Raw genomic sequence first — 54,140 nt, forward strand, 5'->3', positions numbered from 1 at the left:
GTAATGTTTGAATTGACTGTGCTGAATCCGAAGATTCAATGGTCACTTCGTTTCATTGAAACCTAATTTGATACCGAGGTATCTAATTGGATTATCATCAACGAGTGCCCACACAGATTGATAGGTTCTTATTTTTAAAGAGCTTTTCTAACATTTTCAGCAACTTAGTTGCTCGTCGTTAGGGGTGCGTATCTTACTTCACACCGTGAGAGAGTCAAGCATTTTTTTCAAATTCTTTTTTCTCTCTTCCCGACTCGCTGTGTGACTTTCGTCTCACTCCGTGTCGGTGGATGCGCAGTATAGGGAGTTGAGAAATTAGTACAAGCGTTTTTTGCAAACAAAAAACCAATCGGTCATAAATTAGCCAAAAGTGCGATATTTGCATATTTCTTCGTCACATTTGAGACATATCACAGCAATTGGTTGGAAAAACACCAACCATATACGTAAGATTCATGTGTCTATTCTGTTAATGGACAATCGATCTCTTTATCACTATGTGTAGTAATTAAAATGACGTCTAAAAAAAATCTGATTTTATGTGTTGGGCTGGCCATCGTTGGGGGAATCATCTTCTCTCAATTCATCATCCCACCAGCCTTGAGCTTCCTCATTGGTGTTATCGCTACTGCTTTTCTTTTTTCATTTTCTAGCAAAACACCTGTTCTTCAATCTTCGGATCCTGATCCTTCAACTAAAACGCTGTATGTCGGCAACCTTCCTTATAAGGCCAATGAGAGTCATGTTCGCGATTTGTTTGCTGAATATGGACAGGTCTATGCAGTACGCTTAATGAAAGATAAGCGCACTGGAAAAAGAAGAGGGTTTGGTTTTGTAGTGATGGCTGCGGCAGATGCCAAGCCAGCTATCGCTAAACTTAATGAAAAGGAATATATGGAGAGAACGCTAAAAGTGAGAATTGCGAACGATCCTAAACATCCGGATGGCGGTAAACCTGAACAGGATTAAAACCTAGCTTCTTTAAACAAATGTTCAGTGCATCTTCCTGCCAAGGAGTTGCACTGGCATAAATCGACTTACTTCCCTCTTCTGTATCCTCAATTTCATCACTTAATAGCAATGCTTTTACTCGACGTGCAATCGCTGCGCCTGAATCAATTAAAGTAACGTCCCCACCCAAAGCTTGATGAATCTCCTCTTTGATTAAAGGGAAGTGAGTACAACCGAGCACCGCAACATCGACTTTATCGCGAAGGGGAAGCAGGATATTTGTCAGTTCGTCGAGAGAAACGCTGTTGCCTCGCAACTTCTCTTCGGCCATATCTACCAAGCGAGTTGATCCCACCAGCTCAACTGGTTTGCCTTGCGCAAAGTCCCGTATTAACTCGTGAGTATATTGGCGTGTTACTGTCGCCGGAGTGGCGATCAGCCCTACCCCTTTTGATGCTAAAAGCGATGCGGGTTTAATCGCAGGGACAACACCAACAACGGGAATCGATAAATTTTCGCGTAAGGAAGGAAGCACTATGGTGCTCGCCGTGTTGCAAGCAATGACGACAATGTCGACTTGGTGTTCTTCGACTAAAGAAGATACCAGTTGGTTAACTCGTGAAACGAGTACAGCCTGATCGAGTTCACCATAAGGGTAAGCCTGATTATCGAATAAGTATAAGTAGTCTATCTGGGGCAATAGGCGATGTATCTCTTGGAATACAGAAAGACCACCAACACCAGAGTCAAAAACTAGGACTTTTTTCTTACTTGCTACTCGCACGAGTCTTACCTAAAGAACAGAAACGTTGCGATCATACTGCGTAGATTTGTTTTGGCAATGCTTTAGCATGGTATCTTTGATGGCTGAATCTATCTCCAGATTCTACATTTCGCTTCGTCAACTCGATATGTCCTTGAAAAGATGGCGAAGACGTGACCAATGTGTGAAATTCACCATTTTCCCCACAGGGATCAATTTGACTTGGTAATGACTCTATTAGGGCTTTGTCATACCAGCGACCACACCATTCTGGAGGGAGAACTCTTCCGTCGATGGTGATTAACATCGTTTGAATACCACGCTCTATGATTTCCATCGCTAGTTTCTCGCTGCTCTCCCCTAATAGAGGAAAGACGCATTCCCAGCCAACAGGTTCAATATAGCTGCGTCGGTAATCGGCAATGCCATTACAAAACATATCACCAAATGCGACAGCTTCTATGTTCAGACCACTACTTTGTAATCCATTAACGATGGTCGATTGATAAATGTCGTTACTTGGAAAGATTTCATGTAGCTCGATAGTAATGAGCGGAAGCGCAAGTAAGTCTGCTTGCATTTGTACGACTTCAAGCGGAGTTGCTTGGAAAGGGACTTCTTTCCCTACGTAAGTCGTGTACAAACCGACAACTTGATAATTTGGATTCTCGTTAAGGCGCTCAAGCGTTAATGTCGAATCTTTACCACTGGACCAGCTGATCACAACTCGCTTGGGTTTCTTCATTCGATTTTCCACCACAAAATATTAAAAACCGCCCGAAGGCGGTTTGTGCTCATTCACGATTAGAATTCGTAGCCAACGTTGAGATAGTACGCTCGCTCTGCAGCAGGGTAACCTTTTGCCATCTCATACTCTTCATCAAGTAGATTATCGATACGAGCGCTAATAGAGGTCGACTCATTCGGATAGTAAGTCACCGCCGTATCAACCAACGAGTAAGAAGAAAGCGTAATATCTTGTGAAGGCCAAGTGCTGTAATCCACATCTGGACGCTTACCGACGTACTGATAGCTAACCGACCAATCCACTTTATCGAAGCTCACTAAAGCATTCCACTTATACATTTCTTTAGCGCGGCGCTGCAACTGATGCCCTTTATCGTCTTCAGCATCTTTGTAATCTGCACTCAACTGGTGCTGCACAATCCCTGTATCAAACTCAGCAACAAGCTCCACACCTTGGATATGTGTTTCACCATCGACATTCAAATATTTGTATGTGGTTGGATGGTAATCGATAAGATTCGTGATTATATAGTCATAACCCGTTACGGACCAAAAAACGCCTTGGACATCACCGCTGAATGCTAGCTCCCAAGCATCTGACTCTTCCGGTTTCAGATCTTTCTCACCGTATGTTGGGTCATACTGTTGATATAGGTTTGGAGCCTTAAACGCAGTACCAAAAGAGGCTTTAACCCCAAACTCTGGTACAAACTGGTAACCAGCCGCTAAACTGTAAGTGAACTCACTACCGTATTCTTCGTTATCATCAAGGCGAGCACTGCCCTCGAGCATTGCTTTATCAATACTAGTGGTTGCCATACCAAACAGAGCGCCATTGGTCCGATCAAACGTTTTATTCGCACTCTTGTCTTTATAAGACTCGTTGCGCCAATCAATACCACCAGCAAACGTCGTATTGTTGTTTAGCAAGTAACTGTTGGTCCACTGGACATTTTGCTGCTCAAGTTCATCTTCAGTACCTGAGTGTTTGCCTTTTGCTTGCTCATAGTTCCAAGACTTCTGTTTCTGTGCCGTTACTTGTAGTTCTGACATCACATTATCAGACTGATACTTACCGCCCAGAGTGACAGAAAGATCATCTTTTTCTGCTTCGTAGTAACCGCGACTGCCGTAGCTGCTGTCATATTGATAAACATTTTCGTAAGCACGTAGGTTACCAAATGCAGACCACTGGTCATTGAAGTTATGCACGTAACCTAGCAGACCATTCTTTGTATCAAAGCCATGGCGATCACCGTCATTAACTCCCGGTACAGGACGAACGTTATAACCATCATCACTTTCACTACCAAGCGCGATATTTAGCTGGCCGCTCTCTGTGACTTTAATACCAGATGCCACACTCAATTCTTGATAATCTAAACTACCTAAACCCGCACTTAACTTCGTTCCTTCTTCGTCAGCACGCGCAATGGTGATGATATTGATCACGCCACCAATAGCTTCTGAGCCATAAAGTGACGCACGCGCACCACGCACGTACTCAATACGTTGAACGTAAGTAAGTGGGATTTGGTTAAAGTCCACAGCGCCCTTCGCTGCTCGCGCAAAACGTACGCCATCAACCAGTACTAAAACTTGGTCGGAACTGGTTCCACGAACAAATAAAGACGCTAACTGACCACGACCACCATTTTGTGAAACTTGAATCCCCGTAAGGCGACGCAATACATCTGGTAGGGTTTTCGCTTGAATGCGATCGATGTCTTGTCGAGTAACTACTTCGACATCTGCCAACGTACGGCTTTCGGCTTGCTCAAAACGGTTTGCAGTAACAACGATGGTTTCGTCAGTGGAGGTTTCTTGGGCCTGTAGATAAGAGACAGGTGAAAGCAGCGATGCCAAAGTTATCGCCAGTGCGGATTTTCTCATTGTATTGTCCTAAATCGCGTAATTCCTTCCGAGCCCTGTCATCATGACAGTCCAGTGCTGTGGCTCAGTTGTTGGCAGGTATTCGGACTCAAGAGCACGGGTGTACCGCCTACTTGCTCGACTTCCCACATAAACTAATGCAGTGTCTGATGAGCGTTCGTTCTCTTTTACCGCTGCGCGTCAGTTCTGGATTCACACCAGATTCCCATTTCAGCCATCTAGATTGCTAGATAGCACCAACTTGAGGCAAATATTATTCAGCTATTGATTATTTGTCCAGCCAATATTGCCCTTAGAAGTTGTAACGTTTTGATTGATTTTGCTTTCTACTCTGCCTGTACGCACTATCTTTAAATCAATTCCAGTACAAAACTGGACATCCTATTGAGATTGAATAAAATCTGCGCTCTTAAATTGAATGCACCATAAAAGGTAAGATCATGGCTACTCTTGATGTAAACCCACAACGCTACCAAGAACAACTGGCTGAAAAAGTCGAACGTCTCACGGATATGTTCGCGCCATACAACATGCCAGAACTGGAAGTGTTTGAATCACCAGAGCAGCACTACCGCATGCGTGCTGAGTTCCGTGTTTGGCATGAAGGCGAAGATCTTTACTACATCATGTTCAACCAAGAAACTCGTGAGAAGTACCGTGTTGACCAATTCCCTGCAGCAAGCCGTCTGATCAACGACCTGATGCCGCTATTGGTTGAAGCGATGAAAGACAACGACTCACTACGTCGTAAACTGTTCCAAGTGGATTTCCTATCGACGCTAAGTGGTGAGATTCTGGTTTCACTCCTTTACCATCGCCAACTTGATGAAGAGTGGATTGAAAACGCGAAAGCCCTTAAACAGCGTTTGAATGATGAAGGCTTTAACCTAAACATCATTGGTCGCGCTCGTAAGATGAAGATTGTCCTAGACCGAGACTACGTTATCGAGAAGCTCGATGTAAATGGTCAAAGCTACATCTACCAACAAGTAGAGAACAGCTTCACTCAGCCGAACGGCAAAGTCGCAGAGAAGATGCTGGAATGGGCGGTCGACTGTACCCAAGAAAGCACTGGCGACCTACTAGAGCTTTACTGTGGTAACGGTAACTTCTCGCTGGCGTTGGCACAGAATTTCGACCGCGTACTGGCAACTGAGCTAGCGAAGCCATCTGTGGTATCTGCACAGTACAACATCGCCGCCAATAAGATTGATAACGTACAAATCTTACGCCTATCAGCCGAGGAATTTACTCAAGCGATCGAAGGTAAGCGTGAATTCCGTCGTCTACAAGATGCAGGTGTAGATCTGAAGAGCTACAACTGCAACACGATTTTTGTCGACCCACCACGTGCTGGGATGGATGTCGATACTTGTAAGATGGTGCAAGGTTACGAGCGCATCATGTACATCTCTTGTAACCCTGAGACTCTAAAAGAGAACTTGGACATTCTATGCGAAACACACAACGTGACGCGTTTTGCTCTGTTTGACCAATTCCCTTATACCCACCACATGGAAGCTGGCGTGCTATTGGAACGTAAAGCTTAGTCCACCAGCTTCAGACAAAAAAAGCGAGCTCAATGGCTCGCTTTTTTTAATTTGATTCGTTTTACTTATTCCGCAGAAGTCTTCTTGCTGACAAAACCTAGCTTCTTACCAATCCATGCGAGTAAGATCATTGAAACCATGATCGCAAAGAAGTTTGAGCCTGCTTCTGGGTATTGCGCTTTAATAAACGCAGAGTGACCAAACGCACCTACGAAGAAACACGCCAAGCCAACTAATGGGATATCTTCTGATACCGGATTATTTAGGTACTCTTGGTAAAGAGCTTGTACAGCCAGTACGAGTGCAATCAATGGGAAGATTGAAAAAGACACTTCACTCATGGTCAACCATGACAACAAAGCATCACCACACATACCTGCAACCAGTGCCAAAATCAGCGTTTTCTTTTCAGATTGATTTCCATTCGACATTATTCTATCCCGCCTTTTAATCGGTTACGTTCACGTTCTTTGCGATACCAATAGGCCCCTTTGGCTATCATTCGCAATTGCATGATCAATCGCTCGGCGAGTTCATCGCGCTCACGTCGATCTAAATCTAAAGCTTCAGCTCCCGAACTGAAAACCAAAGTCACAGACGCTTCTGCTTGAGTATACGCCTCTTCTCTGGTCACGCCGGTGCTCATTAAATACTCGGTTAATTCTGCCGCAAAATGCTGGATTTCTCGAGCAACAGCGGTACGAAATTCAGCAGAAGTGCCGGAGCGCTCACGCAACAACAAACGAAAAACGTTCGGACTACTTTCAATGAATTCCATAAAGGTTTCGACCGAGGTACGAATTACGCTACCTTCTTTCACAATACGTTGACGCGCCTGACGCATCAGTTGACGTAGTAGCAAACCGCCTTCATCGACCATAGTTAAGCCTAGCTCATCCATATCTTTGAAGTGACGGTAAAAAGAAGTCGGTGCAATCCCTGCCTCTCGGGCGACTTCTCGCAAGCTAAGGCTGGAAAAGCTGCGATCCGCACTTAACTGACTAAATGCCGCATCGATCAATGATCGACGTGTCTTCTCTTTTTGCTGTGCGCGGATTCCCATCGATTTCATTCTTAACTTGCTCTTTTTCTGTAGGGTACAAGAGCCTCAATATAACGCAATTTGCTCCTACGGAGAAAGATATGTTGCTTCGCTCGCTCTGAGCGCCGAGAACGTTACTATTGGCATGCATCTAATTGCAATGTTCTCGATGCAATTTATAGACATACAACATACCAAATCACCCTTTTGGTCGATTCTGCGTGATCACTTCCACTCTCTAACAGGCATTACGTGTACCAATAGAGTAAATGAGTTAAAATCGCGCTAAAGCAATGTTAAGCAAATATAACAAGGAAGGCATCATGGCGCATGTTAATCACTATGACGTGATCGTAATCGGTAGTGGCCCTGGCGGAGAAGGGGCTGCAATGGGATTAACCAAAGCGGGACTGAATGTTGCCATTGTCGAGAAAGAAAGCAGTGTCGGCGGCGGTTGTACTCACTGGGGAACTATTCCATCTAAAGCACTGCGTCATGCCGTTAGCCGCATCATCGAATTTAATAGCAACCCGCTATTTTGTCGAAACAACACCAGCGTTCATGCAACATTTTCTGACATTTTAGGTCATGCTAAGTCGGTCATTGATAAGCAAACTCGACTTCGTCAGGGCTTTTATGACCGTAACTCATGCACACTTTTGTTCGGAACCGCGCGATTTATCGATAACTACTCAATTGCAGTGATGCAAAGCGACGGTACAGAAGAAATCTATTCTGCGGATAAGTTTGTCATCGCGACGGGTTCTCGCCCGTATCAGCCTAACGACGTAGATTTCTTGCATGAGCGCATCTACGACAGTGATTCCATTCTGAGCCTGAAACACGACCCTCGCCATATCATCATTTACGGTGCGGGCGTTATCGGTTGTGAATACGCTTCTATCTTCCGCGGCCTTGGAGTGAAAACCGACCTTATCAATACCCGCGACCGCTTGTTGGAGTTTTTGGATAACGAAGTGTCAGATGCGCTGTCTTACCACTTCTGGAACAGCGGTGTGGTAATTCGTAATGATGAGACCTATGAAAAAATCGAAGGCACAGAAGATGGCGTGATTATTCACCTACAATCTGGCAAGAAGATGAAGGCAGACTGCTTGTTGTATGCGAATGGTCGAACAGGTAACACCGATAAGTTGAATTTGGGTGCAGTGGGTCTGGAAGCGGACTCTCGCGGACAACTAAAAGTAAACCGTAACTACCAAACCGATATCGAACACATTTACGCTGTAGGCGATGTCATCGGTTACCCTAGCCTTGCAAGCGCCGCTTATGACCAAGGGCGATTTGTCGCACAAGCCATTACGAAAGGTCAGGCAGAAAACTATCTGATTGATGATATTCCAACGGGTATCTACACCATCCCAGAGATTAGCTCTGTGGGTAAAACCGAGCAAGAGCTAACAGCTGCGAAAGTACCGTATGAAGTAGGACGCTCTTCGTTCAAGCATCTAGCTCGTGCACAGATCGCAGGAAAAGACATCGGTAGCTTGAAGATATTGTTCCATCGTGAAACCAAAGAAATTTTAGGGATTCACTGTTTTGGCGAACGTGCCGCGGAAATTATCCACATCGGTCAAGCCATTATGGAACAAAAAGGCTCAGCGAATAACATCGAGTATTTCGTCAATACCACCTTCAACTATCCAACAATGGCCGAAGCGTATCGTGTCGCTGCGTTGAATGGTTTGAACCGCTTGTTCTAATCTATGCTTCTTGATAGCAGAAAGAAAAACAGCAGGCTTGGACCTGCTGTTTTTATATCAACATTGTGCTAGGAAGGTATCCTTGTGCCATTGGTAGAGAAAGATAACCCCTAAACCAATACCCCGCATCAACATAAAGCTCGTCATTGCAAACCACAGCGCGTGATTTTCCCACTCGGCGAACAAGTAAAAGACAACGAAGAAACTGCTGGTCGCGACAAACATACTATTGCGCATGTCTTTGCCTTTGGTTGCACCGACAAAAATGCCATCCAATAGAAAGCACCACATCGACGCAAGTGGCATCACCACCAGCCAAGGTAGATACACCGCTGCTTGCTGTTGTACCGCCTCAATTGAAGTGATCATGGCGATCAACTGCGATCCCGCCAAACCAAAGAGCGCGGTCAGTCCTAAACAAATAACCAAACTCCAAAAGAAAGTGCCGACAAGCGATTCACTCAATTGTTGCCTATCTTTGGCACCAATCGCCTTCCCGACCATGGCCTCCATTGCGTAAGCAAAGCCATCCATGCCATACGAGATAATCATCAGGAAGCTCATCAGAACCGCATTTGCAGCGACAACCTCATCACCAAAGCTCGCACCTTGGAACGTCATAAAGCTAAAAGCCGCTTGCAGACACAAAGAGCGCAAGAAAATATCGCGATTCAATTTCACGAAGCGCCCTAAACCGTGTTGAGTGCTGGTTAGCAACTTTTGAGGTGATGGTAATTGCCTCTCTCGCCAGGTTTTCCAGACACACATGAGACCAAAACCCATGCCTGAGTAGTCAGCAATCACCGATGCCAGCGCAGCGCCTTCTACTTTCCACCCCAAACCAATCACAAACAACAAATCGAGGGCAATATTAGTCACGTTGGTGATGATCACCATCCACATTGGTGCTTTGGAATTTTGCGTCCCGAGCAGCCACCCCAACAACACAAAGTTCATTAGCGCAGCGGGGGCACTCCACACACGGATAGAGAAATATTGCATGCCGTAGTGTTTTACCTCTGCGCTGGCGTCACTCCAGCCAAAGATCAAATCAGCAATCGGGTTATGGGCAATAAGGAAGACTAACGCAAACAGCAGTGCCATGAGTGAGCCTTGCATAAACACCAAGGCAAGTTGCTTTCGGTCTTCACCGCCATAGGACTGCGCCGCCAACCCTGTAGTCGACATACGCAAAAAACCAAGCAGCCAAAACGTCACGCTGATCATGGTGCTGCCCAACGCAACACCGCCCAAATACCAAGCGTGGTCTAGATGACCAATCACCGCAGCATCGACCAAACCGAGCAATGGAACAGTAATATTCGACAGCACCATAGGTATCGCTAAAGCTAAGACTTGGCGATGAACTTTTGGGTTAGATAAAGGAGAGAAGATTGAATTTGTCACAGGCACCTCATCAGTAAGATCGACGAGTGTACCTGAGCGCTTAACGACTAGCCAATTACCACTTGATGTGAACGAGGACTGGCGTGAGGCGATGCTTCAACATTGGAATCTTATTAAGCCAACGCTGCCAAGCTTTCCAACGAGAACAGAATCTATCGAATGGCGAGAAAGCTTTCGCCCATTGTGCCCATGGTAACCATTGCAATATCTGTGCTGCAGGCGCTTCAAAGCCATGAGCATAACGATCAGAGCCAAGCTTTTTCCCCCACTTGGTTTCCGTTAAATCTCCTGCCAGCACCATACACAGTTCAGCAGAAACAAAATGTCGACCCAAGGTTTGAATAAATTTCGCGACTTGACGCTCTGTGCAATCGAGCAGTGCCATTTCACATAAAATGAGTACCGGTGCTTGCTCTGGAATGGCTAACGTCTCTAGCCACGACATTTCATCCACACTGCCACAGCGATGTTCATAACGTTCATTTTTGTGGAACAAACGCTGACGCCATACCAAATTTTCCGTCACATCCAGCTCTATCCAATGGCAGCGTCCATTATCCAAACGATAAAAGCGGGTATCCAACCCCGCTCCAACATTGATTATCCAAGCATCGGGATACTGCTGTAAGAAGTGACTAACCTGCTGGTCACAAAGCTGAGTCAGCGTCACGTGCAGCAATTGCTTCTGCGCAATATCACCACTCAAACAGTCCGGCGCCATCTTACAGCTCAAACACGCTTTAGCAGCTATCGGATCGTACACCAAGCCATTGTCGACCATGCTTTCACGGCTACGCAATAACAGTGGCTTTAATAAATGGTTAGGAACTTGATGTTTAGACTGAGACATGGGCATTTCCTGCGCCAGAGAGAAAACATAGACATTAATAAAGATGATAATGAATATCAATTACATTATCAAGCTTATAAATTGGTCAAAACAAACAAGGTCAAGATGATGAGCAAGCTTTTGGAGGAAGTAGAAAAAGAGAAAAGACAAAACAGCCCAGATGAACTGGGCTGCTTAAATGCACTTACATCCAATCGGTATTACGAATAATACCAACGGCTAAGCCTTCTATCGTAAGGTGCTGAGACGTTAAGTCCACTTGAATTGGGGCAAACTCTTCATTCTCAGCATGCAGTAATATGGTTGAACCTTTGCGCTCCAAACGCTTCACAGTCACATCATCATCAACACGCGCAACGACAACTTGACCGTCTCTCACGTCTTGGGTTTTATGCACCGCGAGCAGATCGCCATCCATAATCCCGATGTCTTTCATACTCTCGCCATTTACACGAAGTAAGAAATCCGCTTGCGGTTTGAACATCGCAGGATCGACTTGGTAGTGCGCCTCTACGTGCTCTTGAGCCAAGATTGGCTCACCCGCTGCGACTTGACCAATCAAAGGCAAACCCTGCTCATCATTGGCTGCGTCTTCAAGCAGGATACGAATCCCACGAGAAGCGCCTGGAATAATTTCAATTGCTTGCTTACGAGCAAGCGCTTTTAGGTGTTCCTCTGCGGCATTCGCAGAGCGGAAGCCAAGCTCACGCGCAATCTCTGCACGAGTTGGTGGCATTCCGGTGTCGTCGATTTTACTTTTAATCAAATCGAAGACTTGTTGTTGGCGTGGCGTTAACGGCTTCATGTCTCACCTGTCTTTTTATACAGTTAACTGTGAGTATATCCAGTAAATGCTCAAATGAAAACCCAATTGGTTGTTTTTTAATTTATTTGTGGGGAGCTTTCAGCTTACCGATTAAGTTCATTCTTTATTCGTTTAAAACACCGACTTTTCAGTTAATCAAGTCAAAGCAATAACTTAGGGGTTCGACTAATTTACAGCCAATAAAATTAAAAGGTTTGACCAGTTTCTGGTATCCTTGCAGCGCTTAAATTTTATCGCCTAGGCTTATTTCTATTGCCCTACTCATCTCTTTTTATAGAGAAGACATGCAAAGCGGAAACTGAAATAAGGTTAGGCCTGTTTGAATACCTATTGAGGCTGTGAACTTTATGTCTTCTGGACAATCATTTTCACGTTCATTACTAAAACTACCTTTATCGGTACTGGTAAAGGGCACCACAATCCCGTCGAACCCGATTGAAGATCTGAACATCGACCTAACTAAACCGATTGTATATGCCCTGCCGTTCCGCTCGAACGTGGATTTGCTGACACTGCAAAAACAAGCCATGAGCCTTGGTCTACCCGACCCGCTCAGCCCGCTGGAAATCAATGGCAAAACGCTGAACCGTTTCGTCTTTATCGCTGCGCGTCCAACTGTGATGAACAACGATAATGATGTCCCAACCGATTCTGTTTCTCTGTTCACTGACTTACTGGAACTGCACAAGCTGGATAGTGAGTTGGATGTTCAAATGATCCCTGCAACCGTGCTTTGGGGTCGTAAGCCAGGTAAAGAAGAGAACCAAAAACCTTACCTTCAACCGATGAATGGTCCGCAAAAAGCCAAAGCAGTAATAGCGGCGGGACGCGACTGCTTAGTTCGCTTTAGTCCCGTGGTATCTCTGCGTTATATGGCAGACTCTCACGGTACCGACAGCGCAATTGCGCACAAACTGGCTCGCGTGGCGCGTATCCACTTCTCACGCCAGAAACTGGCTGCTTCAGGCCCAAACTTGCCACAACGCCAAGTGTTGTTTGCTCGTTTACTAAAATCTCCAGCTATTGAACTGGCGATTGCTGACGAAGCCAAGAGCAAAAACATCTCGATTGATAAGGCACGTAAAGAAGCCCACGACATCATGGATGAAATCGCCGCCGACTTCTCCTACAGTCTGGTGAAAAACGGCGACCGCATCCTGAGTTGGTTATGGACAAAACTATACCAAGGTTTGCACATCAATAACGCCTCGACTGTGCGTCGTTTAGCGCAAGACGGCCACGAAATTGTGTACGTTCCGTGTCACCGTAGTCACATGGACTACCTGCTGTTGTCTTATGTTTTATACCATGAAGGCATGGTGCCTCCGCACATTGCGGCAGGCATTAACTTGAACTTCTTCCCGGCCGGTCCTCTTTTCCGTCGCGGTGGGGCGTTCTTTATTCGTCGTAGTTTTAAAGGCAACAAACTGTACTCAACCATTTTCCGTGAGTATCTAGCTGAGCTGTTTGCCAAAGGCTATTCAGTCGAGTACTTCAGTGAAGGTGGTCGTTCACGTACAGGTCGCTTACTGCAAGCGAAAACGGGTATGCTGGCTATGACCATCCAAGCAATGCTACGTGGTCTAAACCGCCCAGTAACACTAGTACCGGTCTACATCGGTTACGAGCACGTAATGGAAGTAGGCACTTACGCGAAAGAGCTGCGTGGCAAACGCAAAGAGAAAGAAAACGCAGGGCTTGTACTGCGTACTCTGCGTAAACTGCGTAACTTTGGTTTGGGCTATGTGAACTTCGGTGAGCCAATTCAGCTCAACCAATACTTGAACGAGCATGCTCCTGAGTGGACGAAAGACATCGACAGCATGGGTGGTAACAAACCACAATGGATGAATCCTGTGGTCAACGACCTTGCTAATAAGATGATGACGCACATCAATGATGCGGCGGCAGCAAACGCGTTGACCTTGTGTGCAACCGCACTGCTTGCTTCTCGTCAACGTGCACTTTCTCGTGACTCGCTGATCAATCAGATCGAGTGTTACTTAAAGCTACTCAAAAATAATCCGTACTCAAGCACCTCCACTATCCCTACCGAAAGTGCTGAGGAGTTGGTCGATCATGCAATTTCGCTTGATAAGTTCGTGATTGAAACCGATAGCATGGGTGACATCATTTCGCTGGACCGTAGCCAATCGATCCTGATGACTTACTATCGCAACAACATCATTCACTTGTTCGCTCTGCCGTCATTAATTGCCCAAATGCTCATTCGTCAGCGCAACCTTTCGGTAGCCAAGATTCAAGCGAATGTCGCGCAAATCTACCCATTCTTGAAGAAAGAGCTGTTCTTAAGTTACCAGGAAGACGAGTTAGATGAATTGGTCGTTAAAACGCTGCATGAATTTGCCGATCAGAAAATGATTAGTCTTGATGGTGATAAGCTAGAGATCAATCAATCGAACAACCAGCCTTTGGTTCTGCTAGGTCGTACGATAACTGAAACGCTGCAACGCTACTCTATCGCGATGAACTTGCTTGTTGCTTACCCTGAGCTGGGTAAATCGGACCTAGAGCAGAAGAGCCAAGATATTGCTCAGCGCCTAGGGCGTTTGCACGGTATTAATGCGCCAGAGTTCTTCGATAAAGGTGTGTTTACCGCGATGTTCAATACGCTCAAACAGCAAAAATACCTCGATAACGATGGTAACTGTGACACGAAGAAAACGCAGCAATTTGCACGGCTACTGTTCACTCTGCTTTATCCAGAAGTGAAACTGACGATCGAAGAGAGTATTCACCAACTTCGGTCGTAACCGTTTTACCTTCGTCCAATAAGAAAAAAGGCATCCAATCGGATGCCTTTTTCTATTTCTTCGCTTACCAAAATGCGACCAGTAACCCTATCGCTATCACCATGCCAACATAATTGTTGTTAAGGAAAGCCTTAAAGCACAACTCACGCTCACGGTGACGAATTAAGTGCTGCTGATAAACAAACAACGACGCTGCAATCAAAAGGGTCCAGTAGTAACTTTGTCCCAATTGGTAGAACTGCCCTAACCAAACCAACATCGCGAGTGTAATCAGTTGCAACACACCAATAATAAGCTTGTCATGACGACCAAACAGAATTGCCGTCGATTTAATGCCAATCTTTAGATCATCATCTCGGTCTACCATCGCATATTGAGTGTCGTACGCAATGGTCCACAAAGCATTAATGAGGAACAAAAACCAAACAATTAATGGTAATTCCCCAGTTTGTGCAGCCCACGCCATTGGAATCGCCCAGCTAAAAGCCAAGCCTAAAAATAGCTGTGGAATATGAGTGTAACGCTTCATAAATGGATAGATGAACGCCAACACAATGCCAGCGAAGGATAGCTGAATCGTCAGCGGGTTCATGGTCAGCACTAACAAAAACGAGCTGATACCCAAAACCAAAAATAATCCAATCGCTTCTTTTGCTGTCACTTTCCCTGATGGCAGTGGACGTTGCTTAGTACGCTTTACATGGCCGTCGACTTTGCGATCTGCAAAATCATTAATCACGCACCCCGCACTACGCATTAGGAAAACACCCAATACAAACACGATGAATACATCCCAACTTGGCATCCCTTGGGCTGAGATAATTAGCGCCCAAATCGTTGGCCACATCAGTAACAGTGAACCAATCGGGCGATCCATGCGCATCAGTTGCCAATATGCTTTGGCTTTTTCTGCGGACATTTACACTGTCTCCTTAGCGTAAACTGGTGAATTAGATAAGAATAACTCGGCGACTAGCATCGGTTTGTGATTCATCCACAACCTTGAGCGTCGTGCTAACAAACGTCCTTCTGGTACGGCTACCCATCCCATTTGCAAAGAGTCCCGCTCAACGTTATCTGCGCTAAACACAGTTAGTCCTAATGGGATATCCCCTTGTTGAGCCAAATCATACTGCTGATCAACTAAGGTTGAACGAGGAATCAATGTCCGCCCAATAACCCAGTTATTATTGTCACCGCACAAAATTACCTCTCTCAGTAAGCAATCTTGTTCGGACAATAACTGGCTTTCGTCCTGTTTTAATGTCGCTGCAGTGACGATCTGATTTTGTAGCAATTCTACCGTTAACGCTTGGCAGTGCTGTTTTAAACGACGTGACAAAGACCCTTGCTCTTCAAGCCAATGCTTGGCAAATTCATTTGGAAATTCGAATTCTTCGGGGTTTTGCCACTCTACTTCCAATAAAGAAGCAAGATAGAGTGATGTTGGCTGATTCATACTAGTATTCAATTGGAGGCTTTATGCGTACAATAAAGCAACAACTTACCGTCCATAGTAATGTATGTAACCGTAAGTTCCGTTATTTGTTATAGACGGCCCATTGTATCAAGACTGAAGCGATTCGAATATCGCGATCCAGAGAAAGAAAAGTTAGAAATATGTACAAACGTTATATAGCCCAAATTATTTTTGCGTTAACCATACTATTCGCCGCACCAAGTTGGGCTGAAACGGAAGAAGCTGGACCTAAGTTGGCATACTTTACCCTAGAGCCTGACCTCACTACTAACTTTTACACCAAAGGCAAAAAGTTAGGTTATGTGCAAGTGCGCATCGACATCATGGTAATGAGTCAACAAGATTTATCAGTTGTTGAGCATCACCAACCTTTGATTCGCGATGCAGTGATTGAATTATTGGGTAAGCAAACAGAAGATACGATTAAGTCCCTGTCTGGCCGAGAAGATCTGCGCAAAACCTTAGTGACGACCCTCAACGAAACGCTTTTGCCTGAAACAGGTAAAACCATCATTGCCGATTTGTTGTTTACAAAATACCTTTATCAATAAACCCAAATCCGTTTTGAACATAAAAAAGACCGCTCTTGAGCGGTCTTTTCATTTCATCTGCTTTAGGCTTGCTGTTGGTATTTCATCTTGCCTGAATCAAACAGCGCAATCGCCATCCCCGACAGTAGCCCAACTAAGTGAGCGGTGTTTGCAATCGCCATAAATGGCTGCACAAAACCAAGAACTAACCATACCAACATAAAGACGATGATTGGCTTGGGTAGCGTAAGGCCTAAATGTGGCAAGCGGTAACCCAATATCCACAAATAACCAAGCAGTGCATAGACCACACCAGACAAGCCGCCGAAGTTAGCCCCTTCAACATAGAACTGGCCTGCCCCTGAAAGCGCTGCCGACACCACAAAGAGTTGCAATAGCTTACCGGAACCGAGACGACGTTCGATGTCGCCCCCCAACTGCCACCACCATAGTAAGTTAAACACGATGTGAGTTACTGAAAAGTGCAGTAACGCATGACTTAGCCATCGCCACACTTGCCATTGTTGCCCCTCAAAAGCCGGGAAGTGCAACAACTTAAACACGCCATTGCCAAAGCCAAACATTTGTAACAAGTAGATGATGATACAGACTGTCATGATCAGCAAAGTCATGGGGCCAGCTTTCGCTTTGACCATGCTCATGATACTCGGGCTGGAATAATGAAATGTGCTCTTACGAGTATCGGCAACGTCCCACGAGGCGGCGCTGTATTTTGAATCAGACGGGTTAGCAAGGAACAGCTTAAGTTCGGCTTCCGCTTCTATTTCATGCTGGCTATCAGTCAGCCACAGCGCAAATTGCCCATCCCCTTCAGGCATCATTTCGATGTCAATTTGGCGAGAGGCCATATAATCAATAAAGGCTTGCGCCATACGTGGATTATTTAACGTTACCAATCTCTTCATTAACTTCTCACTATCGGTAGTTCTGCTCGATGCCAGGCTTCAAAGCCACCATCTACACTGTACACCTGTTCAAAGCCTTGGTTAACTAAATATTGCGCCGCACCTTGGCTACTAATGCCGTGGTAACACATCACCAGAATAGGTTGTTCGAACTCCACTTCATCCATAAACGCAACGATCGTATCGTTAGTTAAATGATACGCAGACTCCGCATGCGCAACGGCAAACGATTGAGGGTCACGGATATCTACAAGCTTCGCATCACCCTGCTCGAGCAGCGCTTGCGCACCTTGTACATCGATATGCTTAAACTGATCCATTTACTTTCTCATTGTCTTATTAATATACCCAAGCAACCTCGAACCTAACGTACTAATCAGCACCCGTGGTACAGCATAAAATCCATATTTGAAGCTGCTTGGGTATACTGCCGCTATTGTAACCTATCCAACGGCAAACTTAGACACATGGATAATCAGGTTTTCCAAAAGTGTACACATTCCAACCATTTGTGGATAAAGCTGTGAATTGCGTTGATAAAGTGTATTTGGATCTTTTGATCCACAATATGTAGTGATGATCCTGATCTAACTGTGTATATATCTATAACTATCCCCAGATGGAAAAGTGCTTGAATCCCTTATTTTGTCCGGGTTTCGAACAGTTGATAAATAATTACTTCACAGAGTTATACACAGGTAGCACATAAAATCCGGATCGCAAACGCTATCGATTTTCGATCGACAATAAAAAAGCCGAGATCACATGATCTCGGCTTTCTATGAAAATCTTACTTTCAATTAGCAGTGGAAATTAAAATTCACCCACGGCCAATTTTAGTTTCTTCATTGCATTTTTTTCTAGCTGGCGAATACGCTCGGCGGAAACACCGAACTCATCAGCTAAGTCTTGCAATGTTGCTTTCTCATCATCTAACCAACGAGAACGCACGATGCGCTGACTACGCTCATCCAAACTCGCTAATGCATGACCCAAGCGATTGTTGGTATGCATTTCCCAGTTGGCGGCTTCAATGTTGTCGGCCACATCAGACGATTTGTCTTCTAGGTATAGCATCGGCGCTGTGTAAGCGTTTGAACTGTCGTCTTCATCAGTTGGCATATCAAAGGTTGAATCCACCGCCGCTAAGCGTGATTCCATCTCGCGAACTTCAGAAGGCTCAACACCTAACTCGCGCGCAACGGTTTCCACTTCACCGTTGTTAAACCAACCCAAGCGCTTTTTCGACTTACGCAGGTTGAAGAACAATTTACGTTGCGCTTTAGTGGTCGCAATTTTCACGATACGCCAGTTACGTAGCACGTATTCGTGGATCTCTGCTTTGATCCAGTGGACAGCGAAAGAAACCAAGCGAACCCCTACTTCTGGGTTAAAACGCTTAACGGCTTTCATTAGACCGATGTTACCCTCTTGCACAAGATCCGCCATTGGCAAACCGTAGCCAGAGTAACCACGAGCAACGTGAACAACGAATCGTAGGTGCGAAAGAATTAGACCTTTTGCAGCCTCAATCTCACCTTTATAGTGTAATCGTTCTGCCAGCTCACGCTCTTCGTCTGCAGTCAGCATTGGGTAGCTGTTTACTGAGCGAATATAGCTATCAAGGCTATCTTGCGTGACTAGAGCCATCGGATACGCTTCTTTTGTCATTCAATTCCTCATCAATCTCTGATCTGGAGCATTACATTGCAATTTAGCTTCGATATCTTGAACTCAAAATGAACAAGTTTCAAGAAGGGGAAGCAATTATCCATAAACATTTGGTCTAAGCAAGGGTTCAAAATTAGCTAGTGCTAATAAAATCCAAGTAATAAGACCGCCATCACTTAAACTGGTTCAATTTCTTTTAAATGTCGTTGCGCAGAAAAGCGCGCCGCAATACATCCCAAAAGACTCCCAATGATGATTAGTAACAAAGATTCATCCCAACTTAGACCAATCAGGCGGAACTGGCTATCGTACAACGCAGCAAGGTCTTCCACCGCACTATTCATGACAATGGTCACTAAAGCCGTTACCAACCACGCAATAGTGGCACCTAACACGCCAAACCACATACCTGTGTACAAGTAAGGGCGCAGAATGAAACTGTCCGTCGCACCGATCAGTTTCATGGTTTGAATCTCTTCTTTATTCGCCAGCACATTAAATCGCAATGTATTGCCAACGATTAAAAATACCGCACCGAGCATCAGCACTGTCAGGGTAATGACAATAATACTCGCGAGAGTTTTGATTGCATCAAGACGCGCCAGCCAGTCTTCGTCAAGTCTCACGTCGGTCACATCTTGTTGCTCTCGAACGTCTTTGGCTAATGACTGAATATCACTTTTTAGCTCCGAATCTGGCGTAATCACCAACACACCAGGAAGCGCATAGCCACTTAAAAGACTGATAGCTTGGTCGAACCCTGCATATTGGCTTAAATCAGATAGACCTTGTTGCGGTGAAATATATTCTACCTCTTTTACCAAAGGCCAAGTTTCAATTTGATCTTTGAGAACCATCACTCGCGCATCCGGCATGCCTTCAACTAAGTAAGCACTAACTTGTGAAGGAGAAGCGACATCTTCCGCTGCCCCTGCAACGTTTTTCCCCAATAGATACAAACAAGCTGGCATGGCAAGTGCCATGGAGATGACCGCTAGGGTCAGAATGTTGCCTAGTGGTCGTTGCCATAAGGCGCTAAAAGAGGATTTAGCTTGTTTTGCGTGGACAGAGAAAAAACCATCGGTATTCGCACGCTTGGCACTGCGGCCTTTCCCCTTCTTTTGGGAGTGCTTGTTACCTGCCATAGTCTTCTACCTCACTTAGGAAGCCTTGGTTCAATTCAAAATGACGATACTGTGGGCGAGTGTTTACTAACCCCACATCGTGCGTGGCAAGTAAGATTGTCACGCCCGCACGGTTAAATTCTTCGAATAGACGCAACACACGGTTGGATAATTCTGGGTCAAGGTTACCCGTAGGCTCATCAGCCACCAGCAACGTTGGTCGATTAACCACAGCACGGGCAATACCGACGCGCTGTTGCTCACCACCAGAAAGTTGACTAGGTAGACAACGAGCTTTATCGAGTAAGCCCGTTTTATCTAACGCCGCAGAAACACGGCGTTTGATTTCGTTTTCAGAAATCGATTCGATACGCATTGGCAGAGCGACATTGTCGTACACACTGCGATCCATCAATAGGCGATGATCTTGAAAAACAATCCCAATATTGCGGCGCAAAAAAGGGATGTCTTTGCCTGGAATACGCGTGATGTCGTGGCCATTAAAATGGATTTTGCCATCGGTTGGTCGCTCTATCGCGCAGATCAATTTCAGCAAGGTACTTTTACCAGCCCCGGAATGTCCGCCTAAAAACGCCATTTCACCGCGCCTCAGGTGAAAATCGACTTTTTGCAGTGCTTGTCGACCACCTCGGTAAGCTTTGCTTACTTGCTGAAATTTGATCACCGTTGATTTCCTCTAACTCTTTTTATTCTTCACGACTAAACAGTGCGTCAATAAACTCTTGAGTTTCAAATGGACGCAAGTCTTCGATACCTTCACCCACACCAATGTAACGAATTGGAATACCGAACTGATCAGCGATAGCGAAAATTACGCCGCCCTTGGCTGTACCATCCAGCTTAGTCAAAGTAATCCCGGTTAGAGGGGCAACATCACTGAAAAGTTTCGCTTGGCTAATGGCATTTTGTCCTGTACCTGCGTCAAGCGTTAGCATGATCTCATGTGGTGCAGAGTCATCAATTTTCTTCATCACACGTACAATCTTACGCAGCTCTTCCATTAGGTTCGCTTTGTTCTGTAGACGACCTGCTGTATCAGCAATCACCACATCCACACCACGTGCTTTTGCCGCTTCAATCGCATCATAGATAACAGAGGCACTGTCTGCGCCAGTATGTTGAGCAATCACAGGAACATTATTACGTTCACCCCACACTTGTAGCTGCTCAACCGCAGCGGCACGGAAAGTATCTCCCGCTGCAAGCATCACTTTTTTGCCTTGAGTTTGGAACTGCTTCGCTAACTTACCGATGGTCGTGGTTTTACCCACGCCATTTACACCCACCATCAAGATGACGTAAGGCGTTTTGTTGCTATCGATTTCTAGTGGCTGTTCGACTTTAGAAAGAATCTCAGCCATTTCTTCTTTCAACAAACCATAAAGGGCTTCGCCGTCTTTCAGATCGCCACGTGTGGCTTTTTCTGTCAGGTTGTTGATGATTTTTGTTGTGGTATTCATGCCCACATCAGCAATAAGCAGTTGCTCTTCTAGCTCTTCAAATAAGTCTTCATCGATTTTCTTACCGCTGAACAGACCGAAGAAGCCAGCACCAATATTTGCTTTTGTTCGGCTTAGGCTGCGTTTAAGACGAGCAAAAAAGCTTTCTGTTGGCTTTTCTTGTTCTTGAACACGAGGCGCGGCCGATACGACTTCTGGCTCCTCTGCTTCTGCTTCTGCTTCTGCTTCTGCTTCTGCTTCTGCTTCTGCTTCTGCTTCTGCTTCTGCTTCTGCTTCTGCTGGGGCAGTCTCTGATTGTTTCGCTTCTTCTTCAAGTTCTGGCGTAGCTTCCGCTTGCTCAGCAACCGCTTCGGTTTGCTGCTCTTCAGAAGGCGCTTCCACTGCTTCTTCTTTTACTGTTTCTTCAGTTTTTGGTTTTGGGCTTTGTTCTTCGTCACCAAAACCTAGCCACGAAAGTAATCCGCGCTTCTTTTTTTCCGTCATCTGGGGCTATCCTAGATTGTTCTTTTATCTATTAATGACTCTTTTTTGACAAGATTATTATCTGTCTAAAAAAGGCTAATGACAAAGTTCTGAAAACTTTCCGATTAGGTAATTCTAATCTTATTAGTGTTACACTCTGTCATCTTGAATATTCTGGGCTGTATCCAAGCTCCAAGCTCATTGCTTGGGCGATTAGATATAGTATCACTTTATTAGCGGTCAAAAAATCTATGGTAAGACGTCGCCAGCAAAACTCATCACAAAAAAAGCCAACAACGGGCTTTGTTCGCATTATTAGTGGCTTATGGAGAGGCAGAAAACTTCCTGTACACGATGCTGAAGGCTTACGCCCCACGACCGATCGCGTCAAAGAAACGCTGTTTAACTGGTTAGCTCAAGATGTACCACAGGCAAAATGTCTCGACTTATTTGCTGGCTCTGGCGGCTTGGGATTTGAGTCAGCTTCGCGCCAAGCAGAGCAAGTGACCATGGTTGAGCTAAACCCACAAGCTTTCCAACAGTTACAAAAGAATGTTGCCTCTCTTAACGCGAACAACATCCAAGTGGTAAATACCGACGCACTGAGTTTTTTGAAGCAACCGGGTTCTGCTCACCATGTGGTGTTTATTGACCCACCGTTTCGCAAAGGTCTATTGGATGAGACCGCGGCTCTGCTAGAACAAAATGGCTGGCTCGCGGAAGATGCGATGATTTATATTGAAACAGAAAAAGAACTCAATATTGCCGACTTACCAGAAAACTGGCAATTACATCGAGAAAAAACAGCAGGCCAAGTGAGCTATCGTCTGTACGAACGTACCTCCGCATAACGCCTCGATTTAAAAGGATACTTAAATGAAAGCACTAATTATGCTGGCCAAAGCGGCTATCGCCTTTGTTTGGTTAGTATTAATCCTAAATATTTTTATGCCCTTTCCCGGCAATGCCGCGATTGCGCTATACATCATGACCGCTTTTTTGTTCATCATGCACGGTTTACAAATGGCCATCTTCATTGGTGCATTTGGCGACAAAATAAAAATGAGCAGTTGGGAAAAATATTCAATCCTGATTTTTGGTATTTTTGCCCTACTCGATATTCGTCGTAAACACATGATGTAATCGCTCAGATACGAAAAAGCCGCTCTTGTGAGCGGCTTTTTTCTGCGTTTCGTTCGTCACCCAATGTAACTTTTTACACCATCTAAGAACATTTGAGTGGAGATCATCACCAGTAACAAGCCCATTAAGCGTTCTACCGCCTTCAAGCCACGTTCACCCAACAAGCGATTAAAGAAGCCATAAAACATCAGTATAAAAAATGTTGCGCCCCACGCAATTACGACTGATGCTGACATTTCCAACATTTTCTCTGGATGTTGCGAAGACAGTAAAAGCAAGGCAGCAATCACTGAAGGGCCCGCGATCATAGGAATGGCCATCGGAACAATAAAGGGCTCCTCGCCTGCTGCCAGTCCAGTGATGCTGCCAGCACTCGGGAAAATCATCTTAATCGCAATAATGAAGAGAATAATGCCACCTGAAATGCTGAGCGTTTCTGGCTGGACATGCAAAAAACTTAAGATGCTTTGTCCTGCAAACAGAAACAGCATCAAAATCAGTAAGGCAAACAGTAGTTCACGAATCAATACCTTACGACGACGCTTGGGATCGATATGTTTGAGAATAGACAACACAATCGGCAAGTTACCGAGAGGGTCCATAATTAGAAACAGCATGGTCGCTGCAGAAAGAATGTCCATATTCTGGCCTCACCTAAAAAATGGCGGCCAGTGTATAGCAAACTGACAACATGAGTATATGACTGAGGGCGAAAACACCATATTCACCCTCGATCTTAGCCGCCGTTTAGTGATTGCAAACTCGCGCCATATTGACCACAAACTTACCTTCAAGCTCACGAATTTTGTCGCGCTTGAGCAAAAATGCTAGTAATGCATCTAAGTCTAGATCATTCAGTTTACAGGTGTGAAAGCGAACGCTAGCACCAAAGTGCTGTGTGAGGGCTTCGCGATCCATTGGTGTTTCTCTAAGTAGGTTTAGCAGCTCGTGAGCATGGATTTCACTCATTATTGACTCCAGTTATTAAGAACAATGCGTTCAGTCTACTGAAATCCTCAAGAGCTGCTTTGACTTAAATTAGTAAATGATTGAGGCAACAATGAGGGCATGAGCAAAAAAGTAACTGCCACTCACCCACAAATAGGCGTGTTTCATCGGTTTTCGATAACCGTGTATCGCGTATGCCAGCGCCGAATAGATCAAAACTAAGGTTCCGCTAAAGCCGATAGCATTGGCGTAACTCGGCACTTGTAACCAAACTTCACCGGCTGCCCAAGCAAGTTGAACCAGCATCATCCCCATGATCACAACAGGGAATACCAGAGAGTCGAGTTGAGGCAGCAACAAAAAGAACGCCACGATACTCGCTGCAAGCAGCAGGGCCAACAGCCACCAGACAATCTCACCATTAAGCTGCACCCAAAATGACTTGCTGTAGCATACCTGGGCAACCAGATAAGCCGTAAAATAGATTAGCTTACGAGTTTTAAACGAGTGCAGCGTATCTGCCACCATAGACACAATCAGCCCACCCGCAATCCAGTAGGTATATGTTGCGGATGCACCTTGAGTTAACACCAACACAAGAAGAAGTAGCAGAGTAAAGATTTTAAACACGAGGGATTGTGTCGGGTTAGCTTGCTTTGCTCCCAACACGGAATACACACCTGATAGCCCTATCGCCAGCCAACTCCACATGCAGTATACACCTTTTACTTAAACTCGCCGCTAGTCTAGGTAGACCAGTTTTGATGTAAAGACACAATCTACGAAAGTTGGATCTCGCTAGCGATTCGAAACATTTTGTAACCCTCAGCCTACGTAATAATAAAGCCGATGAGCCTGAATGATGCCACTAAACATTGGGGCCAAGCTTTGCTCATCAGCCGAACCCATCAAATCACACGACACAATAACCAACGCTTTCTAAAACTATTTAACTGAAAAACAGATAAGTGCTCCAGGTAAGCCGCCATTTCACAAACTGACGATTAAACCACCAGGATGTATGTAATGCAGGCAACAAGAATAAATAACAGACACAAAATAGAAAATAGTCTTAGTAGCGCTCTAAGAGAGGAGAAACCACTGATGACTAGGGGTAAAAACTAAGAAAACCGACCTTAATTCAGTAAAAAAAACATCAGACAAGAAAAGTAAGTCAATGATAAATAAAACCATAATTTCAATAACAGATAAAAGTGCGGACTTCATAAACCATAGAATCACTAAACACTTTTGAAGCCCATATTTTCTCATAAGGTAAGAAAATCTCACTCCATGCTTTCGATTTGACGATGCAACCTCATAGCACATTTTTTAATTTTCTCAATTTTTGAGAAATACAGACAAAATAAACACCCAACATACCACTCGAAACAAAAAACAATTACAAAGCCAACATCACAAACCATTTAACATTATAAAATCATACACTTAAAACAAAAAAGGATAGAAATAAAACAATGTGAACACTTTAAATACAGCACAAAAAACATAGTTTCATTAGTCAGAATCACGTAAAACCAGACAAGTTAAGTGTGGTTTTTGAAAAGATTAACGAGCATATGTTGATCAAACCCCAAAAACAGTGCTATATTAAATTCATCGAGTTCATCAAAGATTAAGGGGTAGTGTTATGATTTCATCTTCTCAAAAACAAGGGCTGGTTATGATTGCAGTGGTTGTGGGTTTAATGACACTGCCAATGATGTACTAACCCAATGATTTAAAATAAAAAAGGACGCAAATGCGTCCTTTTTTATTTATCTGTATAGCTCTACTGAATGTGCTTAGACAAAATATCCCAGTGCATATAGTAGAAACCAAGAGCGGCCAGCGTAATCAACGTCATTAGCAAAATTGCTGTACGCCAAATAAAGCGAGAGCTTCTTGGTGTCAGCTCTTTTTCACAAGCATCACATGCCGCCATAAAGCCTTTACGATCATCCAGCTTGTAATCGTCTTCGTGCACCACTTTGTTACGCACGGTTGCGATGAATCGAAGCTTTGCTATCACGTCATGCGGTAAACGTTCTTCACAACTATTAATAAGTTGGTGCAACCCTTTCCCTTCTGCATGGTACTGAGTACGCAAAAGTTTTTCGATCGTTCGGGTACGCATGACTACTTTTTCAATATCTGACATCGTAACCCTCCTTACCAGACCCTTCCTATGTTCATTATTTTTATTCTTCTATAAATTTAGAGCTTTTTCGAGCCGTTAAGTGCAATTTTACTTTCAATTTGTGCCCTTGAGCTCATATAGCCAGACAAGTGAAAGCTGCTTAGTTCAGCTTTAGTGACGTAGCTTACAGATGAAGCAACAATTTCATCGCGTCCCCATTGAGATAAACCGTGAAGTGCGCCGAATAAAATTCATGTCCCTTTCATTAGATTATGAATAAGTTACCTCAACTCATCGTTTCGTCAGCGAGTTCTGTAGAATGGGACCCGATAAAACATTGGAGGTTAATATGCCAATCTCACTTATTTTCGCCCTATTCGCCCTTATTGCCTTGGGCGCGTGGGTGTTTTTCCGTTTTTATAGTAAGCACTATGTGGGCGAAGACGCTCCAGAGCAAAGCGCGCAGGTAACGGTTTTAGATAAACAAGCGATAGACATACCAAACGCACCACCAGGTCAAGACGATCAAGAGTATTGGATTTACGTTCAACGTGGTTCTATCGGTCCAAAGCGTGAATTCCAAATTGGAGTGCATTACTACCATGCACTCAACCCTGGAGATAAGGGAACACTGACCTATCGCGGCAACAAGTTCCTTCACTTCGCTATCAAACGTTAAGGCAGTAACCAACGAGTCTTGGCAGAACGAGAAAAGAGATAGCTCATCGCCAAGGCTCCAGATCCACTTAGAACGATCCAGACTGGAATCACCCAAGCAGGATGTCCTGTGTACCAACCGAACTCTTTCATCGGCCATAAGAAAATAGGGTGAAGTAAGTAAATCCCCAAGCTGTGCTGACTGATCACACTGACCACTTTTTGTACTTTTGGTGATAAGCCTTCACCAAAGTAACGCCCGATCATAAAAATCATCGAAGCCGCTAGAATCACATTCAGTGTTTTATAAGAGAGCCAGCGCCCAACCGTATACTTCTCCGCCTCTAAGCTATTTGTCACAACCATCGTAAAGGTCACTGCCAACGCCACGAGTCCTAGCCCAACAAATAAGGTCACCATAGAGCGATTCAAAGGTACCTTTTGAAATAAAACATACCCCAGTGGAAGGTAACCCATATAAAGCCACATCTGATTACTCCAAGGGCCATCAATCTTGAACAAGAACAGAGTGCTGGTGAAAAGCCAAAATGCGAGATAGGTATACAAGACGTTGTCATCCACGTTGCGTACCATCCATTGAAACAGCGGAATCACAAAATACAGTGGTATAAAGTAATAGAAAAAGCCGAGATGGTAATACGTTGCTTGGAATGGGCTATTGCTTAATACCTCTTTTACGGTTTCAAAATCAAAGCCTTGAGAAGTCCAGCCTGAAAGGTATGCATAAAACATCGACCAAATAAGAAATGGAACTAAAACTTTGCCCAAACGCCTTTTGATATAATACTTACCGTCAAATGGTCGAGTGTCACTGAGCATTAGCGCTCCGGTGATCAAAATAAAAACTGGCACTGCCCAGCGGGTTACGCTATTCACGCCTACCGCTGTCAGCCATTGGTCAAATGGAATCACTCCTAACTCATTTCGATACGGTGCCAAGACGTGAATGGCGATCACTGCTACCGCTGCGAAGCAGCGCAATAAATCAAAAAACAGAACCCTTTCTCTCATACCTTTCCCTACTTTGAGTCGCTTATCGTTTATAGCATAGGGTAAATCTCAACCAGTGAAATAGTTAACAATCTGTTTTTGCTTATTTTTAACTCAACAATGACCTACAACGGGGATTTCATCACCACTCTAATCACTTAACGAGAACCAAAAACCAAGCATCAGTATTCACTCTCCATGCCAAACCGACACAATCTGATTACACCAAACGGCGCATAAGAAACAAAAATGGCTCCGATTTGGAGCCATTTATACCATCTACAGATAGCGATACTGGGGATAGTTACGCAGTAGCAACATCAGCTTTTGGCAACTTAATTGAAATCAGCGTCGTCAGTGCCAAGAAAGCAAAAGAAACCCATAAGCACGCCGCAAGACCAGCCTCTTGGTAGATCCAACCCGATAATACCGTGCCAATCAAACGTCCCATCGCATTGGCCATGTAATAAAAACCGACATCCAACGAGACGCCATCGCCTTTAGCGTAGCTCACTATCAAGTACGAGTGCAGCGAAGAGTTAATGGCAAACACAGCGCCAAAAATCATCAAACCTACCACAATCACCAATTCAGGCTGCCAACCGATTTGCACACCATAAGCAATACCAGCCGTAATTAACGCTAGGACTCCTGCCCACACCAATGCTGCACTACCATCAGGCACACGACCTTGCGCTTTGCCAGTAATACGCGGCGCAATGCCTTGCACAAACCCATAAGCAATGACCCACGCAGCGAGAAAGCTACCAACCCACAAGTGATCCCAGCCAAACACGCTACCAAGATAAATAGGCAGAGCAACGACAAACCACACATCACGAGCACCGAATAAGAACATGCGAGCTGCGGATAAAATGTTTATCGATTCAGACTTGGAGAATATTTGGCGAAACTTAGGTTTACTCTTTGCTTTACCCATGTCCGCTTCTAGCCAGATCATGCTGCAAACAAACACTAATGTAAGTACACCCGCCATAATAAACATCGAGTTTTGAAAACCCACCCAAGACAGCAGCAAGCCGCCAACAAAAAAGCCCGCTCCTTTGAGTGCATTCTTCGAGCCAGTTAAAATCGCTACCCATTTGTAGAGCGCACCTTGCTGCTCGTCTGGTACTAGCGTTTTAATCGCGCTCTTAGCACTCATTTTGTTCAGATCTTTGGCAATCCCCGACAGAGCTTGCGCTGCCATCACCCAAGGAATGGTCAGCCATGCATTTGGTACTGCGAGCATCAGCAACGCAAACACTTGCATCGCTAAACCAATGTTCATGGTTTTATTTAGGCCTAACCTTGCGCCCAACCAACCACCAACCAGGTTTGTCACCACACCAAAAAATTCATAGAAAAGAAACAGTGAGGCAATAGCTAACGTGGAATAACCTAAGTCATGAAAATAGAGCACCACCAGCATACGCAGTGCGCCATCGGTCACCGTAAAGTTCCAATAGTTAAACGTCACTAACATGTACTGACGAATACTTTTGCTTAATTGAGAAATCATATTGACCTCATATGTACAGCGATAGAAGCATTTAGATCATCATGTTCTAAATACTTTCTAACCTGTACAGCAACATTGACCAATATAATGTTGCTGTGATTTTTAAAAAATGCCCCAACATCAATAAAAAGCAAAATACACCTTAAAAACAATGCATTAGTTAATATTAATGGCTTTTTTTGTAAACAGTCGTATCCTGAAGAAGCTCGAATTTAGCTTTTGGATCATAATGAACCAAAAGCTATTTAAGCTGATCAAGCGTCTTGAGCCACGCGTTCGATGTACTCAACTTGCACAGGTTTTGTAAATGCACCAGGGCGCAATGCCTGCACTTCTCGCACGATATCTTCTAACTGCCATTCCTTTTCTAGGAGTAGGTGAGCAGCGAACAAACCTGTGCGCCCCGAACCACCCATACAATGCATCGCAATTTTGCCACCTTGAGCAAGAATCTCGTGCAGTTCCGGACTGGCTTGTTGCCACTTCGTCGCAAATTCTTCATTTGGTGCGCAGTCGTCTTCAATCTCGATCTGGAACCATTTCATACCCAGTTGCTGAGTGGCTTCACCCAATGCAGAGACATTCTTCGCAGCTAATTCACTATCATCTAATGCAGTAACGACCGCTTGAACACCCTGCTCTTTCAACTGTTCTAACGACGCATGCAAATCGACACCTTTCGTTCCTGGGCACGGTGTTAAGATTAAAGCACCGGAGTCCAAATCTAATTGCCATGTAGGATGAGACATTGTGACCCCCTTTTAAGCCAAACCAACGTTACGAACCAGCTCTGCTGTGCGCGTTGCATAACCCATTTCGTTATCGTACCAAGCATAAATCTTAACCATACGAGAACCCACAACCATGGTTGATTGCGCATCAACGATGGTTGAACGTTGGTCGCCTTTATAATCGATAGAAACTAAAGGACGCTCTTCGAAGCCAAGGATGCCTTTCAAATCACCTTCAGATGCTTCTTTTAACAGTGCATTCACTTCTTCTGCTGTGGTATCACGCTTCACATCAAAAATGATGTCTGTTAACGATGCGTTTGCTAGAGGTACGCGAACCGCATGACCATTAATTTTGTCTTTTAATTCTGGGAAAATTTCGACAATCGCCTTCGCGCTACCCGTCGTAGTCGGGATAAGGCTCATGCCGCATGCTCTTGCACGGCGTAGATCTTTGTGTGGCGCATCCAAAATAGTTTGCGTATTCGTCAGGTCGTGAATGGTCGTAAAAGAAGATTGTTCGATACCCAATTTCTCATGAATGACTTTAACCACAGGTGCTATACAGTTAGTCGTACACGAAGCTGCTGTCACGATACGATGTTTTTCAGGGTCGAAAATATGGTCGTTCACGCCCACCACAATGTTCGCGATACCTTCTTCTTTCACAGGTGCGCTTACCACGACACGTTTCACGCCTTGCTCTAGGTATTTGTTTAGGAATGATGTTTTGCGATGTACGCCTGTCGCTTCAATCACAACATCACAATCAGACCAGTTCACCGCATCGATATCGCGTTGTTGAGTCGTGGCGACACGCTTGCCGTTGATGACGAGCTCACTGCCTTCGACCTGAACTCCATGATGCCAACGACCTTGCACTGAATCGAATTCTAATAAGTGACCAAGCGTAGCGGCGTCACCTGCGACATCGTTGATTAACACAAACTCCAATTCTGGCCAATCAAATGCCGCTCGCAGCGCTAAGCGACCAATTCGGCCAAAGCCATTAATTCCTACTTTAATTGTCATAGTTTTACCCTCTAATCTTCTACCTTGAATCTCTATTCGCTGTTAACAGCAAGCCTCACGACTTTTATCGTGTAAGCGTGTGATGTCGTCTTGGTATTCCTGCTTCAAACAGTTTGATGCCACTAAGTCTTCAATTAACTTTCGCATCCAACCTGGCAATTGCTGTGATAACTCGTAATACACCCATTGCCCTTGGCGTTTATCCACCAAGATGCCACTGGACCGTAACTGAGCAAGATGACGAGAAACTTTCGGCTGGCTCTCTTGCAGAGCAAACGCCAAATCACCAACGCAAGTTTCACCTTCACGGGCCACGAGCATTAAACAACGTACGCGTGTTTCATCGGATAACAGCTTAAAAAACTGATGTGGAAGCATAATGAACATACCTATATATGGATATGCGTATATGTTTATTTAATTAAGATATATCGTCAAGAGGAAACCGTCCATCGTCATAAAAGTTTCACATCTAACGAACAGCTTGATTGTAAAGAGAGAGATTCAAAGAGATAAAAGATAAGACACGAAATTATGCAGTCGCGATGCTTTGACTCCAGCGAACCGCTTCACCTAAGGAGAGCTTCACTTCCTCTAAAGGCAACCCCAATTGCATCGTGATTTTTTCAACCCCTGACCAATCGGCACGCTCGTAGCACTCTTCGAGGGAAATAAGTGCACCATAAACCCCTTTGCGATGTAATAGCGCTTGTTGTACTGAATGACTAAGCGGTAACTGCCTAACTAAAGATTCCACCGAAAGATCCAACAGCGCATCTAGAATCGACAGCAAACCAACCATAAAACCTTGTTCGTTGAGGTGAGAGAAGGGCTGATAGCGCGACATCAATTGGCAAAATTGAGCTCGTTGCAATGAAAGGTGATACAGCTCTCGAGGCTTGTTACTGGAGATATACGATGCCACAACCAAAGAGACAAACTGCTTAAGGTTATCCTGGCCAAGATAAATCAATGCCTGACGAAAAGAGCTGATTTCGACAGCCAAATTCGGCGCTTGCGTATTTACAAAACGCAATAATTTATATGACAACGCGACATCTTGCGTAATGATGGACTCGATACGAGTAAAGTCAGGCTCAGGAGCACAAACTTCACGAAACAGTTGCAATGCCAACACTTGCTCAGGACTGACGTATTTAGTCTGCGAGACGAGTGGCTTGCTAAAAAAATAACCTTGGAAAAATTTAAAGCCAGCCGCTTTCGCTTGCTCAAACTCTTCTGCGGTTTCAACACGTTCTGCTAAAAAGTGGTATTTGACGCGTTTGGCAAGGTGTGTTGTGACAAGTTCACAGGCCTTTTCGAGCCCCATCGCCATAATGTCGAGCTTCACAATATGCACATATGGCAAAAAACGGCGCCATTCTGGTGTTAGGGTGAAGTCATCCAAAGCGATCAAGTAACCTTCTCGATAAAACTCACGAATCGCATCAAGAAGCTCATCCGTAGGTTGGCACGTTTCCAACACTTCGATGACAATTTTGTTTTTCGGCAAACTGCGCGGCAAACGTCGCACCAAACTTTGATGAGGAAAGTTAATAAAGCATCTTGAAGAGGCAATCACTGGGTTAGTACCCAGTGATAGGAAGTTTTCGACGATCAGTCGGTATGTCGCTCGATTTGAATCAATATGTGAAGGGTATGCGTTACTCTCCCCGTCTCGAAACAACAATTCATAACCCAGCGTCTGTCTTTTTCGGTTAAAGATCGGCTGGCGAGCGACATACGTTGTATTCATGCTAAAGAAGGACCTATAAATGGCTTATGACTTTGCAGCTGCTAATAATGCACCACAACCCATGAACATTGAACCGAATACTTTGTTTATTTTTCCCATGATTTTATCGGAGCGAATAAAGCGTCCCATTTGTGCTGCCAAGCTCGTGTAACCCAACATTACACACGCATCAATCACGACCGTAGTGACGCCAAGCACCAACAGTTGCGTGATTTGGTCTTTTGCCGGGTCAATAAACTGCGGGAACAACGCCACCAGAAAAACAATCGATTTAGGGTTGGTGAGGTTAATTAACACAGCCTTGTACAACAGCGCCGTGCCTGACATCTCGTTGTGGTTTTCAGCTGCGACTAAGCTTGACGTATCGCGCCATTTCAGAATCCCCAACCAAACCAGATAAGCGGCACCAACCCATTTAATGACAGAAAATGCGGTTGCTGACTGCGCGACAAGCGCACCAATACCCGCCCCCACCAGCGCGATGTGGATAACTAAACCAATTTGTAAGCCAATAATGGCACCCAGTGATTTACGGGTACCGTAACTCAAACCATTACTGATTGAGTTCACCGTGCCAGAGCCCGGAGCCAAACTAAAAACGATTGCTGTTACTACATAAGCTAACCAGACATGGGTATCCATTGCATTTCCTCACTAATTCTTCGATGATACATCGCGTAAACAACGTATCTTCAGGTAATCAACTAATGGCGACTAACCATTCACCTTTGACTTATACTCAAGAGACATTATTTGAGCAAGCAATTGGTGGTCCGATCGCAGCACTTTGGCAAACTCGCCAAGAGGGCTTTGTTAAAGGGACTGAGAAAAAGAACATTTACTGGTGCAAGCTAACCAACCCAGAGCATAAAAAAGCCGTGCTCATCGTAAATGGACGCATTGAGTCTTCCTGGAAATACCAAGAGCTGTTTTACGATCTCTACCGCCAAGGTTTCGATGTCTATTCCTTTGACCACCGCGGACAAGGTTTATCAGATCGTTTATTATCTGACTCAGATATGGGTCACGTCTATGACTTTACTGATTATATTGATGATATGGACATCGTCGTAAAAAAACACGACCTTAGCGAATATCAACAATGCTTCATCATCGCGCACTCTATGGGCGGCGCGATCGCCACACGTTACCTGCAAACTCACCCAGAACACCCTTTTACTGGTTTGATTCTAAGTGCGCCCATGTTTGGCATTAACCTGCCATGGTACCTATCACCAATAGCGATTCCGGTCACACAAATTATGTCAGCGGTATCGACTTTGCCACGCTATGCACCAGGACATCAGGCCTACTTCCCTAAGCCCTTTGAAGATAACCCACTTAGCCAAAGTTACGGCCGCTACCAATGGTTCCGAAACCTATATACGGAAAAACCGGAACTGCAAGTCGGTGGGCCAAGCACTCGCTGGGTTTGGCAAGGGCTCATGGCCGCTAAGCAGTGCTTTTTATTAACTCGCCAAGTCAAAATACCAGTAATCCTAATCCAAGCCGGAAACGATCGGATTGTTAGCAACCTCGCGCAAAAGCGTTTTATTGATAAATTGCGGAAAACCAACCCGCACGCGGAGCTGCTTTCTATCGAAGGCGCACAGCATGAAATCTTGTTCGAGACCGACAAGTATCGTAATCAAGCGCTCGATGCGATTTTCCGCTTTATGAATGACCCTAAATCACCATCAAACGAACAAGCACAATAAGAACTCTAGGCGACCATTTCACGACTAAGATTAAAGAGGAAATGTCTACACATCGATTTACCCTCTTTTTCATCCTCATTTTGGCGTACACTGCTTGAACTTGGCTACTTTGACACTGTGTTTAACCGCATAGTGCTATGAGCCCAAGTTCCCCCGCATTCGGAGCAGTACGATCTAGTCAGTCTGCTGTACTCCGTTTGCAATTCACCTGTTCCACACTATCCAAACCGTTTACGAGGACTTCATGAGCACATCGCTACCTTGCAAAGAGATCACCAAAATCGTTGCCTCTGATCTGGATGGCACGTTACTAGCACCTAACCATCAGCTCAGTGCTTACTCAAAAGAGACGCTAAAAGCGCTGCATGAAAAGGGTTATACCTTTGTCTTTGCAACCGGCCGTCACCACGTAGACGTTGCGAGCATCCGTCGCCAAGTTGGCATTCCAGCTTATATGATCACGTCGAATGGTGCCCGAGTGCATGACCAGGAAGATCAGCTAATGTACAGCGAGAATGTCCCTGCGGAACTGGTACAAGGCGTGATCGACACGATCAAACATGATCAAGAAATACTTATTCACATGTATCAAAATGATAGCTGGTTGATGAACAAGGATGATGAAACGTTACGTGACTTCCACGATGAATTCACTTACGTCTTATTTGATGAAGACCAAGCCCCAACTGACGGTATTGCGAAAGTTTTCTTCACGCATCCTGGAGAAGACCACGAACGTTTGGTCGTATTTGAAAACAAACTACGTGAGCAGTTTGGTGATAAGCTGAACATCGCATTTTCAACGCCTTGGTGTTTGGAAGTAATGAGCGCTGGCGTGTCTAAAGGTCATGCTCTTGAAGCGGTAGCGAAAAAACTCGACCTCACGTTAGAAAACTGCGTAGCATTTGGTGATGGCATGAATGACGTAGAAATGCTGTCGATGGCAGGTAAAGGGCTAGTTATGGGTACATCACACGAAAAAGTGATGAAAGCTCTACCAAATAATGAAGTAATTGGCAGCAATGCAGAAGATGCGGTTGCACACTACCTACAAGAACACTTGCTGTAAGCTTCAATACTCCAAATTATGAAGGGCTGCACATTCGCAGCCCTTTTCTTTTATCGCTGACTTGGCAGCTTCTCTTTGCCAAGAATCGCGTCCCATTCTTCTTCTATCACGGGCATAATCGACAAGCGATTTCCACGTTTCACCAACGGCATGTTCTCAAGTTCTGGCATCGCTTTCATCACCGACAACGGAATCACTCGCGCCGTTTTACGTACAAACTCTACATCCACCATAATCCAACGCGGGTTGTCTGGGTCTGACTTTGGATCGTAATAATCGCTTTCGGGATCGAATTGGAAATGATCGGGATAGGCTTCTCTCACAACTTTAGCAATACCTGCCACGCCAACATGTTTACAAGAAGAGTGGTAAATCAGGACTAAATCGCCCACCTTCACTTGGTCACGCATCATATTGCGCGCCTGATAATTACGAACTCCCTCCCAACATGAAACCTTTTGAGTTCGAAGCGTGTCAATAGAAAAGGTATCTGGTTCAGTTTTAAATAACCAATATGCCATAATGCCATCCGATGCCGATTGAGTAACAATAATGAGGAAGATATAACATGAAGGCTTTGAAAAACCCAGTGGCGCTTGCCACCTTGCTGGTTCTGCAAGCATGTAGTTCACAGCCGCCACAATCTGGTGCTGCTGACCCAACCTCTCCACCAGCAACCTTAGATAAGCCTGAAACCATTCAACCTCAAACTTTTATGCTACGCGGAAAAGTGATCGTCGGTCACGAGAGCCAATACATCATGCCTTGTGGCAGCGACAAGCAATATTGGTTGCAACTATCACCACAGCAAATGCAACGAGCAATTCAGTTAAATAACGAGCCTTACCAGACTATGTATGGCGAGGTTATCGGCCACCTCAACCCACCGGGCATCGATGGGTTTTCTGCTGATTTCGATGCTAACTTTGTAGTGGAACAAGTGAACTTCCTCACAACGGAAAACCCAAACCGTTGTCAGCAACCAAACAAACCAACTCGCGTGTTTGGTAATGAGCCTTCTTGGTCGGCAAGCTTTGAGGCTAATGGACTAACATTCCAGAAAATCGGCAAACAAACCACAAAATTAGCGATTAACAGCAGTCAGCTTCAACCTCGCCAGCGCACTTATCAACTGCAAGGTGGTGAGCTTCGCTTAACAGAAAACCTCTGCTCAGACACAATGAGCGATTCTTTATATGGCTGGAAAGCAACACTAAAACATGATGGCGAGACGTATCAAGGTTGTGGTATGGCTGCAAACGTCGATGCAACGCTTGGCTGGGCTAATACCTATGTCGCGACCTCAACCCAATCACAAGGCTTTGAAGTACAAATGACCTTAAACCCAGACCACAGCGCCACAACAAAATACCGTTACGCCAATGGACAAGCACCATTAATCGAGCGTGGTTACTGGCAACAGTTAAGTCCGTCTCAGGTTCAAGTTGTCATGACGCATCATCAACAGCAAAGGCTAATGTTAGAGCGACTGTTTACTCGAGAAGGCAATCAGCTCAAAGCGACCAAAGAAAAAGTCGGTAACTTGGTATACCCAATCGCCGATGGTGGTTTAGTCCTTTATCCTGCCACCGTTCGTGATGAAGGCATCATGCAACCAGCCGAAAAACGCACCAACAACCCCATCGGTAGTGCTGACGTACCTTCTAGTGCAGAGTTTGATTCAAAAGTAGATGCCGCGGTGCGCAACTACTTCTTTATCCATCAAACCAACCCCAACAATAACCAATACCGTTGGCTAACTTACGACCTCAACAGCGATGGTAACGAAGAGCTATTGGTACAGTTGGATTGGTGTGGTTCCGGTGGCTGTACATTGCTAATATTTGAACATCACGAAAAGGAATGGCGCTTTAATAGCCGCATTACACTAGTGCAAAGCCCGATTATGCTCGGCCAACAAACCTCTCATGGTTGGCGAGATCTGATTTTTAATGTCAGCGGTGGCGGAGCTAAAGCGGCTCAACATGTGATGCAATACACTGGGGTTAGCTACCCACTCAACCCAAGCATGGCGCCAACGGCAACGCCGAACCAAGTCAGTGGCGTGCGTCTGTTCTCTGATGGGATAAGCCCGGTGCGAGAAGGAGTTCGTCTGTAATGTCACAACCGTGTCCAACCTGCGGTTTTCAATTCAATTGTATGTGCTCGCTAATGCCGAAACTTAACAGTGAGCACAACATCCTGCTGTTAATGCATCCGAATGAACTGAAGCGTGATACTAATACCGGCCAGCTACTAGAGCAGTGCCAACTCAACATTGAGCGAGTAATCTGGGATCGCAAACAGCCACCAGCAGAATTGCTCACTCTATTAGCTGATCCGTCGCGGTATCCGGTGTTGCTCTTCCCCTGTGAAGAAAGTATCACACTCGAACATGTGGTACTCCAAAGCCAGCAACAAACCAAAACTCCGCTGTTTATTATTTTGGATGCCACCTGGCAAGAGGCGCGCAAGATGATCAATAAGAGCCGTTGGTTAGAAGGTATCCCTACTATGGGATTGTCTGCGTCGGCGGACTCACAATATCAGCTGCGACGCAACCAACAACAAGGTAATTTGTGTACGTTTGAAGTCGCTGCACATTTGCTCGGGCAACTTGGAGAACAAAACAACCAACAACAAATGCAGCGCTTTTTTGCCCATTACCTCGCTCTGTTCCAAGCTGAAAAGAGTGGACACGCTCTTAAGCGTTAACCATTAAGCTCAGTAGAAGAACCAAACAAAAAACGCAGCCTACGCTGCGTTTTTACGACAAGAAGTTTCACGTGAAACATCATTAAAACAGTCGAGTCGGCTCGCCAAGATAGTAACCCTGCAAATAATCCACCCCCATGTCTTGTGCAATGGTACACACCTCCTGATTGTGGACGAACTCCGCCACCGTCTCCGCGTTAAACACCTGGCACAAACGCACCAACTGGGAAGCGATCTTGCGCTGTTTTAAGTCTTTATCAATATCACGAATCAAGCTGCCATCGAGCTTTATGACTTCTGGCTCCAACTTTAGGATTTCATCGATATTCGAATAACCGGACCCAAAGTCATCAACAATGATACGCGCCCCTAAGCTTCTAAAATGACTGCACACTTCTATCATTCGGCCGTAGTCTTTGATCTGCTCAGATTCCAGCACTTCTAAACCAATTCGCCTTGGGTCATTTAGCTGGCTAATTTCATGCTCTAAAAGCATTAAAGTTTTATCACTGAGCAAATCTTGCGGCGATAAGTTTATAGAAAAGTCACCTTGCTTATCTCGCATATAATGCAACGTAGAATGAATCATGTGCCGACTTAGTCGAGTGTAAAGATGCGTATCAGAGATAATTGGCAGAAAACGCCCTGGCGCAATCACCGTTCCATCGGCTTCCAGAATACGAACCAAACATTCTTGGCTTGCCAGTTTGTGGCTACCCGCATGCACAATAGGTTGGCTATAAGTGATGATATTCTGTTTAAGAATGGCTCTACTGACGCAACTTAGCCATCCAAGTTGCTCTTTACGCACATCCTCACTGACTTCAATATCTTTCGCATTACAGATATGGGTATTACTGCGTACACCGGAGCGCCTCGCTTCGATGCCTTTGAGTAAGAGCTCATCTACTGAAGCGGATGGAAAGTCTCGACGACTCACTAAGCCGCCGCATAGCGAGATAGAAAGATAATCTATTTCACGTAGGCCAATTGGCTCAAAATTAGTTTGTTCTACCGCGTCAGCAAAACGCGTAAAGTGCTGTTTGATGGTCTCGCTGCTTTGATCAGCTTTAAATATGAACGCCCACTCACCAACCCCAATACTATAAAGCTGCAAAGCCGTTGGCATGCCGAAACGCTTTCGTAGTCGATTCGTAAAGTGCATTGAGAGATCTTTGAGTAATTGATCTCCCACTCGGTAGCCGTATTTTTCGTTGATATGACTAAAGTTAAGTAGCTTTAGAGTCAACAAATGCTCATCCAAATCGATGTTACTCAGCCGCTCTTGCAATGCGACCCGGTTTTGTAACCCCGTACGACTGTCGCGTCGATAGCTTTCTTGTAACTTGCGCGTTTGGCGATCGAGTTGATATCCCATATGCGCGTTCATATGGTTGAGATCGCCGATCGCATTTCGAATCAAGCTAAACAACGGTGAAATAGAGGAGCTAACGGGCGACTTAGGCAAGTTCAATGTTTGCACTTCGTCTCCCTCTCGCATCGCTAAATACGTCAGGCTGTGATGAAGAATTTCGGGCTGACCAATACCACCATGCAGTTCCCCCATACAGTAACTACCAAACGTCGTCGCAATATCTTTGAAGGCTTGGACTTCGTCGCTGCTGTCAATAAAGTCTAACCGTGACGCGCAGTTAAAAATCATAACGACTTCAGGTTGGTGCATGGCTAACTCAACCACACCATGCCGCACTTGCTCGAGCGTTAACGAGGGATGGTTATAGCAAAATTGCACTTCGTCACCAAGACACCAGGGCCTGTCGAAGCTCATACTGCCATCAGCGTGTAGCTCCGTTACCGTACAAACTTCCTTTCGCCCTAAGCTTTCTCGATACAAAGGAAAGCTGAGCAGTTGACTCAGCGTCACGTCATGGCCATCCGCCAAGTAACGCTTGTATACGTCCAGCGCTTTCTTCTCACCTAAACAATACAAGCGCGTCCCTTTTGCATGAGTGACTTTGTGTGGCATGCCAATCGGGTTCCATTCCGAATACGCATCAGTCCATAGCTTCAAAGTATCACTGTGCAAAGCTACGGCAACCACAGCGTTATCGTAAACTCGGTTTTGATATAGCACCCAGCAGCCATCGTCAATACTCTGCGCCAACCCTCCAGAAATCACTACTTCTTCACTGGCGAAGGTTTGAAACAAGGGATAGTCACGTCGTTCAATTTGCACAGCAAAGCTGAGGATCACCTGTGAATTATGCTGCATTAGAAGAGAGCGCTTGAGCTCCCCGCCATCAATGTCAGGGGAGTAAGAGTATGTTTGTACCGCAGAAGTCAGCGTGGTTTGCTCAAATTCAATCACACTCACTAGGCAACCAGAGGTAAATATCTCCCCTTCCAGAATCACATTACGCGTACTATGCCCCATAACATGAGCATTCGGCAGCGACGACAAAACGGCGTCTGCAAGTGTGGTCGTAATTTCGCGCGATTGCGTCGACAATATTTGTACTAAATATTGTTTATCTGAGGAAGTCGGAAAAGTGACTAAAAAGTCATTCAGTTGACTGACATCGTGAACCAGTTTTGAAAAAGCTCGCATGGACCTACCACTGCCGTAACACTATCTTCACCACGACGTGTGGCGTTACTATTTTTATTTAATAGAGAATAATTTACGTGGCTTTGCGCTGCTTTTCTAGACACAAAATGAGATTAGAATGGATTAATGCGAAAGCAATTAAAAAAGTGTGAGTAACGGCTGCAAACTATTGATTTCAATATCAGGTAAAGTACGTGTTTTTGAATGGTTAATGACATTTTTATTCATATCATTAAACCAACAGGCTGCAAAACCAGCCAACTTTGCACCATGCACATCCGTGGTTAGATGATCACCGACATGCAGAATATTCTCCGCAGGAATATCCAAGAATCGCTTCGCTTTAGTAAACATATCGGTTGCGGGTTTCGCCAATCCATCTGGTCCTGCTTTAAGTACCTGTTGGAAATAAGGCGTAAGACCGATGCGGTCTAAATCCACATTACCGTTGGTGATTGCTACCAACGGGATGTGCTGCGCGAGTTCCTCCAGTACATCGAGGCTTTGCTGCGGCACTTCAAAACGGTTACGCCAGTCCAACGCAACGTCTACTGCGGCTTTCGCGGCGGCATGTGCTGCGTCTTCGTCGTAGCCTACTTGGGAGAAGGCTTGCTGAAGTTGCACTAAACGCCATAAAGTGACATCGCTCTTCAGCTCGGGTTGTTGCTGCACAACACGCTGCTTGAGAGCAAACCAATCCGCTTTGTTCATATGGGCAACCGCTGGATGATGGTGCTTGAGCCAAGATAGCAACTCACGCTCCATGCGAACTATCACAGGATAGTTGTCATAGAGGGTATCATCTAGGTCAAAGGTCATTGCCTTAATAGGCTCGATACGGCGATAAAATTTCATACTTCGGCTCACTCCCCGTTCTTTTTACGTGCGCGTGGGTGGGCTTGGTCGTAGGCTTGCGCCAAATGTTGGAAATCCAAGTGCGTGTAGATTTGGGTCGTCGAAATATTCTCGTGCCCTAAAAGCTCCTGCACCGCACGTAAGTTATTGCTTGATTCGAGCATATGTGTCGCAAATGAGTGACGCAATTTATGCGGACTAATATGGCTTGCGACAGACTGTTTCTGCCCCCATTCAGCCATGCGCTTTTGCACGCTACGATGCGAAATACGCGTTCCAAGCTTAGATACAAACAAGGCGGGCTCACCTGGAGCGGCTAAATCACCACGAACGCGTAACCACTTCCCGACCCACTCGGTTGCCATCCCAGAGAACGGCACTTTACGTTCTTTATCGCCTTTACCAATAACACGAAGCTCACCACTACGCAGTTGTACGTCACGTACATCCACACCCACCAGTTCAGCCAAACGTAAGCCGGCGCCATACATCAGCTCCATCATGGCGCGATCGCGCACAGCCAACGGGTCGTCCTCGTTGACTTCAAGTAATTGGCTCACTTCGTCAACATCGAGGTTTTTGGGCAACGGGCGTTTTTTGCGAGGTGCTGAAACCCCTTTGGCTGGGTTAGCAGACATCTCGCCACGCAGAATAAGGAAATCGAAAAAGCTACGCAGCGATGAGAGTCGCGTTGCCAAACTGCTGGCTTTCATGCCTTCTCGCATGCCCTTACCTGCTAATTGGCGCACCCAACCAGCATCCACTTGAGACCAATCTTTGAGCCCCATTTCAGCTAAGTGCTGCGCCATAGTTTCTAGCTGCTGTTTGTAATTGCGCTGAGTATGTAGGCTAAGCCCCTTTTCGCTTCGTAAGAATTCATAGAAGCGCTCAAGAGGCTTTTGCAGACTATTTGGCAGAGGATTGTTGGGAGTTGTCGTCATCGTAACTTTGCCATACCAGTGTTTGAGCGAGATGTGCCACTACTAATGATAGGTGACGCAAAAACAAGGTATCCATATCTGGCTGAAAATGGCCGCCATCTTCACTAGAAAAAGCAAGCACGCCCAGTGTTTGCTGTTTCACGAGCGGCAGTACCACATAGGAACCCATTTCCGGCACTTCCATGTTGCCAAACAAAGCTTCACGATCCACTTTGCGAAGACGTCCTAAGTACGCATCTTTGCCATTTAAGTGAGTGGTCGCGAAGCGTTGATAACTTTCCTTACTCAATTGAATCGATGCGTCGCATTGACTAAACAATCGAACAAACGCACGTAAGCCCAATGCTTTGGCTTTATCTTCGATAGAATGAATGACTTGTTTAAAGTCACCACACTTTAGAATCTGCCCCTGCAAATCCATAAATTCGTAAAAGGTGCGATCATTGTTCGCCGCAAGCGATATTAGTGTAGTGATCTCTTCCTCTAACTCTTCAATGCGCTGACGTTGACGATTCATTTGGATGTGCACCAAAGATACCGCGCCTAAGTCTGAGTGTGGGAAAGATAAACGATCCACAAGTTCCGGACGTTGCACAAAAAAGTCTGGATGATCTTTGAGGTACTCGGCCACTACTTCAGCCGTTAAGGCATCTGCTTCTACTTGAGACAAACCGTTTCCTTTTTCTTCAACTAGCAAGATAATTGACCATCAAATACATGCGTTGTAGGTCCGGTCATAAACAACGGCTTGCCAGGACCTTGCCATGCAATTCGCAATTCACCACCAGGTAGAGAAACCTTAACGTTTTCATCCAACAAGCCCTGCAGAATCCCAACCGCGACTGCCGCGCATGCACCACTACCACAAGCTTGTGTCTCTCCTGCGCCTCGCTCATAAACTCGAAGACGAATATGGTCACGACTCATCACCTGCATAAAGCCAGCGTTGACGCGCTCTGGGAAACGCTCATGCGACTCAAGCAGCGGACCGAGAGTTTCCACTTCTGCCGTATCCACATCGTCGACCACGGTCACTACGTGCGGGTTACCCATGCTCACAGCACCACAAAACAAGGTATTGTCGCCTGCTCGCATGATGTAAGTTTTCTCTTTTTGCTTCGCTTTGAAAGGAATTTTGTTCGGTTCAAACTCTGGCACGCCCATGTTGACCGTCACTTCCCCATCATCTTCGATGTTGAGAATCATCTTTCCTTTCTTGGTGCTCACGCTGATGCTGTATTTATTGGTCAGCCCCTTCAAGCGAACAAAGCGGGCAAAACAGCGTGCACCGTTACCACACTGTTCAACTTCACTACCATCGGCATTAAAAATCCGATAATGGAAGTCGGTTTCAGGGTCGTAAGGGGCCTCTACCACAAGCAATTGGTCAAAACCAACGCCAGTATGACGATCCGCCAAGCGGCGGATCAGGTCTTGCGAGAAAAACACGTTCTGGGTAATACAGTCGACGACCATGAAGTCGTTGCCCAAACCGTGCATTTTGGAAAAGTGGAAATGCATTTGTTGTATGTTACTCCGGTAGAATCTGTTCCAGCTGCCACAAACTGGTCAGCTCCTCACGCTGGCGAACTAAGTGGCTTTGTTTACCGTCCACCATCACTTCTGCCGCTCGGGTACGAGTATTGTAGTTCGAAGACATCACAAAACCATAGGCACCTGCTGAACGAACCGCGAGTAGATCACCTTCTTGCAAAACGAGTGCGCGATCTTTACCCAAGAAGTCGCCGGTTTCACAAATAGGACCAACCAAGTCGTAAGTCTGAGCTTCACCCTTTCGCGGTGAAACTGGCACAATATCTTGCCATGCTTGGTATAGCGCAGGACGCATCAAGTCGTTCATTGCAGCGTCGATAATCGCAAAGTTTTTATGCTCAGTATGTTTTAAAAACTCAACACGCGTTAGCAATATACCTGCGTTCGCAGCAATTGCACGGCCTGGCTCAAAGATCAGCTCCAAGTCTTGGTGATTTTCAAGACGGCCTAGTAACGCTTTGGCGTAATCAGAAGGCTGAGGTGGTAATTCATCACGATAGACCACACCCAAACCACCGCCGACGTCAAGGTGACGAATGTTAATGCCTTGCGCTTTTAAATCATCAATCAGGGCTAATAAACGGTCTGTCGCGTCGATAAATGGGTCTATATTGGTCAGCTGAGAACCAATGTGGCAGTCGATACCTTGCACATTCAAGTTCGGCAGGCTTTGCGCGAATTTATAAACATCTGGCGCACGATCAAACGCAATGCCGAATTTATTGTCGCGAAGACCAGTCGAAATGTAAGGGTGTGTTTTCGCGTCGACATCTGGATTGATACGCAGAGAAATTGGCGCAATCACACCAAGCTCACCCGCAACCTTGTTCAAACGTTCTAGCTCTGGCTCAGATTCAACGTTGAAACATTTGATACCTAGCTCAAGAGCGCGCTTCATCTCTGCCGGTGTTTTCCCAACACCAGAGAAGACGACTTTCTTCGGATCACCGCCTGCGGCAATCACACGCTCAAGTTCACCACCCGACACGATGTCAAAACCCGATCCCAAACGCGCTAGCGTGTTCAATACGCCTAAGTTTGAGTTGGCTTTCACCGCGTAGCAAACCAGGTGAGGATGCTGACCCACAGCACTATCAAACGCCTTCCAATGGCGCTCTAGCGTGGCTCGAGAATATACATAAAGAGGAGTGCCATATTGCTCTGCAAGAGCTTGAAGTGGGACGTCTTCGGCCCAAAGCTGGCCATCATCCTGATAGTTGAAGTAATCCAAAATTCGCTTCCCTTATTTTATTCGACTGCTGAACCCTAATTTCACCCTAAGGTGCGGTTATTTATTGTGATTGCTCATTCTGTTGAGTGTCATCTGGAATGTATAGTGAGCCAGACTGACCACACCCCGCTAAGGTCGCGGCAACCATCACAAACAACACAGTAACTAATTTTTTCATTTCGCATATCGTGATTATTGAATCAATGCCCCCTATAATCGCACCACACTCAGGAAAAGCAATAGGATAGACGGATGAACGATACTGAATTTCATCAACTGGTGGATGCGCAGATGCAAATCATCGAAGAATCCATCGATGATTCAGGCGCAGACATTGATTACGAAGTCACTGGCAACGTAATGACATTGGAATTTGAAGACCGAAGCCAAATCATCATTAATCGCCAAGAGCCGATGCATGAGATCTGGCTAGCGTCCAAATCTGGTGGTTTCCACTTCAAGCTTATTGAAGGTAAATGGACCTGCTCAAAAACGGGTATGGAGCTATTTGAAATGGTGAAGAAAGAGTGTGAAAAGCACGCAGGCGAAGCCATTGATTGGGCATAATTCTGGTCAATCGTCACCAAAACAAAAAGAGCACCGAAGTGCTCTTTTTGTTTATTGATACGGGTTTAATTACGCGTTCACAGTTTTGGTCGGGCGACTCGGTGAACAACCGTCATTACGGTAAGGAATGATATACGCATTCCCCTCTTCAGGGTGAATAATTTGATAGTACTGAGGCAGGTTAAAATTAATAAACTTCGACGCGACGCGACTATCGTCTTTTACCGACGTGTAGAAACTGTTTACAGACGAAATCATTTCATCTTTGGAGCCACTAAATTGGTGATACACTTCTACTTGATTTGACTCATCCAACACATAAATATTGAAGCCATCTTCGTTATCTTCAAAGAAGAACTGCACCAGACCTTCACTGGCAAACCCATCCACCGCTTCCGGCATTTGATATTCTTGCTCACGATCGAGCATTAACAGCGGCGAGCCTTTGAGTTTGTTAGTGGAAATGCTGCGGTAGAAATCGATGGAATTTTCTAGCTTCTGCACCGACACACCACGACGTTCAAAGAACAACCCATAAGTCTGGTTACCAAGACGCATCGCTTTAAAGCGGCGACGTTTCTCTTGCTCTACTGGTTTCAAGCGTAAGTCGATACATTCAGCTAAAAGCTGGTAAACCATATTACGCATCACACCACGCATGTTCTTCGCATAGCAGAACACATCCACTGATTCTGGTGGCAACGCATCTTGGTGCATTTTGCCCAAAATGGTTTTCAGTGCATCCAGCATCGCCGTTTCCCCTTTGAAATGCAGCGTACGCACTTCATGCCAAGAATTACGGTAAACAAGGTCAACACTGCCGACTAAATTTTTATGTTCTGGACCAAAGCTAAAAATATCGGTGTTCTTAACATCCACTTTCAACGAACGACCAGAAAGTTCAGACGTCGGATCATTTTCAAAGTTGATGAACATCGCAAGCTGGCTTATTTCACAAGGACTCGCTAGCGCCTGCATAGATGGACGACGCTTACGCAACGCAAAAGTATTTCGTAAGTCACTCACCATTTGGTAAAACTTATCAATATCTAGCTGCGCTTCACGTACCACGGCATGTAAACGAGTCGATTCAGTAATCAAGCCATTGAAGAATGCCCAAGCAACCAACTTACTCAAGTATTCATGATGCTCTAGATATGGTTGCCCCAAAATGCGGTGCGCAATAAGTGGTTGTTTATAGAGGTACCAACCAGACTTGTTCACTCCCCCTTTTTTCACTTCGATAAAGCTCAAGTCAGGCTCGTGCAGATCAGGTGAAATCTGTGGGTTTAGTAACGTTACTTTGCCCGGCAATACTTCAAAAGCTGCGTAAAGTTTACGGGCCAAAATACTGATGTCTTGCGGACTGATAGCAGAAGTGATGTCGTTACGACGCGCAAATTGAATCAAGTTACGGTAGCTTTGCATCAACGCATCCAGCAATGCATGATGTACCACCTTTACTTGTTCAACCTTCCAATTACGGCGGTCATCGAGCTCTGCAACGACACTGGCATCCCAATTCCATTTTGCAATCATATCGCTCAGCGCTTCACGACGCCAAGCTACTGAGCCAACATTCGGCTCACGAGATAATTTTTCATGGGTTTTGAGATAGAAACAGCGACGCACTAAATCCAAACGTGTATCGTCTTGAATTCGCTCTAAGTAACGGGTTACTTTTTCCAACATTAAGTAGTACGCATCCATGCCATAGAGATCAGGCTCATGGGCAAAGAAACGACGTTTAGTGTCGATGCTTAACAATTGAGTATGCGGGTATTCCCACGAGTAAGCTTCTAGCAAGATGGCTTTTAATACCGATTTGTAGGGAGAGTCGATGCTTTTGTATAACTGCCACAAGTTCGAGCCGAAGTATTCTTCAGCAGGAATGCAGTTCAATTTACCAAAGTCGATCCATTCACTACAGTCGATGTAACCATCACTGCACAGTTGAGAAACGTACTCGTCGTAACACTCTTCCATTTCTGGCGGCACGATTTGCCATAACAAACGCTGTCCGGCAATACGCACCGCACTACGATAGAATTCATCTAGCAAAAGTAAGTGCTGAGATGAACCACAGTTATCACCTGTCATCTCCTCAGAATGATTGCTTCTAAAGCGCTCTTTATCCATTAAGAAAAAGTTCGCTTCCACGCCTTTGCTTTGTGCCCAATCCGTGATGAGTAAGCATTTATTGGTCAATAACTCGCGTTCGTCACAATCCATCTCTGGTGAGATACACACCCAAATATCCAAATCACTGGAAGTACTTTGACCAATCGAGGAGGTACTGCCCATGGTGTACAAACCCAATATAGCGGGCTTTTCTACCGTCTTGAGCGGCTGACCAATGGCAAGTTGAATATCATCTATGAATTGTTGCTGAATGCTATTTAGTTCAAGCCCATGCACACCAAAAGGGACATCGGCATCATAATAGCCAGGAATTACAGGATGGTTGTAGTTCAACAAGGCAGGAATCAAATGGAAGACTTGCTGGCTTTGCGAATCCATAAGCGCCAGCGCGCGATCAACTCGCTGCTGATTCAAATTATCTAGTCGCTGGATGATTTTTTGGGTGTAAGCCTGCAAGGGGAATTCCTTGGTTGAACAATCACGAAAATCTGCTGACGTTTTAAACCAAAATGGCTTAAAAACGTGATCAATTTAACACTTTTATTGGTGCGGGTAAAGCTTCACGCCCGCGTATCACTCTGGATACAAAACCATACTTTAGTCACAAAATTAATCGCGCGGTAGTGTCGCTCTTATTACCTATTACTAATAATAGTCCTTAGTCTAATTGAGAATCCAGTCACACTATTTTCATAACGTCATGTAATTCCATTCATAGCCTTCAGAGATAACGAACTAACAGTAAGCATTTCTTGATGAGAATGGTAGGATAAACCCAAATCCAAACAGCATTGAGAAGATCATGACACAATCCACACCGATTCGCATTGCAACTCGAAAAAGCCCTCTTGCTTTATGGCAAGCTTACTTTGTTAAAGACGCCCTTCAAGCCGCTCACCCTGGCTTGGAAGTCGAGTTAGTAACCATGGTGACCAAAGGTGACGTGATTTTAGATACACCACTAGCAAAAGTTGGCGGCAAAGGCTTGTTCGTAAAAGAGCTTGAAGTCGCGATGCTAGAAGGACGCGCAGACCTCGCCGTTCACTCAATGAAAGACGTACCCGTCGATTTCCCAGAAGGCCTTGGCCTCGTGACCATTTGTGAGCGTGAAGATCCTCGTGATGCCTTCATCTCTAATACCTATAGCCACATTGATGAGCTCCCTCAAGGTGCCGTGGTTGGTACTTGCAGTTTGCGCCGTCAATGCCAACTGAAAGAATATCGTCCGGACATCATCATCAAAGAGCTTCGCGGTAATGTGGGCACTCGCCTTGGTAAGTTAGATGCGGGTGAGTATGATGCAATCATTCTTGCTGCGGCTGGCCTCAAACGATTGAAGCTTGAAGAACGCATTCGTAGCTTTATCGAACCAGAGCAATCACTACCAGCGGTAGGCCAAGGTGCTGTCGGTATTGAGTGCCGCCTTGACGATGAAAGACTGCTTAAGCTGCTTGAGCCACTTAACCACCAAGACACCGTAGACCGCGTTTTGTGTGAGCGCGCAATGAATCTGACCCTAGAAGGCGGCTGTCAGGTACCAATCGGCAGCTATGCCCTACTAGACGGCGACAACATTTGGTTACGCGCATTAGTTGGCGAACCAGATGGCAGCGTAATTGTTCGTGGTGAAATTCGTGGCCATCGTAAAGATGGCGAAGCATTAGGAGTGCAGCTAGCCAATGAGCTGCTAGATAACGGCGCTCGTGAAATCCTAACTAAGCTGTACGCAGATCACGAATAACCATGGCAGTGTTGGTCACTCGGCCGGGAGAGCAAGGCAACGCGCTTTGCTCTCTGCTCGAAAGGCACGGCATTTCCGCATATCACCATCCTCTGATCGACATTGTCGCCGATCTCACGGACACGCACCTCTCTAAACATCTACATCAAGCTCAAATTGTTATCGCTGTTAGTCGACATGCAGTGCAATGTGCACAGCAAATCTTAGCCAGCAACGGGATGTCATGGCCGAAACAAGCTATTTACCTTGCCGTTGGTCAAAAAACAGCACACTATTTAAGCAAATGTACCCAACAGAAAGTACACTATCCCCAAGTCAGTGATAGTGAACACTTATTGCGACTGCCAGAGCTCAACAATGTGGCACAACAACAAGTTCTTATCCTTCGTGGTAACGGCGGAAGAGAGCTGATCAAAGATGCATTGGTGAGGCGTGGCGCAAAAGTTCACTATAGTGAGACTTACAAGAGAGAATTCATCCCATTCGATCCAGTAAGCTGTATCTCACTATGGAAAAACCTACAAATTAACCAGATTATTGTCACCAGTGGTGAACAACTGGATTATTTGTGCAGCCAATTGACGTCGGAGCAATTGACTTGGCTTAATCAACAAGAGTTGTATATCCCCAGTCAGCGTATCGCTGACATCGCAATTCAAAGGGGGTTCACTCGCGTGAGATGCACGGGAAGCGCATCCAACCAAGAATTACTGGCGGCTCTCCAGCCCTAGCTACACAGGATATAGGCATGACAAGTAAAAATAACGACCAAAAAAATAACGATAAAAACCTTTCCGAAGAAACCTCATCGGCACCGCTAGTCGAAAAAACCACATCGCAGCAGGATGCGGACCTTAAAAAAGAGCAACCACAAGCGGCCGAGCCCCCAAAAACAGCAGAGCCAACCAAAGTCGAGTTTGAAGAAAAACAAGGTAAACGCGGTGTCAAACTAGGCACGGTCGCTATCATCTTATCGATTATTTTTGGCGGTGGCCTCGCGTACAAGGTGCATCAACAGCAAGCCGATTACCAAGCGCAGATCGCCCAACTAAAAAGTCAGCTAGAAAGCACTCAAGCTTCCATGAAGCAAGAGCTCAGCCGGGTACAAGAAGAAACCATCGAGAAAGCAACAACCGTGACACACAAAGCGGAAGTGGTACTTGGACAGCAACAGAAGAGCATTGAAAGCTTACAGCTCGCCGTTGCCGATGTGAAAGGTCGTCGACCAAACGACTGGCTATTAGCGGAAGCCGATTACCTTGTCAAATTAGCTGGTCGTAAATTGTTCTTAGAGCACGATGTAGAAAGCGCGACTCAACTGATGGAAAGTGCAGACCAACGCATTGCAGCACTGAATGACCCTAGCCTCGTCAAACTACGTAAAGCAATGGCGAACGATATCACCAAACTTCGCACTATCCCGCTAATTGACCGTGATGGATTGGTACTACGCTTAACTGCCCTACAACAGCAAGTAGACAAGCTCCCTCTCGCCAATGCACTGCTACCTGAAGCTGAAGCCGTAGAAAACACTGAAGTGTCTGAAGATATCGCAAACTGGCAAGATAACTTAATGACCTCTTTGAAGGACTTTTCAGAAAACTTCATTACCTTCCGCACGCGCGATGGTAACGTTATTCCATTGCTTTCTCCTGAGCAACACTTTTACCTGAAAGAAAACATCAAAGCCAAATTGGAAACGGCAATAAAAGCGGTGTACCAAGAGCAAGGTGAAATTTACACCACGTCTCTAAAAACAGCAGACAAATGGGCATTAGCTTTCTTCAACCAAGACGATAATTCTGTTAAAGAGTTCAACAAAACGGTTAACCTACTAAGTCAGCAAAATATTCAAGTGGAATACCCAACAAAACTGCAAAGTCAGTCTCAACTATCAGATGTCATCCGTGAACGCCTACGTCGTGAAGTCACAACGATGACAGGCATGGAGGATAAGTAATGTTTCGTCTTATTTTCCTATTTGTTGTACTAGGCGCAGGACTATTTGTTGGCACCCAGTTTTCTGGTCAGCAAGGCTATGTACTCATCTCCATTGCCGAGAAAACGATCGAGATGAGCGTAACGACATTAGTGGTTTTCGTTATCGCTGCACTCGCAGGTCTTTTTCTGCTTGAGTACCTGATTAAGAAGTTAGTTTATGCTAGTTCTACAACATGGAATTACTTCAGTGTTCGCAAAATGCGCCATTCCCGCCGATACACCAATGAAGGCATTATTAAACTTCTAGAAGGTGACTGGAAAGGTGCTGAGAAGAAAGTAACTCGCTGGGCAAATCATCACGATATGCCGCTGCTTTGCTACTTGGTTGCGTCTGAAGCCGCACAAGGCCAAGGTGATAAAGCAAAACGAGATCACTATCTAGAGCTAGCGAGCCAACAAGAGAACGCCCATCTCGCAGTAGAACTGACTCGAGCGAAACAATTTATCCGCGACAACGAGTTCGAGTCCGCTTTCGATACCTTGCAATCGTTAAAAAGTCAGTATGCGAGTAACTCTATTGTATTGAACTTGCTGAAAACAACGTACATGCAGCTAAAGTTGTGGCAACCTCTTATTGACCTCTTGCCACAACTAACCAAAGCAAAACTCATCACGGAAGAAGAACATGCAGAGCTGATTCAAAAGGCGCAGTGCGGCTTACTCCATGAAGTAGCGCAGCAACAGGGTAGCGAAGGGCTAATCTCCCATTGGAATAGCCTCTCACGTAAAGTGAAACAAGACACACACCTCGTTGCCTGTTTTGCTCGAGAACTCATCACACGAAAAGCTGATGCAGAAGCCTTTACCGTGCTAAAAGAAGCATTAAAAAAACAACCAGCCCCAGAGCTTTATCAACTACTGCCAGATCTAAATCTGCCAGATACCCACCCTGTCGTGGTCTTCTTAGAGGGAGTAGTGAAGAAAGAACCGGATAACGCCGCTGCCCATAGCGCATTAGCGCACTTCTATTTCCGTCAAGAGAAGTGGCAAGAAGCCCAGGATCACTTTGAGATCGCCTTAAAGCTTCGCTCTGACGTCTCTGACTATGCATTCCTAGCAGACACACTAGAGAAGCAAAATCTAACCAAAGCTGCTCACGAAGTCTCTCGTAAAGCTCTCACGCTAGTACACTCTCGTAAAGCTCTCACGCTAGTACAGAATGACTAACTAAAGGTGACCTAACGAAGCCGGCAGCTTACTGTCGGCTTTTTTATTGCCTGCTACTAACCCTTTAGTCCTTGGTCATCAAGATGTTTATCAAATTCATTGGCTCCCAAGTAGTGCCCGACTTCCTAGTAACTAACTATCGTTTCACTTTCACTCTTCTCTTTTGACTACTCTGATCCTGTCATTCCAGCAGAATCCAAAACAATTTTAAAAGATGCAGGAATACGTAACTTTAGCCTGTAGAAGTATGGTTTTAAGACGTAGCTAGATTTAGGCAATAGAGCACGCGCGTCGCTAGACTGAGTAAAACAAAAAGATACATCAGTGAAACAGTGGCTATTTGAGTATGCTTATTCCCGTAAAAGGGGCTAGAGAAGCAATGGTAGTGCTTTAAGAGAACGATAAGGCAATAGATGGTTCAACAGCATCTCCAACAACCTTATCGGGACAGCATGCAGTGATGAGGATGAACAGCTTTAGAGGCAACTGCACTTCTTAGCAAAAATCAAAACGTCACAACCAATACCGATACCAATATTACTTTGTCGAAAAGTAGATCGCATATGGAATTGATTTTTGACAAGCACAGATAGAGTAATAAAGATGTGCGGAAATGAAAAAAGCCTCGCTATTTCTAGCGAGGCTTCTTAATAGTGGCGGAGAGATAGGGATTTGAACCCTAGATACGCTATTAACGTATGCCGGTTTTCAAGACCGGTGCTTTCAACC

53 protein-coding genes and 1 riboswitch are annotated in these 54,140 nt (G+C 45.3%); of the genes, 17 read left to right on the plus strand and 36 right to left on the minus strand.

Features of this window, described 5'->3' with window-relative positions; translation table 11 throughout:
• The first annotated feature begins 513 nt into the window (after positions 1–513).
• Positions 514–969, plus strand: coding sequence for an RNA-binding protein (locus tag R7035_RS22225; protein WP_017636066.1), 456 nt, complete (start codon positions 514–516; stop codon positions 967–969).
• On the opposite strand, the gene murI is transcribed toward R7035_RS22225, so the two are convergent.
• From murI to btuB, 3 genes are read right to left on the minus strand one after another with little or no spacing between them, the layout of a single operon-like run.
• The gene (murI, locus tag R7035_RS22230) at positions 932–1,735 is read right to left on the minus strand and encodes a glutamate racemase (RefSeq protein ID WP_132937310.1); all 804 of its coding nucleotides are present in this window, start codon (positions 1,733–1,735) and stop codon (positions 932–934) included. The two genes, R7035_RS22225 and murI, sit on opposite strands and share 38 nt — an antisense overlap.
• Positions 1,736–1,766: 31 nt before the next feature.
• Positions 1,767–2,459, minus strand: a complete 693-nt coding sequence (locus R7035_RS22235; RefSeq protein ID WP_132937311.1) for an adenine nucleotide alpha hydrolase — start codon at positions 2,457–2,459, stop codon at positions 1,767–1,769.
• A 59-nt stretch (positions 2,460–2,518) separates the two neighbouring features.
• Positions 2,519–4,354 carry a TonB-dependent vitamin B12 receptor gene (gene btuB, locus R7035_RS22240; protein WP_025768175.1) on the minus strand — a complete coding sequence of 612 codons (1,836 nt, stop codon included), beginning with the start codon at positions 4,352–4,354 and terminating at the stop codon, positions 2,519–2,521.
• A 55-nt stretch (positions 4,355–4,409) separates the two neighbouring features.
• Positions 4,410–4,610: riboswitch (cobalamin riboswitch) on the minus strand.
• A gap of 184 nt (positions 4,611–4,794) precedes the next feature.
• On the opposite strand from btuB, the gene trmA reads away from it, so the two are divergent.
• The gene (gene trmA, locus R7035_RS22245; RefSeq protein WP_033907263.1) at positions 4,795–5,904 is read left to right on the plus strand and encodes a tRNA (uridine(54)-C5)-methyltransferase TrmA; all 1,110 of its coding nucleotides are present in this window, start codon (positions 4,795–4,797) and stop codon (positions 5,902–5,904) included.
• Between the two features lie 65 nt (positions 5,905–5,969).
• Here trmA and R7035_RS22250 read toward each other — a convergent pair whose 3' ends face one another.
• Together R7035_RS22250 and fabR are read right to left on the minus strand one after the other, a co-directional pair.
• Positions 5,970–6,335 carry a YijD family membrane protein gene (locus R7035_RS22250; RefSeq protein ID WP_186584597.1) on the minus strand — a complete coding sequence of 122 codons (366 nt, stop codon included), beginning with the start codon at positions 6,333–6,335 and terminating at the stop codon, positions 5,970–5,972.
• Positions 6,335–6,976 carry an HTH-type transcriptional repressor FabR gene (gene fabR / locus R7035_RS22255; RefSeq protein ID WP_005378632.1) on the minus strand — a complete coding sequence of 214 codons (642 nt, stop codon included), beginning with the start codon at positions 6,974–6,976 and terminating at the stop codon, positions 6,335–6,337. The genes R7035_RS22250 and fabR overlap by 1 nt, the downstream gene beginning before the upstream one ends.
• Positions 6,977–7,239: 263 nt before the next feature.
• Between fabR and sthA the strand changes: the two genes are divergently transcribed.
• On the plus strand, positions 7,240–8,670 hold the full coding sequence (sthA, locus tag R7035_RS22260; protein ID WP_186584596.1) for a Si-specific NAD(P)(+) transhydrogenase: 1,431 nt from the start codon (positions 7,240–7,242) through the stop codon (positions 8,668–8,670).
• 57 nt (positions 8,671–8,727) lie between these two features.
• On the opposite strand, the gene dinF is transcribed toward sthA, so the two are convergent.
• The 3 genes from dinF to lexA form a co-directional block, all read right to left on the minus strand.
• The gene (dinF, locus tag R7035_RS22265) at positions 8,728–10,077 is read right to left on the minus strand and encodes an MATE family efflux transporter DinF (protein WP_186584595.1); all 1,350 of its coding nucleotides are present in this window, start codon (positions 10,075–10,077) and stop codon (positions 8,728–8,730) included.
• A 55-nt stretch (positions 10,078–10,132) separates the two neighbouring features.
• A complete protein-coding gene (locus R7035_RS22270; protein WP_025768172.1) occupies positions 10,133–10,927 on the minus strand; it encodes a class I SAM-dependent methyltransferase in 795 nt (264 codons plus the stop codon).
• Positions 10,928–11,111: 184 nt separating this feature from the next.
• Positions 11,112–11,732 carry a transcriptional repressor LexA gene (lexA, locus tag R7035_RS22275; RefSeq protein WP_005378682.1) on the minus strand — a complete coding sequence of 207 codons (621 nt, stop codon included), beginning with the start codon at positions 11,730–11,732 and terminating at the stop codon, positions 11,112–11,114.
• A 368-nt stretch (positions 11,733–12,100) separates the two neighbouring features.
• Between lexA and plsB the strand changes: the two genes are divergently transcribed.
• On the plus strand, positions 12,101–14,527 hold the full coding sequence (plsB, locus tag R7035_RS22280; RefSeq protein WP_104979835.1) for a glycerol-3-phosphate 1-O-acyltransferase PlsB: 2,427 nt from the start codon (positions 12,101–12,103) through the stop codon (positions 14,525–14,527).
• 64 nt (positions 14,528–14,591) lie between these two features.
• Here plsB and ubiA read toward each other — a convergent pair whose 3' ends face one another.
• Both ubiA and R7035_RS22290 read right to left on the minus strand, forming a co-directional pair.
• Positions 14,592–15,446, minus strand: a complete 855-nt coding sequence (gene ubiA / locus R7035_RS22285; RefSeq protein ID WP_005378684.1) for a 4-hydroxybenzoate octaprenyltransferase — start codon at positions 15,444–15,446, stop codon at positions 14,592–14,594.
• Positions 15,447–15,986 (minus strand): chorismate lyase, encoded by a 540-nt coding sequence (locus R7035_RS22290; RefSeq protein ID WP_005378686.1) that lies wholly within the window; start codon positions 15,984–15,986, stop codon positions 15,447–15,449.
• A 161-nt stretch (positions 15,987–16,147) separates the two neighbouring features.
• Between R7035_RS22290 and R7035_RS22295 the strand changes: the two genes are divergently transcribed.
• Positions 16,148–16,558, plus strand: coding sequence for a flagellar basal body-associated protein FliL (locus R7035_RS22295; RefSeq protein WP_005378687.1), 411 nt, complete (start codon positions 16,148–16,150; stop codon positions 16,556–16,558).
• A 62-nt stretch (positions 16,559–16,620) separates the two neighbouring features.
• Here the strand turns inward: R7035_RS22295 and glpG are convergent, their stop codons facing one another.
• The 6 genes from glpG to ftsY all read right to left on the minus strand — a co-directional run bounded on the left by glpG (position 16,621) and on the right by ftsY (position 22,222).
• Entirely contained in the window at positions 16,621–17,463 is an 843-nt protein-coding gene (glpG, locus tag R7035_RS22300) for a rhomboid family intramembrane serine protease GlpG (RefSeq protein ID WP_017636076.1), read from the minus strand.
• Entirely contained in the window at positions 17,463–17,783 is a 321-nt protein-coding gene (gene glpE / locus R7035_RS22305) for a thiosulfate sulfurtransferase GlpE (protein ID WP_005378691.1), read from the minus strand. Before glpE ends, glpG begins: the two co-directional genes overlap by 1 nt.
• A 493-nt stretch (positions 17,784–18,276) precedes the next feature.
• A complete protein-coding gene (rpoH, locus tag R7035_RS22310; protein ID WP_005378693.1) occupies positions 18,277–19,134 on the minus strand; it encodes an RNA polymerase sigma factor RpoH in 858 nt (285 codons plus the stop codon).
• Between the two features lie 176 nt (positions 19,135–19,310).
• Positions 19,311–20,279, minus strand: a complete 969-nt coding sequence (gene ftsX / locus R7035_RS22315) for a permease-like cell division protein FtsX (RefSeq protein WP_005378695.1) — start codon at positions 20,277–20,279, stop codon at positions 19,311–19,313.
• Entirely contained in the window at positions 20,269–20,943 is a 675-nt protein-coding gene (gene ftsE, locus R7035_RS22320; protein WP_005378697.1) for a cell division ATP-binding protein FtsE, read from the minus strand. The genes ftsX and ftsE overlap by 11 nt, the downstream gene beginning before the upstream one ends.
• A gap of 22 nt (positions 20,944–20,965) precedes the next feature.
• A complete protein-coding gene (gene ftsY / locus R7035_RS22325) occupies positions 20,966–22,222 on the minus strand; it encodes a signal recognition particle-docking protein FtsY (protein WP_318117302.1) in 1,257 nt (418 codons plus the stop codon).
• 230 nt (positions 22,223–22,452) lie between these two features.
• Between ftsY and rsmD the strand changes: the two genes are divergently transcribed.
• Together rsmD and R7035_RS22335 are read left to right on the plus strand one after the other, a co-directional pair.
• Positions 22,453–23,052 (plus strand): 16S rRNA (guanine(966)-N(2))-methyltransferase RsmD, encoded by a 600-nt coding sequence (gene rsmD, locus R7035_RS22330; protein ID WP_262652203.1) that lies wholly within the window; start codon positions 22,453–22,455, stop codon positions 23,050–23,052.
• Positions 23,053–23,077: 25 nt separating this feature from the next.
• Positions 23,078–23,344, plus strand: a complete 267-nt coding sequence (locus R7035_RS22335) for a DUF1145 domain-containing protein (protein WP_005378704.1) — start codon at positions 23,078–23,080, stop codon at positions 23,342–23,344.
• A gap of 56 nt (positions 23,345–23,400) precedes the next feature.
• Here R7035_RS22335 and R7035_RS22340 read toward each other — a convergent pair whose 3' ends face one another.
• From R7035_RS22340 to R7035_RS22355, 4 genes are all read right to left on the minus strand, one after another.
• Positions 23,401–23,985: a YhgN family NAAT transporter gene (locus tag R7035_RS22340; protein WP_005389671.1), complete on the minus strand. Its 585-nt coding sequence runs from the start codon at positions 23,983–23,985 to the stop codon at positions 23,401–23,403.
• Positions 23,986–24,091: 106 nt separating this feature from the next.
• Positions 24,092–24,313, minus strand: coding sequence for a YecH family metal-binding protein (locus tag R7035_RS22345; RefSeq protein ID WP_005378711.1), 222 nt, complete (start codon positions 24,311–24,313; stop codon positions 24,092–24,094).
• Positions 24,314–24,382: 69 nt separating this feature from the next.
• Positions 24,383–25,003, minus strand: coding sequence for a lysoplasmalogenase (locus tag R7035_RS22350; protein ID WP_005389670.1), 621 nt, complete (start codon positions 25,001–25,003; stop codon positions 24,383–24,385).
• Between the two features lie 1,081 nt (positions 25,004–26,084).
• Positions 26,085–26,453, minus strand: coding sequence for a hypothetical protein (locus R7035_RS22355; RefSeq protein WP_005378717.1), 369 nt, complete (start codon positions 26,451–26,453; stop codon positions 26,085–26,087).
• Positions 26,454–26,781: 328 nt separating this feature from the next.
• On the opposite strand from R7035_RS22355, the gene R7035_RS22360 reads away from it, so the two are divergent.
• Positions 26,782–27,111: a DUF2500 domain-containing protein gene (locus tag R7035_RS22360; protein WP_005378719.1), complete on the plus strand. Its 330-nt coding sequence runs from the start codon at positions 26,782–26,784 to the stop codon at positions 27,109–27,111.
• Here the strand turns inward: R7035_RS22360 and R7035_RS22365 are convergent.
• From R7035_RS22365 to rhtB, 7 genes are all read right to left on the minus strand, one after another.
• On the minus strand, positions 27,108–28,121 hold the full coding sequence (locus R7035_RS22365) for an acyltransferase (RefSeq protein ID WP_132937315.1): 1,014 nt from the start codon (positions 28,119–28,121) through the stop codon (positions 27,108–27,110). The two genes, R7035_RS22360 and R7035_RS22365, sit on opposite strands and share 4 nt — an antisense overlap.
• Before the next feature lie 283 nt (positions 28,122–28,404).
• Positions 28,405–29,622, minus strand: coding sequence for an organoarsenical effux MFS transporter ArsJ (gene arsJ / locus R7035_RS22370; protein WP_054575539.1), 1,218 nt, complete (start codon positions 29,620–29,622; stop codon positions 28,405–28,407).
• Between the two features lie 254 nt (positions 29,623–29,876).
• Positions 29,877–30,371, minus strand: a complete 495-nt coding sequence (locus tag R7035_RS22375; RefSeq protein ID WP_053307418.1) for a cyclin-dependent kinase inhibitor 3 family protein — start codon at positions 30,369–30,371, stop codon at positions 29,877–29,879.
• A 12-nt stretch (positions 30,372–30,383) separates the two neighbouring features.
• Entirely contained in the window at positions 30,384–31,385 is a 1,002-nt protein-coding gene (locus tag R7035_RS22380) for an ArsJ-associated glyceraldehyde-3-phosphate dehydrogenase (protein ID WP_005383630.1), read from the minus strand.
• Positions 31,386–31,427: 42 nt separating this feature from the next.
• Entirely contained in the window at positions 31,428–31,763 is a 336-nt protein-coding gene (locus R7035_RS22385; RefSeq protein ID WP_005378730.1) for a metalloregulator ArsR/SmtB family transcription factor, read from the minus strand.
• 154 nt (positions 31,764–31,917) lie between these two features.
• Positions 31,918–33,141 carry an EAL and HDOD domain-containing protein gene (locus tag R7035_RS22390; protein WP_017636082.1) on the minus strand — a complete coding sequence of 408 codons (1,224 nt, stop codon included), beginning with the start codon at positions 33,139–33,141 and terminating at the stop codon, positions 31,918–31,920.
• 24 nt (positions 33,142–33,165) lie between these two features.
• Positions 33,166–33,783 (minus strand): homoserine/homoserine lactone efflux protein, encoded by a 618-nt coding sequence (gene rhtB / locus R7035_RS22395; protein ID WP_132937316.1) that lies wholly within the window; start codon positions 33,781–33,783, stop codon positions 33,166–33,168.
• Positions 33,784–33,848: 65 nt separating this feature from the next.
• On the opposite strand from rhtB, the gene R7035_RS22400 reads away from it, so the two are divergent.
• Both R7035_RS22400 and R7035_RS22405 read left to right on the plus strand, forming a co-directional pair.
• The gene (locus R7035_RS22400; RefSeq protein ID WP_005378733.1) at positions 33,849–34,859 is read left to right on the plus strand and encodes an alpha/beta fold hydrolase; all 1,011 of its coding nucleotides are present in this window, start codon (positions 33,849–33,851) and stop codon (positions 34,857–34,859) included.
• A 244-nt stretch (positions 34,860–35,103) separates the two neighbouring features.
• Positions 35,104–35,928 (plus strand): Cof-type HAD-IIB family hydrolase, encoded by an 825-nt coding sequence (locus R7035_RS22405; protein ID WP_005378734.1) that lies wholly within the window; start codon positions 35,104–35,106, stop codon positions 35,926–35,928.
• A 50-nt stretch (positions 35,929–35,978) separates the two neighbouring features.
• Here R7035_RS22405 and R7035_RS22410 read toward each other — a convergent pair whose 3' ends face one another.
• The gene (locus R7035_RS22410) at positions 35,979–36,449 is read right to left on the minus strand and encodes an EVE domain-containing protein (RefSeq protein ID WP_132937317.1); all 471 of its coding nucleotides are present in this window, start codon (positions 36,447–36,449) and stop codon (positions 35,979–35,981) included.
• 47 nt (positions 36,450–36,496) lie between these two features.
• Between R7035_RS22410 and R7035_RS22415 the strand changes: the two genes are divergently transcribed.
• Positions 36,497–38,047: a COG3650 family protein gene (locus R7035_RS22415; protein WP_132937318.1), complete on the plus strand. Its 1,551-nt coding sequence runs from the start codon at positions 36,497–36,499 to the stop codon at positions 38,045–38,047.
• Positions 38,047–38,643: a tRNA-uridine aminocarboxypropyltransferase gene (locus R7035_RS22420; protein ID WP_033907272.1), complete on the plus strand. Its 597-nt coding sequence runs from the start codon at positions 38,047–38,049 to the stop codon at positions 38,641–38,643. The genes R7035_RS22415 and R7035_RS22420 overlap by 1 nt, the downstream gene beginning before the upstream one ends.
• A gap of 82 nt (positions 38,644–38,725) precedes the next feature.
• Here the strand turns inward: R7035_RS22420 and R7035_RS22425 are convergent, their stop codons facing one another.
• From R7035_RS22425 to lptM, 7 genes are all read right to left on the minus strand, one after another.
• Positions 38,726–41,212, minus strand: a complete 2,487-nt coding sequence (locus R7035_RS22425; protein ID WP_005383644.1) for an EAL domain-containing protein — start codon at positions 41,210–41,212, stop codon at positions 38,726–38,728.
• A gap of 138 nt (positions 41,213–41,350) precedes the next feature.
• Positions 41,351–42,067: a 5-amino-6-(5-phospho-D-ribitylamino)uracil phosphatase YigB gene (yigB, locus tag R7035_RS22430; protein WP_053350826.1), complete on the minus strand. Its 717-nt coding sequence runs from the start codon at positions 42,065–42,067 to the stop codon at positions 41,351–41,353.
• 8 nt (positions 42,068–42,075) lie between these two features.
• Positions 42,076–43,008: a tyrosine recombinase XerC gene (xerC, locus tag R7035_RS22435; RefSeq protein WP_132937319.1), complete on the minus strand. Its 933-nt coding sequence runs from the start codon at positions 43,006–43,008 to the stop codon at positions 42,076–42,078.
• Complete coding sequence (locus R7035_RS22440; protein ID WP_186584592.1) at positions 42,974–43,705, minus strand: DUF484 family protein; 732 nt, start codon at positions 43,703–43,705, stop codon at positions 42,974–42,976. Before R7035_RS22440 ends, xerC begins: the two co-directional genes overlap by 35 nt.
• A complete protein-coding gene (gene dapF / locus R7035_RS22445; protein ID WP_005378744.1) occupies positions 43,699–44,529 on the minus strand; it encodes a diaminopimelate epimerase in 831 nt (276 codons plus the stop codon). Before dapF ends, R7035_RS22440 begins: the two co-directional genes overlap by 7 nt.
• Positions 44,530–44,539: 10 nt before the next feature.
• The gene (gene lysA / locus R7035_RS22450; protein WP_005378745.1) at positions 44,540–45,793 is read right to left on the minus strand and encodes a diaminopimelate decarboxylase; all 1,254 of its coding nucleotides are present in this window, start codon (positions 45,791–45,793) and stop codon (positions 44,540–44,542) included.
• 61 nt (positions 45,794–45,854) lie between these two features.
• A complete protein-coding gene (gene lptM, locus R7035_RS26220; RefSeq protein ID WP_005378746.1) occupies positions 45,855–45,971 on the minus strand; it encodes an LPS translocon maturation chaperone LptM in 117 nt (38 codons plus the stop codon).
• A gap of 74 nt (positions 45,972–46,045) precedes the next feature.
• Here lptM and cyaY point away from each other — a divergent pair, with 74 nt between their 5' ends.
• On the plus strand, positions 46,046–46,360 hold the full coding sequence (cyaY, locus tag R7035_RS22460) for an iron donor protein CyaY (RefSeq protein WP_005378747.1): 315 nt from the start codon (positions 46,046–46,048) through the stop codon (positions 46,358–46,360).
• Between the two features lie 69 nt (positions 46,361–46,429).
• Here cyaY and R7035_RS22465 read toward each other — a convergent pair whose 3' ends face one another.
• Complete coding sequence (locus tag R7035_RS22465) at positions 46,430–48,958, minus strand: class I adenylate cyclase (RefSeq protein WP_053350817.1); 2,529 nt, start codon at positions 48,956–48,958, stop codon at positions 46,430–46,432.
• A gap of 346 nt (positions 48,959–49,304) precedes the next feature.
• Between R7035_RS22465 and hemC the strand changes: the two genes are divergently transcribed.
• Genes hemC through R7035_RS22485 form a run of 4 tightly spaced genes read left to right on the plus strand, consistent with a single transcriptional unit; the run spans position 49,305 to position 53,411 of the window.
• Entirely contained in the window at positions 49,305–50,243 is a 939-nt protein-coding gene (hemC, locus tag R7035_RS22470; RefSeq protein WP_132937321.1) for a hydroxymethylbilane synthase, read from the plus strand.
• A gap of 2 nt (positions 50,244–50,245) precedes the next feature.
• Positions 50,246–50,974, plus strand: coding sequence for a uroporphyrinogen-III synthase (locus R7035_RS22475; RefSeq protein WP_005383386.1), 729 nt, complete (start codon positions 50,246–50,248; stop codon positions 50,972–50,974).
• Positions 50,975–50,991: 17 nt separating this feature from the next.
• On the plus strand, positions 50,992–52,203 hold the full coding sequence (locus tag R7035_RS22480; protein WP_104979849.1) for a uroporphyrinogen-III C-methyltransferase: 1,212 nt from the start codon (positions 50,992–50,994) through the stop codon (positions 52,201–52,203).
• The gene (locus R7035_RS22485) at positions 52,203–53,411 is read left to right on the plus strand and encodes a heme biosynthesis protein HemY (protein ID WP_256901424.1); all 1,209 of its coding nucleotides are present in this window, start codon (positions 52,203–52,205) and stop codon (positions 53,409–53,411) included. Before R7035_RS22480 ends, R7035_RS22485 begins: the two co-directional genes overlap by 1 nt.
• Positions 53,412–54,140: the final 729 nt, after the last annotated feature.

The sequence above is a fragment of the Vibrio sp. 1731 genome, from assembly GCF_033339955.1.
Lineage (GTDB): Bacteria > Pseudomonadota > Gammaproteobacteria > Enterobacterales > Vibrionaceae > Vibrio > Vibrio alginolyticus.

What these genes read in the sequence shown, in the direction of transcription:
- R7035_RS22385 (WP_005378730.1), bottom strand. Translation starts at nt 31,763, where the DNA reads ATGCTTCCACATCAGTTTTTTAAGCTGTTATCCGATGAAACACGCGTA.
- R7035_RS22360 (WP_005378719.1), top strand. Translation starts at nt 26,782, where the DNA reads ATGCCAATCTCACTTATTTTCGCCCTATTCGCCCTTATTGCCTTGGGC.
- R7035_RS22390 (WP_017636082.1), bottom strand. Translation starts at nt 33,141, where the DNA reads ATGAATACAACGTATGTCGCTCGCCAGCCGATCTTTAACCGAAAAAGA.
- R7035_RS22365 (WP_132937315.1), bottom strand. Translation starts at nt 28,121, where the DNA reads ATGAGAGAAAGGGTTCTGTTTTTTGATTTATTGCGCTGCTTCGCAGCG.
- btuB (WP_025768175.1), bottom strand. Translation starts at nt 4,354, where the DNA reads ATGAGAAAATCCGCACTGGCGATAACTTTGGCATCGCTGCTTTCACCT.
- yigB (WP_053350826.1), bottom strand. Translation starts at nt 42,067, where the DNA reads ATGAAATTTTATCGCCGTATCGAGCCTATTAAGGCAATGACCTTTGAC.
- R7035_RS22335 (WP_005378704.1), top strand. Translation starts at nt 23,078, where the DNA reads ATGAAAGCACTAATTATGCTGGCCAAAGCGGCTATCGCCTTTGTTTGG.
- R7035_RS22420 (WP_033907272.1), top strand. Translation starts at nt 38,047, where the DNA reads ATGTCACAACCGTGTCCAACCTGCGGTTTTCAATTCAATTGTATGTGC.
- R7035_RS22270 (WP_025768172.1), bottom strand. Translation starts at nt 10,927, where the DNA reads ATGTCTCAGTCTAAACATCAAGTTCCTAACCATTTATTAAAGCCACTG.
- R7035_RS22480 (WP_104979849.1), top strand. Translation starts at nt 50,992, where the DNA reads ATGACAAGTAAAAATAACGACCAAAAAAATAACGATAAAAACCTTTCC.
- arsJ (WP_054575539.1), bottom strand. Translation starts at nt 29,622, where the DNA reads ATGATTTCTCAATTAAGCAAAAGTATTCGTCAGTACATGTTAGTGACG.
- R7035_RS22415 (WP_132937318.1), top strand. Translation starts at nt 36,497, where the DNA reads ATGAAGGCTTTGAAAAACCCAGTGGCGCTTGCCACCTTGCTGGTTCTG.
- R7035_RS22400 (WP_005378733.1), top strand. Translation starts at nt 33,849, where the DNA reads ATGGCGACTAACCATTCACCTTTGACTTATACTCAAGAGACATTATTT.
- rhtB (WP_132937316.1), bottom strand. Translation starts at nt 33,783, where the DNA reads ATGGATACCCATGTCTGGTTAGCTTATGTAGTAACAGCAATCGTTTTT.
- plsB (WP_104979835.1), top strand. Translation starts at nt 12,101, where the DNA reads ATGTCTTCTGGACAATCATTTTCACGTTCATTACTAAAACTACCTTTA.
- cyaY (WP_005378747.1), top strand. Translation starts at nt 46,046, where the DNA reads ATGAACGATACTGAATTTCATCAACTGGTGGATGCGCAGATGCAAATC.
- R7035_RS22375 (WP_053307418.1), bottom strand. Translation starts at nt 30,371, where the DNA reads ATGTCTCATCCTACATGGCAATTAGATTTGGACTCCGGTGCTTTAATC.
- R7035_RS22355 (WP_005378717.1), bottom strand. Translation starts at nt 26,453, where the DNA reads ATGTCAGATATTGAAAAAGTAGTCATGCGTACCCGAACGATCGAAAAA.
- R7035_RS22410 (WP_132937317.1), bottom strand. Translation starts at nt 36,449, where the DNA reads ATGGCATATTGGTTATTTAAAACTGAACCAGATACCTTTTCTATTGAC.
- R7035_RS22475 (WP_005383386.1), top strand. Translation starts at nt 50,246, where the DNA reads ATGGCAGTGTTGGTCACTCGGCCGGGAGAGCAAGGCAACGCGCTTTGC.
- R7035_RS22290 (WP_005378686.1), bottom strand. Translation starts at nt 15,986, where the DNA reads ATGAATCAGCCAACATCACTCTATCTTGCTTCTTTATTGGAAGTAGAG.
- rpoH (WP_005378693.1), bottom strand. Translation starts at nt 19,134, where the DNA reads ATGACAAAAGAAGCGTATCCGATGGCTCTAGTCACGCAAGATAGCCTT.
- glpG (WP_017636076.1), bottom strand. Translation starts at nt 17,463, where the DNA reads ATGAAGAGATTGGTAACGTTAAATAATCCACGTATGGCGCAAGCCTTT.
- ubiA (WP_005378684.1), bottom strand. Translation starts at nt 15,446, where the DNA reads ATGTCCGCAGAAAAAGCCAAAGCATATTGGCAACTGATGCGCATGGAT.
- R7035_RS22345 (WP_005378711.1), bottom strand. Translation starts at nt 24,313, where the DNA reads ATGAGTGAAATCCATGCTCACGAGCTGCTAAACCTACTTAGAGAAACA.
- fabR (WP_005378632.1), bottom strand. Translation starts at nt 6,976, where the DNA reads ATGAAATCGATGGGAATCCGCGCACAGCAAAAAGAGAAGACACGTCGA.
- R7035_RS22485 (WP_256901424.1), top strand. Translation starts at nt 52,203, where the DNA reads ATGTTTCGTCTTATTTTCCTATTTGTTGTACTAGGCGCAGGACTATTT.
- R7035_RS22295 (WP_005378687.1), top strand. Translation starts at nt 16,148, where the DNA reads ATGTACAAACGTTATATAGCCCAAATTATTTTTGCGTTAACCATACTA.
- R7035_RS22425 (WP_005383644.1), bottom strand. Translation starts at nt 41,212, where the DNA reads ATGCGAGCTTTTTCAAAACTGGTTCACGATGTCAGTCAACTGAATGAC.
- hemC (WP_132937321.1), top strand. Translation starts at nt 49,305, where the DNA reads ATGACACAATCCACACCGATTCGCATTGCAACTCGAAAAAGCCCTCTT.
- ftsY (WP_318117302.1), bottom strand. Translation starts at nt 22,222, where the DNA reads ATGACGGAAAAAAAGAAGCGCGGATTACTTTCGTGGCTAGGTTTTGGT.
- glpE (WP_005378691.1), bottom strand. Translation starts at nt 17,783, where the DNA reads ATGGATCAGTTTAAGCATATCGATGTACAAGGTGCGCAAGCGCTGCTC.
- R7035_RS22340 (WP_005389671.1), bottom strand. Translation starts at nt 23,985, where the DNA reads ATGGACATTCTTTCTGCAGCGACCATGCTGTTTCTAATTATGGACCCT.
- xerC (WP_132937319.1), bottom strand. Translation starts at nt 43,008, where the DNA reads ATGACGACAACTCCCAACAATCCTCTGCCAAATAGTCTGCAAAAGCCT.
- rsmD (WP_262652203.1), top strand. Translation starts at nt 22,453, where the DNA reads ATGGTAAGACGTCGCCAGCAAAACTCATCACAAAAAAAGCCAACAACG.
- R7035_RS22380 (WP_005383630.1), bottom strand. Translation starts at nt 31,385, where the DNA reads ATGACAATTAAAGTAGGAATTAATGGCTTTGGCCGAATTGGTCGCTTA.
- R7035_RS22405 (WP_005378734.1), top strand. Translation starts at nt 35,104, where the DNA reads ATGAGCACATCGCTACCTTGCAAAGAGATCACCAAAATCGTTGCCTCT.
- R7035_RS22350 (WP_005389670.1), bottom strand. Translation starts at nt 25,003, where the DNA reads ATGTGGAGTTGGCTGGCGATAGGGCTATCAGGTGTGTATTCCGTGTTG.
- dapF (WP_005378744.1), bottom strand. Translation starts at nt 44,529, where the DNA reads ATGCATTTCCACTTTTCCAAAATGCACGGTTTGGGCAACGACTTCATG.
- lexA (WP_005378682.1), bottom strand. Translation starts at nt 11,732, where the DNA reads ATGAAGCCGTTAACGCCACGCCAACAACAAGTCTTCGATTTGATTAAA.
- ftsX (WP_005378695.1), bottom strand. Translation starts at nt 20,279, where the DNA reads ATGGCAGGTAACAAGCACTCCCAAAAGAAGGGGAAAGGCCGCAGTGCC.
- R7035_RS22250 (WP_186584597.1), bottom strand. Translation starts at nt 6,335, where the DNA reads ATGTCGAATGGAAATCAATCTGAAAAGAAAACGCTGATTTTGGCACTG.
- R7035_RS22235 (WP_132937311.1), bottom strand. Translation starts at nt 2,459, where the DNA reads ATGAAGAAACCCAAGCGAGTTGTGATCAGCTGGTCCAGTGGTAAAGAT.
- sthA (WP_186584596.1), top strand. Translation starts at nt 7,240, where the DNA reads ATGTTAAGCAAATATAACAAGGAAGGCATCATGGCGCATGTTAATCAC.
- lptM (WP_005378746.1), bottom strand. Translation starts at nt 45,971, where the DNA reads ATGAAAAAATTAGTTACTGTGTTGTTTGTGATGGTTGCCGCGACCTTA.
- R7035_RS22225 (WP_017636066.1), top strand. Translation starts at nt 514, where the DNA reads ATGACGTCTAAAAAAAATCTGATTTTATGTGTTGGGCTGGCCATCGTT.
- trmA (WP_033907263.1), top strand. Translation starts at nt 4,795, where the DNA reads ATGGCTACTCTTGATGTAAACCCACAACGCTACCAAGAACAACTGGCT.